The sequence below is a fragment of the Streptomyces sp. ISL-87 genome (assembly GCF_018614095.1).
GTDB lineage: Bacteria > Actinomycetota > Actinomycetes > Streptomycetales > Streptomycetaceae > Streptomyces.
Genome location: NZ_JAGGOY010000043.1, coordinates 1 through 57,671, shown reverse-complemented (window position 1 = coordinate 57,671; position 57,671 = coordinate 1). Strand labels below are relative to the sequence as shown.

The 57,671-nt window shown below is 70.9% G+C and carries 41 protein-coding genes; 23 read left to right on the top strand and 18 right to left on the bottom strand.

What is annotated here, in order from left to right; translation table 11 throughout:
• Nucleotides 1–59: 59 nt before the first annotated feature.
• On the bottom strand, nucleotides 60–614 hold the full coding sequence (locus J7I97_RS16565) for a hypothetical protein (RefSeq protein ID WP_214935572.1): 555 nt from the start codon (nucleotides 612–614) through the stop codon (nucleotides 60–62).
• A gap of 361 nt (nucleotides 615–975) precedes the next feature.
• Between J7I97_RS16565 and J7I97_RS40315 the strand changes: the two genes are divergently transcribed.
• Nucleotides 976–1,257, top strand: a complete 282-nt coding sequence (locus tag J7I97_RS40315; RefSeq protein WP_214935570.1) for a hypothetical protein — start codon at nucleotides 976–978, stop codon at nucleotides 1,255–1,257.
• Here the strand turns inward: J7I97_RS40315 and J7I97_RS16555 are convergent.
• The 3 genes from J7I97_RS16555 to J7I97_RS16545 all read right to left on the bottom strand — a co-directional run bounded on the left by J7I97_RS16555 (nucleotide 1,242) and on the right by J7I97_RS16545 (nucleotide 3,155).
• A complete protein-coding gene (locus J7I97_RS16555) occupies nucleotides 1,242–1,661 on the bottom strand; it encodes a CBS domain-containing protein (protein WP_214935568.1) in 420 nt (139 codons plus the stop codon). The genes J7I97_RS40315 and J7I97_RS16555 overlap by 16 nt on opposite strands.
• Nucleotides 1,662–1,818: 157 nt before the next feature.
• The gene (locus tag J7I97_RS16550; protein ID WP_308369200.1) at nucleotides 1,819–2,508 is read right to left on the bottom strand and encodes a DUF305 domain-containing protein; all 690 of its coding nucleotides are present in this window, start codon (nucleotides 2,506–2,508) and stop codon (nucleotides 1,819–1,821) included.
• Nucleotides 2,505–3,155 carry a DUF3105 domain-containing protein gene (locus tag J7I97_RS16545; RefSeq protein WP_214935566.1) on the bottom strand — a complete coding sequence of 217 codons (651 nt, stop codon included), beginning with the start codon at nucleotides 3,153–3,155 and terminating at the stop codon, nucleotides 2,505–2,507. The genes J7I97_RS16550 and J7I97_RS16545 overlap by 4 nt, the downstream gene beginning before the upstream one ends.
• 304 nt (nucleotides 3,156–3,459) lie before the next feature.
• Between J7I97_RS16545 and J7I97_RS16540 the strand changes: the two genes are divergently transcribed.
• A complete protein-coding gene (locus tag J7I97_RS16540; RefSeq protein WP_030291594.1) occupies nucleotides 3,460–4,821 on the top strand; it encodes a glutamine synthetase family protein in 1,362 nt (453 codons plus the stop codon).
• A 49-nt stretch (nucleotides 4,822–4,870) separates the two neighbouring features.
• Here the strand turns inward: J7I97_RS16540 and J7I97_RS16535 are convergent, their stop codons facing one another.
• Complete coding sequence (locus tag J7I97_RS16535) at nucleotides 4,871–5,032, bottom strand: hypothetical protein (RefSeq protein WP_214935564.1); 162 nt, start codon at nucleotides 5,030–5,032, stop codon at nucleotides 4,871–4,873.
• A gap of 125 nt (nucleotides 5,033–5,157) precedes the next feature.
• Here J7I97_RS16535 and J7I97_RS16530 point away from each other — a divergent pair, with 125 nt between their 5' ends.
• The 5 genes from J7I97_RS16530 to J7I97_RS16510 all read left to right on the top strand — a co-directional run bounded on the left by J7I97_RS16530 (nucleotide 5,158) and on the right by J7I97_RS16510 (nucleotide 10,014).
• Nucleotides 5,158–5,577, top strand: a complete 420-nt coding sequence (locus tag J7I97_RS16530) for a hypothetical protein (RefSeq protein WP_308365978.1) — start codon at nucleotides 5,158–5,160, stop codon at nucleotides 5,575–5,577.
• Nucleotides 5,578–5,584: 7 nt separating this feature from the next.
• Nucleotides 5,585–7,414 (top strand): alpha/beta hydrolase, encoded by a 1,830-nt coding sequence (locus J7I97_RS16525; protein WP_214935560.1) that lies wholly within the window; start codon nucleotides 5,585–5,587, stop codon nucleotides 7,412–7,414.
• Nucleotides 7,411–8,367, top strand: coding sequence for a hypothetical protein (locus J7I97_RS16520; protein ID WP_308365975.1), 957 nt, complete (start codon nucleotides 7,411–7,413; stop codon nucleotides 8,365–8,367). The genes J7I97_RS16525 and J7I97_RS16520 overlap by 4 nt, the downstream gene beginning before the upstream one ends.
• 406 nt (nucleotides 8,368–8,773) lie before the next feature.
• The gene (locus tag J7I97_RS16515) at nucleotides 8,774–9,151 is read left to right on the top strand and encodes a hypothetical protein (protein ID WP_214935558.1); all 378 of its coding nucleotides are present in this window, start codon (nucleotides 8,774–8,776) and stop codon (nucleotides 9,149–9,151) included.
• Nucleotides 9,148–10,014 (top strand): hypothetical protein, encoded by an 867-nt coding sequence (locus J7I97_RS16510; protein WP_214935556.1) that lies wholly within the window; start codon nucleotides 9,148–9,150, stop codon nucleotides 10,012–10,014. The genes J7I97_RS16515 and J7I97_RS16510 overlap by 4 nt, the downstream gene beginning before the upstream one ends.
• A 75-nt stretch (nucleotides 10,015–10,089) precedes the next feature.
• Here the strand turns inward: J7I97_RS16510 and J7I97_RS16505 are convergent, their stop codons facing one another.
• Together J7I97_RS16505 and J7I97_RS16500 are read right to left on the bottom strand one after the other, a co-directional pair.
• On the bottom strand, nucleotides 10,090–12,168 hold the full coding sequence (locus J7I97_RS16505) for a PIG-L family deacetylase (protein ID WP_251058860.1): 2,079 nt from the start codon (nucleotides 12,166–12,168) through the stop codon (nucleotides 10,090–10,092).
• 249 nt (nucleotides 12,169–12,417) lie between these two features.
• Entirely contained in the window at nucleotides 12,418–14,745 is a 2,328-nt protein-coding gene (locus J7I97_RS16500; RefSeq protein ID WP_251058859.1) for a PIG-L family deacetylase, read from the bottom strand.
• A gap of 259 nt (nucleotides 14,746–15,004) precedes the next feature.
• On the opposite strand from J7I97_RS16500, the gene J7I97_RS16495 reads away from it, so the two are divergent.
• Entirely contained in the window at nucleotides 15,005–17,992 is a 2,988-nt protein-coding gene (locus J7I97_RS16495) for a bifunctional [glutamine synthetase] adenylyltransferase/[glutamine synthetase]-adenylyl-L-tyrosine phosphorylase (RefSeq protein ID WP_214935554.1), read from the top strand.
• A gap of 359 nt (nucleotides 17,993–18,351) precedes the next feature.
• Here J7I97_RS16495 and J7I97_RS16490 read toward each other — a convergent pair whose 3' ends face one another.
• The 3 genes from J7I97_RS16490 to J7I97_RS16480 all read right to left on the bottom strand — a co-directional run bounded on the left by J7I97_RS16490 (nucleotide 18,352) and on the right by J7I97_RS16480 (nucleotide 21,257).
• Nucleotides 18,352–19,110, bottom strand: a complete 759-nt coding sequence (locus J7I97_RS16490) for a CAP domain-containing protein (protein WP_214935552.1) — start codon at nucleotides 19,108–19,110, stop codon at nucleotides 18,352–18,354.
• A gap of 677 nt (nucleotides 19,111–19,787) precedes the next feature.
• The gene (locus J7I97_RS16485; RefSeq protein WP_214935550.1) at nucleotides 19,788–20,570 is read right to left on the bottom strand and encodes a helix-turn-helix domain-containing protein; all 783 of its coding nucleotides are present in this window, start codon (nucleotides 20,568–20,570) and stop codon (nucleotides 19,788–19,790) included.
• Between the two features lie 225 nt (nucleotides 20,571–20,795).
• Nucleotides 20,796–21,257 (bottom strand): ATP-binding protein, encoded by a 462-nt coding sequence (locus J7I97_RS16480; RefSeq protein ID WP_214935548.1) that lies wholly within the window; start codon nucleotides 21,255–21,257, stop codon nucleotides 20,796–20,798.
• A gap of 90 nt (nucleotides 21,258–21,347) precedes the next feature.
• Here J7I97_RS16480 and J7I97_RS16475 point away from each other — a divergent pair, with 90 nt between their 5' ends.
• Genes J7I97_RS16475 through J7I97_RS16465 form a run of 3 tightly spaced genes read left to right on the top strand, consistent with a single transcriptional unit; the run spans nucleotide 21,348 to nucleotide 23,695 of the window.
• Nucleotides 21,348–22,196, top strand: a complete 849-nt coding sequence (locus tag J7I97_RS16475; protein ID WP_214935546.1) for a helix-turn-helix transcriptional regulator — start codon at nucleotides 21,348–21,350, stop codon at nucleotides 22,194–22,196.
• The gene (locus J7I97_RS16470; protein ID WP_214935544.1) at nucleotides 22,193–22,450 is read left to right on the top strand and encodes a DUF397 domain-containing protein; all 258 of its coding nucleotides are present in this window, start codon (nucleotides 22,193–22,195) and stop codon (nucleotides 22,448–22,450) included. The genes J7I97_RS16475 and J7I97_RS16470 overlap by 4 nt, the downstream gene beginning before the upstream one ends.
• Nucleotides 22,451–22,462: 12 nt before the next feature.
• Nucleotides 22,463–23,695 (top strand): hypothetical protein, encoded by a 1,233-nt coding sequence (locus J7I97_RS16465; protein WP_214935543.1) that lies wholly within the window; start codon nucleotides 22,463–22,465, stop codon nucleotides 23,693–23,695.
• A gap of 74 nt (nucleotides 23,696–23,769) precedes the next feature.
• On the opposite strand, the gene J7I97_RS16460 is transcribed toward J7I97_RS16465, so the two are convergent.
• The 3 genes from J7I97_RS16460 to J7I97_RS16450 all read right to left on the bottom strand — a co-directional run bounded on the left by J7I97_RS16460 (nucleotide 23,770) and on the right by J7I97_RS16450 (nucleotide 27,427).
• Nucleotides 23,770–24,663 (bottom strand): phosphatase PAP2 family protein, encoded by an 894-nt coding sequence (locus J7I97_RS16460; RefSeq protein WP_214935542.1) that lies wholly within the window; start codon nucleotides 24,661–24,663, stop codon nucleotides 23,770–23,772.
• A gap of 74 nt (nucleotides 24,664–24,737) precedes the next feature.
• Nucleotides 24,738–25,778 (bottom strand): LacI family DNA-binding transcriptional regulator, encoded by a 1,041-nt coding sequence (locus J7I97_RS16455; protein WP_214935541.1) that lies wholly within the window; start codon nucleotides 25,776–25,778, stop codon nucleotides 24,738–24,740.
• A 26-nt stretch (nucleotides 25,779–25,804) separates the two neighbouring features.
• Nucleotides 25,805–27,427: a glycoside hydrolase family 13 protein gene (locus J7I97_RS16450; protein WP_214935539.1), complete on the bottom strand. Its 1,623-nt coding sequence runs from the start codon at nucleotides 27,425–27,427 to the stop codon at nucleotides 25,805–25,807.
• Between the two features lie 222 nt (nucleotides 27,428–27,649).
• On the opposite strand from J7I97_RS16450, the gene J7I97_RS16445 reads away from it, so the two are divergent.
• The 7 genes from J7I97_RS16445 (at nucleotide 27,650) to pulA (ending at nucleotide 41,040) form a co-directional block, all read left to right on the top strand.
• Nucleotides 27,650–28,921: an extracellular solute-binding protein gene (locus J7I97_RS16445; protein ID WP_214935537.1), complete on the top strand. Its 1,272-nt coding sequence runs from the start codon at nucleotides 27,650–27,652 to the stop codon at nucleotides 28,919–28,921.
• 7 nt (nucleotides 28,922–28,928) lie between these two features.
• Nucleotides 28,929–29,993 carry a carbohydrate ABC transporter permease gene (locus tag J7I97_RS16440; protein WP_214935535.1) on the top strand — a complete coding sequence of 355 codons (1,065 nt, stop codon included), beginning with the start codon at nucleotides 28,929–28,931 and terminating at the stop codon, nucleotides 29,991–29,993.
• A 2-nt stretch (nucleotides 29,994–29,995) separates the two neighbouring features.
• Entirely contained in the window at nucleotides 29,996–30,916 is a 921-nt protein-coding gene (locus tag J7I97_RS16435; protein WP_374195479.1) for a sugar ABC transporter permease, read from the top strand.
• Between the two features lie 62 nt (nucleotides 30,917–30,978).
• Nucleotides 30,979–32,595 (top strand): alpha-amylase family glycosyl hydrolase, encoded by a 1,617-nt coding sequence (locus J7I97_RS16430; protein ID WP_214935533.1) that lies wholly within the window; start codon nucleotides 30,979–30,981, stop codon nucleotides 32,593–32,595.
• On the top strand, nucleotides 32,583–33,596 hold the full coding sequence (locus J7I97_RS16425) for a LacI family DNA-binding transcriptional regulator (RefSeq protein WP_374103609.1): 1,014 nt from the start codon (nucleotides 32,583–32,585) through the stop codon (nucleotides 33,594–33,596). Before J7I97_RS16430 ends, J7I97_RS16425 begins: the two co-directional genes overlap by 13 nt.
• A 238-nt stretch (nucleotides 33,597–33,834) precedes the next feature.
• Nucleotides 33,835–35,550, top strand: coding sequence for a carbohydrate-binding module family 20 domain-containing protein (locus tag J7I97_RS16420; RefSeq protein ID WP_214935529.1), 1,716 nt, complete (start codon nucleotides 33,835–33,837; stop codon nucleotides 35,548–35,550).
• Between the two features lie 96 nt (nucleotides 35,551–35,646).
• A complete protein-coding gene (gene pulA / locus J7I97_RS16415; RefSeq protein WP_251058858.1) occupies nucleotides 35,647–41,040 on the top strand; it encodes a pullulanase-type alpha-1,6-glucosidase in 5,394 nt (1,797 codons plus the stop codon).
• A gap of 119 nt (nucleotides 41,041–41,159) precedes the next feature.
• On the opposite strand, the gene J7I97_RS16410 is transcribed toward pulA, so the two are convergent.
• The 3 genes from J7I97_RS16410 to J7I97_RS16400 form a co-directional block, all read right to left on the bottom strand.
• Nucleotides 41,160–41,774 (bottom strand): hypothetical protein, encoded by a 615-nt coding sequence (locus J7I97_RS16410; RefSeq protein WP_214935527.1) that lies wholly within the window; start codon nucleotides 41,772–41,774, stop codon nucleotides 41,160–41,162.
• 144 nt (nucleotides 41,775–41,918) lie between these two features.
• The gene (locus J7I97_RS16405; RefSeq protein WP_214935525.1) at nucleotides 41,919–42,443 is read right to left on the bottom strand and encodes a GNAT family N-acetyltransferase; all 525 of its coding nucleotides are present in this window, start codon (nucleotides 42,441–42,443) and stop codon (nucleotides 41,919–41,921) included.
• A 38-nt stretch (nucleotides 42,444–42,481) separates the two neighbouring features.
• The gene (locus J7I97_RS16400) at nucleotides 42,482–43,225 is read right to left on the bottom strand and encodes a TetR/AcrR family transcriptional regulator (protein WP_214935523.1); all 744 of its coding nucleotides are present in this window, start codon (nucleotides 43,223–43,225) and stop codon (nucleotides 42,482–42,484) included.
• Between the two features lie 262 nt (nucleotides 43,226–43,487).
• On the opposite strand from J7I97_RS16400, the gene J7I97_RS16395 reads away from it, so the two are divergent.
• Together J7I97_RS16395 and J7I97_RS39600 are read left to right on the top strand one after the other, a co-directional pair.
• Nucleotides 43,488–47,180: a LamG domain-containing protein gene (locus tag J7I97_RS16395; RefSeq protein WP_251058857.1), complete on the top strand. Its 3,693-nt coding sequence runs from the start codon at nucleotides 43,488–43,490 to the stop codon at nucleotides 47,178–47,180.
• Nucleotides 47,181–47,188: 8 nt separating this feature from the next.
• Nucleotides 47,189–53,668, top strand: coding sequence for an RHS repeat-associated core domain-containing protein (locus J7I97_RS39600; protein ID WP_308369201.1), 6,480 nt, complete (start codon nucleotides 47,189–47,191; stop codon nucleotides 53,666–53,668).
• Nucleotides 53,669–53,754: 86 nt separating this feature from the next.
• Here the strand turns inward: J7I97_RS39600 and J7I97_RS16385 are convergent, their stop codons facing one another.
• Together J7I97_RS16385 and J7I97_RS16380 are read right to left on the bottom strand one after the other, a co-directional pair.
• The gene (locus J7I97_RS16385) at nucleotides 53,755–54,804 is read right to left on the bottom strand and encodes a PDR/VanB family oxidoreductase (RefSeq protein WP_214935521.1); all 1,050 of its coding nucleotides are present in this window, start codon (nucleotides 54,802–54,804) and stop codon (nucleotides 53,755–53,757) included.
• On the bottom strand, nucleotides 54,801–55,745 hold the full coding sequence (locus J7I97_RS16380) for a metal-dependent hydrolase (RefSeq protein WP_214935519.1): 945 nt from the start codon (nucleotides 55,743–55,745) through the stop codon (nucleotides 54,801–54,803). The genes J7I97_RS16385 and J7I97_RS16380 overlap by 4 nt, the downstream gene beginning before the upstream one ends.
• A 143-nt stretch (nucleotides 55,746–55,888) precedes the next feature.
• Here J7I97_RS16380 and J7I97_RS16375 point away from each other — a divergent pair, with 143 nt between their 5' ends.
• From J7I97_RS16375 to J7I97_RS16365, 3 genes are read left to right on the top strand one after another with little or no spacing between them, the layout of a single operon-like run.
• Nucleotides 55,889–56,356, top strand: a complete 468-nt coding sequence (locus J7I97_RS16375) for a hypothetical protein (protein WP_308364196.1) — start codon at nucleotides 55,889–55,891, stop codon at nucleotides 56,354–56,356.
• Nucleotides 56,350–56,583 (top strand): helix-turn-helix transcriptional regulator, encoded by a 234-nt coding sequence (locus J7I97_RS39595; RefSeq protein WP_374103610.1) that lies wholly within the window; start codon nucleotides 56,350–56,352, stop codon nucleotides 56,581–56,583. The genes J7I97_RS16375 and J7I97_RS39595 overlap by 7 nt, the downstream gene beginning before the upstream one ends.
• Nucleotides 56,580–57,551 carry an NAD(P)-dependent alcohol dehydrogenase gene (locus J7I97_RS16365; RefSeq protein WP_214935517.1) on the top strand — a complete coding sequence of 324 codons (972 nt, stop codon included), beginning with the start codon at nucleotides 56,580–56,582 and terminating at the stop codon, nucleotides 57,549–57,551. The genes J7I97_RS39595 and J7I97_RS16365 overlap by 4 nt, the downstream gene beginning before the upstream one ends.
• The last annotated feature ends 120 nt before the right edge of the window (nucleotides 57,552–57,671 follow it).

The following is a 57,671-nucleotide window of genomic DNA, read 5'->3' as shown; positions in this document are numbered from 1 at the left end:
CCGTCTGCCGCCGCCCCGCCGCTGCCTGTAGGCATGCGGGGGCGACAGCGGAGCCCGTCCTATACGCGCAGCACCGCCAGCCGGGTGAGGAGTTCCCGGGGCCCGGGCGGGTCGGGCCCGCCGGGGGCACGGCCCGGGCTGCGGCCGCCCGTCGCCCGTTCGCCGTCGTACTGGAGGAGTGCCCGGCCGAGCGCCAGTAGCACCAGCCCGGCCAGGACGGCCACGCATACGGACATCGGGTCCATGAAGGGGCCGGACGGTTCACCGACGGCGGCCGGCGTGGCCGCTCCATCGTCCGCGGCGGCCTGTGCGGCGGCCTTCGTGGGGGCCTGTGCGGCCCCCGCCGCGTCCGCCGGGTGCCCCCCGCGTACCCCGTGCACCCCGTGCGCGCCTTGCGTCGAAAGCGCCTGATGGGCAGAAAACGACTGATGGGCGGATGCCGGCTGATCCGCCGGATTCGCGTGCTCGCGGGCAACGGAGTGGGCCCGGGGAGCGTCTTCCACGGCATGGGACTCGGACGGATGTCCCAGCGTGTGCATCGTGACGATCCCCAGCAGCAGCGCGGCGAGCAGCAGCCGGGGCCACCGGGCGGCTCGCTGGGCGCTGTACGTCATGGTCGGCACCCTACCCGGGGTGGGTATCCGATCGAAGGACCGACCCCGGATTTGCTTAGGATTAGTCGCACTATGCCCACGAAAGGCTTATCCGCGCGGATTCCCAGGAGGGCTCGGCACGTCGCCGTCCTCGTCGGCCTCGGCGCCGCGGCCTACACCGCGTGGGTGCTCGAAGTCGTCCTCTCCACCGGCCTCAACCCCATCGAGACCTACGTCAGCGAGCTCGCCGCCCAGGACCAGCCGCTCGGCGGCTTCCCGTGTCGGCGGGGAGGACCCGGCCGCGCGGGACCTCGTACGCCGCTGCTACCGCACCGGACGCGTCTGGCGGGGCGCCCTGCTGGAGAACTCCCGCTACCCGGACGTGGCCGCCGAGGTCCTCGCCCTGCGGGCCCGGCACCCGCTGGCCGCGCCCGCCACCGTGCTGGCCGGCCACGACGGGTCGGCGGGCCGCGGGGCCCTGCGCTGGCTGGGCCGCCAGGCGGAGCTGGCCGGCCGGCTCGGGGCCCGCTTCGAGGTGGTTGAACCGGCCGGGCACCTGGTCATGCTGGACCGCCCGCGCCAGGTGGCACGGGCGGTCCTCGATGCCTCAGCGCGGGGGCAGGGGCGGGAGCAGGGGCAGGGGCAGGATCAGCGCTTCGCGTAGACCTTCTCGACGAAGCCGGCTATCTGGTCCTCGGAGAGGTGCTGGGCCACGTCGGACTCGCTGATCATGCCGACCAGCTTCTTGTTCTTGATCACCGGGAGCCGCTTGATCTGGTGACTGCCCATCTCGTCCAGCACGGCGGAGATGTCGGCGTCCGCGTCGATCCAGCGCGGGGTGCCCTGGCACAGGTCCTGGCACGTGACCTGGGACGGGTCCTGGCCCTTGGCCACACAGCCCACCACGATGTCGCGGTCGGTGATGATGCCGCAGAGCCGTTCGTCCGCGTCGCTGACGGGCAGTGCGCCCACATTGAGCCTGGCCATCAGCTCGGCGGCCCGGTCCAGGGTCTCGGTGGCGGGGATCCACTGGGCCCCGGGGTGCATGATGTCTCCGGCGGTGGTCATCGCGTAAACCTCCTGAGCGCCGTTGCGGCGGGGCGAGGATGCACCCGCCTCGGCGCCCCCATCGTCATTCAGCCGTTCGGACCACGCGACTCCACAGGGGGAGTACACGCCCGTACGGGTGAGAGGGCGCCTCTCACCACGGTACGAGCGTGCCCCGTCACCCGCGCGGCGCGGCTCCGCGCCGCTTCAGCATGTCGGCCATCAGGGTGAGCTCCGACTGCTGCGCCTCGACCATGCCCTGGGCCAGTGCCCGCTCGGCCGGGGTCCCGCACTGCTTCGCACAGCCCTGGGCCATCGCGACGCCGCCCTTGTGGTGGTCGGTCATCAGCTGGAGGTAGAGCACCTCCGCGTCCCGGCCCCCGGCGGAGCCGAGCTGCGCGATCTCCTCCTTGGTGGCCATGCCGGGCATCAGCGCGCCCGGCTTCGGCGCGGCCATGCCGTGATCGCCGTGGCCCCCGTGCTCCCCGTGTCCGGTGGTCCCCATCCAGGACATCGGCGGCTCGTCGGCCACCACCTTCGGCAGCCCCCACAGGTCCAGCCAGCCCATCAGCATGCCCCGCTGGTTGGCCTGGGTGTTGGCGATGTCGTACGCGAGGGTGCGTACCGCCTCGTCCTGGGTGCGGTCGCGCACGATGAAGGACATCTCCACCGCCTGCTGGTGGTGGACGGCCATGTCCCGGGCGAAGCCCGCGTCCGCCGAGTAGAGCCCGGGCGCGCGGGACGACGTACCGGAACCGCCGTCGTCGCCGCTGCCGCTCGTGGCGGCGACCGTCGCCCCGACCGCGAACAGCAGCGCGAGCAGGACGGCCGTGCCCGCCGCCCAGTAGGTCCGGTTCGGGCTCGTCACTTGCCGGCCAGGCCGTTGGTGCAGGGCGCGGCCGGCTCGGGGGTCTGCGGGCCCTGCACGTACTTGGTGAAGAACTGCGCCACCCGGGGGTCGGACGCCTTGTCCACCGTCAGCTGCTTGCCCCACGCGCTGAGCATGATCGCGCCGGCCTGCTCCTTGACCGGGCTCATCAGCGTGTACGGGGTCTTGCCCACCGTCGCGGCGAGCTTGTCGAGGTCGGCCTTGGCGGCCTTGTCGTTGTACGTCACCCAGACCGCGCCGTGCTCCAGCGAGTGCACGGCGTTCACCTCGGGGACCGGGTTCTGGTAGACGTCGCCGTTGCAGTTCATCCAGCGGGGGCTGTGGTCCCCGCCGACCGGCGGGTTCATCTCGTACTTCACCGGGGTGTCGACGTGGTTGCGGCCGAGGGTCTTGGCGTCCCAGGTCTGCTCGCCGTTGACCGGGGCCTTGCGGGCGGCCTCCTTGGCGTCCTTGTCGTGCCTCTGGTCGATCAGCACCCAGGCGCCGAAGCCGATCAGCGCGGCGACGACGGCGGTCGAGGCCGTGATCGCGATGATCTTGTTGCGCCGGTCGTGTGCCCTGTCGGCGCGGCGCATCTCGGCTATGCGCGTCTGGCGGGAGCTGTCCTGCGGGGTCCTGCTGGCCATGTGCCGTGGTTCCTTCTGCTGAGGGGGGTGGAAGGGTGGATCCGGTGGACCGAGAGGGCCATCAGGAGAACGGCAGCACGAGGGACGGGACGCCCATGGCACCCGCTCCGCGCACGCTCCCAGCCCCCCATGGGCGCAGATGGTAATGCTCATGACGGGGCCGAGGTCAGTGCGGGGGTGCCACGACCTTTCAGGGGTGCGTAATCTGGCGGAAACCACGGCTGGGGATACTGAGCCGGCCCGACTGTGCTCCCACCCCTGGTGGCGGTGGTGCACAGGCCGTCTGAACTGCGAGGATGAAGGCATGGACAAGCAGCAGGAATTCGTCCTCCGGACGCTCGAGGAGCGCGACATCCGCTTCGTGCGCCTGTGGTTCACCGACGTACTGGGCTTCCTCAAGTCCGTCGCGGTCGCCCCCGCGGAGCTGGAGCAGGCCTTCGACGAGGGGATCGGCTTCGACGGCTCCGCGATCGAGGGCTTCGCGCGGGTCTACGAATCCGACATGATCGCCAAGCCGGACCCGAGCACCTTCCAGATACTGCCGTGGCGCGCCGAGGCCCCCGGAACCGCCCGGATGTTCTGCGACATCCTGATGCCGGACGGCTCCCCGTCCTTCGCGGACCCCCGCTACGTCCTCAAGCGCATCCTGAACAAGACCTCCGACCTGGGCTTCACCTTCTACACCCACCCGGAGATCGAGTTCTTCTTGCTGAAGGACAAGCCGCTGGACGGCACCCGCCCGGTCCCGGCGGACAACTCCGGCTACTTCGACCACACCCCGCAGAACGTCGGCATGGACTTCCGCCGCCAGGCGATCACCATGCTCGAATCCATGGGCATCTCGGTCGAGTTCAGCCACCACGAGGGCGCCCCGGGCCAGCAGGAGATCGACCTCCGCTACGCCGACGCGCTCTCCACGGCCGACAACATCATGACCTTCCGCCTGGTCATGAAGCAGGTCGCGCTGGAGCAGGGCGTCCAGGCCACCTTCATGCCGAAGCCGTTCTCCGAGTACCCCGGCTCGGGCATGCACACGCACCTCTCCCTCTTCGAGGGCGACCGCAACGCCTTCTACGAGTCGGGCGCCGAGTACCAGCTGTCCAAGGTCGGCCGCTCCTTCATCGCGGGCCTGCTCAAGCACGCGGCCGAGACCGCCGCGGTCACCAACCAGTGGGTCAACTCCTACAAGCGCATCTGGGGCGGCTCCTCCCGCACCGCCGGCTCCGGCGGCGAGGCCCCCTCGTACATCTGCTGGGGCCACAACAACCGCTCGGCGCTGATCCGCGTCCCGATGTACAAGCCGGGCAAGACCGGCTCCTCGCGCGTCGAGGTCCGCTCGATCGACTCGGGCGCCAACCCGTACCTCACCTACGCCGTCCTCCTGGCCGCCGGCCTGAAGGGCATCGAGGAGGGCTACGAACTCCCGGCGGGCGCCGACGACGACGTCTGGGCCCTCTCCGACGCCGAACGCCGCGCGATGGGCATCGAGCCCCTCCCGCAGAACCTCGGCGAAGCCATCTCCCTGATGGAACGCAGCGAACTGGTCGCCGAAACCCTCGGTGAGCATGTCTTCGACTTCTTCCTCCGCAACAAGAAGCAGGAGTGGGAGGAATACCGCTCGGAGGTAACGGCCTTCGAACTCCGCAAGAACCTCCCCGTGCTGTAATCCCAGTTCGCGACCCCTGCGGGCCGTGCACGACACTCCGGGCCGGTGGTCATCGACCACCGGCCCGGAGCCGTCTCGTCGCCCCTGGGCCGTCCGGCGGCCGTCCCGAGCAGAGCCAGACCTCGTACATCCCGTCCACGGTCTTGCGGGCCCGCACCCCCACCACCGACCAGCGGGGCAGGTACTCATTCGCATAGGTACAGGTACTCATGAGGCCTCTGTACGGCGCGGGTTGTGTGTTGTTGGTGCGATGTAGTGTTCTTGGCCGGAGTGACCGGCAGGGGTAAACGGGGGCTACGCATGGCGTGGGACGAGTGGGAAAAGATCAAAGCGGATGTGACTGATCAGCAGTCCGTGGCGATGCGGCTCAACCACGTTCCGGTTGAGCCCAGCACCGGGCCGAGCGCCGTAACGGGCGGCTTGAAGTCCAGCCAGAAGGCGTGGGCCACGGCCGGCCAGGGGGTGGGCTCCCTTCGCCAGAACATCGGCACCGCGCTGACCAAACTGGAGGACGGCCAGGCGGGGCTCGGAGCAACCACGGGTTGTCTGAGCGCGGCCGCGCAGAAGGAGGTGTACGACTCCTGGAAGAAGTACGCCGAGAGCGTCAGCGAGCGCTGCGGCTCGCTCCAGAGCATCCTGGAGCAGGTGGGCCGCGACGTGTTGACGACCGATGAGGCGGTCAAAGCCGAGATGCACAAGCTGAACGTCAAGTACGCGGACACGGACGCCGTCGGCGGCCAGGCGAAGGGCCGGTGACGGCGGGATGGACTACGCGACCCTCAAGGCCTTCAAGCCCTCCGAGTTCGAGGACGCAGCCGACGGGTACAGCTCCATAGGCCACGCGGCTCAGGCGGCCAAGGAGCACGTCGAGAACACCGTCGCCGCAGGCATGCGCAAGTCGTTGCAGGGTGAGGCCGCGGAGGCGTCACAGACGCAGCTTCAAGCCCTGGCGAAGAACTTCCACTACACCCTGACCGAGTGCGGCGTGATCAGCACGGCCCTCAACGGGTTTGCCTACGACATGGCGGCCGCCAAGCGGAAGCTGAGCGCTGCTATCGAGGACGCCCAGGCGGACGGCTGCAGGGTGAACGACGACGGCTCGGTCGCGTATCCGGCAGGTCAGAAGCCGGGCGACGAGAAGGTCGCCGACGGCGGCACGGTGACGGGGAGTGCCGGAGGCAGCCCGACCTCCGATGCAGTGGAGCGCCAGGCGGCGAACATCCACCCGAACCCGAACTACGGCAAAGCGATGGGGTACGCGAACCGGATCGCCGACGCGCTCAAGGAGGCCACGGACGCCGATACGAAGTGGGCGCCGAAGATACGGGCCCTCAAGGCCGACGACGACCTGACCGTGTCCGCCCGGGACTGGACGGACGTCAGGTCGGACACCGACGGCGTCCGTGACGCGGCCGATGCCTACCTCGACACGATCAAGCCGCCGCCCAAGAACGACTGGCCCCAGGACAACGCCAACTGGTGGAACGGCCTCTCCCAGGAGCAGCGCGACGCCTACGTCTCCATGCACCCCGCGAGTATCGGAGCGCTCGACGGCCTCCCCTCCGACATACGCGACGACGCGAACCGCACCGTGCTCGCGGAACAACGCGGCGCCAAGCAGGTGGAGTACGACGCCTGGCTCAAGAAGGAACCGGAGCACTACAAGCCGTATATCAGCCCCATCACGGGTCGCGAGGTGAAGGGCGCGATGGTCCCTACCGAGGAGTGGAAGGAGTGGGACGAGAAGAAGAAGCAGCTCGAGAACGGCTACAAGGGCATGGACGCCATACAGAAACGTTTCGACAGCTACACGAGCGAGAGCAATCGCCCCTATCTGCTCGGATTCGACGGCAAGGACATGGGGCGCGCCATCGTCTCCATCGGAAATCCGGACACTGCCGACAACGTGGTGACGTACGTGCCCGGGACGTTCGCGAAGCTGGAGTCCATAGATGGGGACATCGGCAGGGCCGAGGCACTCCAGTGGAAGGCGGAGCGCGAGGATCCCAGCCACTCGACGGCATCGATCGTGTGGCTCGGTTACGACGCCCCCCAGGGCATCGCGACCGATGCGACGGAGACCAAGTGGGCCGACCAGGCGAAGGAGCCGCTCGGCAACTTCATCCAGGGCATCGAGGAAGCCAACCATCGAGACAGCGGGGTGAACCAGACGCTCCTGGGCCACAGCTACGGATCCTTGGTCGTCGGCGAGACGATGAGCATGCACATAGACCTGCCGGTCGACAACGCGATCATGGTGGGCAGTCCGGGCGTGGGCGTGGATCACGCGAAGGACCTGAACATCCCCGCAGACCGTGTCTTCGCGGCCACGGCCCAGAATGACCTCATCAACGCCGCCCCGCCCCCGGCCCGCGATCCGCTCAGTCCGAAGGCGTACTGGGAACTCTTCGACGACCACTCGATCGTGCACGGCACCGACCCGACTTCCGACGACTTCGGCGGCGTGGTATTCGACGTCCCCGACGGGAAGCTTCCGGGCGCGGGTTGGGAAATGATGCCCGCGCACTCCCAATACTGGGACGAAAAGCCCCTCGGCAGCCTGGCGAAGATTATTACCGGAGGACAACCGTGAACCTGCGCAGAATAATCGCGACTGCCGCACTGCTGGTCATGACGGCCATGATGACCGCGTGCGGCGCGCAGGAGGGCGGACAGAAGAGCGGCGGAAATGCATCGAAGAAGGTCACGATGAATGAGCAGCAGGCGATCGACCGGGCAGAGGAAATCATCCAGCAGGCCGTGGAGGGTATGTCGCCCAAGCCGACACTGGAGCGCATGGGCCCCTTGCCCGTCGGCCCCTGCATCGCCAGGGACGACCACGGCCCTGACGACCGCGTGCAGGTCACTGTCGCCTACAAACTGACCGGTGTTCCGGGGCCTGAGGCTCAGAACCTCGTGCGGCAGGCAAGGGACGCCTGGCTGAAGCAGGGATACAAGCACAACACGTCGGGCGAGGTCGACTGGTCCGGCCCGTTTCCGGCGGTCTACATGCGTACGGAGCCCGACGACTTCTGGATGGACGCCATGACCGGCGTCGTGGATCGGGCCAAAGGAGAGGGCCTCGCCTCTATCGGCGTGAAATCGCCCTGCTTCCTCCCGCCGGGCAAGGCGACTGCGGCCGACCCCGCCGTGCTGGAGGCCCCGCAGGCAGACGATCCCGCCACGCTCCGTGCCCTCGGCCACTCCAGCCGGATCTACGACGCCCTGCGGGTCGCGTCGGCGCCCACACAGCCCGGGGAAGGCCTCAGCACGGTCCGGGACGAGTCCGGGACATCGGTCCACCACACCTGGTCGACCGAGCCGCTGTCGGAGGACGAAAGGGTACGGGCCCTGGTACGCGTGCAGGCGTACTTCCAGAGCGAGGGATGGAGCGTGCGCCACATGCCGACGCCTGAGGGCACTCCGGCCGTCATCGCCGGCCACCCCGATGAGCGCACGGTCGCACAGGTCGCGGCCTCGACCACCGGAGCGGTGCGCGTCGCGGTTACGACGCCCGTCAACGGTCCGTCGTCGGCAGAGGTGTGAGCGGATCCGCCGGCTCGGTTCTGGAGCGCAGCCGAGAGCGCTCACGCACGCCGTTGGCGCACGCACCGAGGGAGTTTCTAGGGCCAAACGGCGGTGACATCCGCATCCCGTACTTCACTGCTCGCGGCAGGAGCCGGAAACCGGCACGAGGGACGCACCCGTCTGCCTGTCGCCGGCCCTGACGACGACACGGCTGCCGGAAGCCGTGGTCGGGACAAGCCTGGGCCTTCTCTGGGCAGTCGGAGGGTGGCCGGTGGTCACTGGCAACGACCAATGACGGCCTCTCGGAGGCTGATCCTCGGAGCGCGCTTCCGGGCCGACGGTCACCGACCGTCGGCCCGCTGTCGTTCCCCCGCTTGGCAGCGGTGCGCTTGCGGGTTCCGGGCCCGGCCCGGAAGCTCGCCGTATGAAATGGTGCGCCTTCGAGCCGGGCGACTTTCCGGACAGTGAATTCGTCCAGCTCCTCATCGAGGGCAAGCGGGTGTGGATTCACAACAAGGGCGACGCACACACCTCGGGCGGCGCACCCATCGTCGTCGAAGAGGAAATCATCGTCACGCCGGCCGCTCTCCGCCTGGCCTCCGAATTGCTGGCGGAGAAAGCCGCGGTCAAGAGGACGGCTGGGGAGAAGACGGCTGGGGAGAAGACGGCTGGGGAGAGGACGGCTGGGGAGAGGACGGCGGTCAAGAAGACGGCCAAGGCGGCCAAGAAGGCGGTCAAGAAGTCGGCCGAGGCGGGCAAGAAGGCGGCCGTGAAGAAGGCGGCGGTCAAGGAGAAGCCATGACGTCAGCAGCGCCGGAGCCGGAGCCGGATCCCGACGGGTGGCCGCCGCTCCCCCGGGCGATGGACGAGGGGGAGGCGACCAAGGCGCTCTTCGAAGCCCGCATCGCCTACCACCAGGCCCGGCTGCACCACGGCATGACCAAGGTCGAGGCCGCCTACGCGGCAGACCTCGCCAACGCCCAGACGTTCTACTCGTCGCTGCTGAAGCTCTCGGACGGATCCCTGGAGCGGGCCCAGGCCGGGGCGGACGCGGTGCAGAAGGCCGCTGCGGCGGTGGCCACGATCTACGCCGGAGTGCTGAGCATCTCCTTCAGCGTGTCGTCGCGCGCGCTGCCCTGGCGTGGGGTGCTCGCCCCCATCTTCCTCTGCCTCGCCATCGCGCTCTCGACGGCCTACCGGGCCCACATCACCCGGCAGTCCCGCGAATCCCCGGCGCCCGAGTACAGCGAACAGTTCGCGACGGCGGCGCTGCGGCGCGCCAATACGTTCAGCACGATCGTGCGCGGGCTGGTCGTGGGAAAGGCCTCGCTCCTGCGGGCCGGCGTTGCCGCGCTGAGCGTGGGAATCCTGTATCTGCCGGTGGCGTTCGTGTCGTTCCCCGGATCCGAATCGCCTGCCGTCGCGGCGGATTCACCGCGCTGGCCGGTGCCGCCGGACAGCGCGATGAGCAAGGAGTACGGCGCCATCCTCTACAAGGCCCAGGTGGACGAAGCGGCGAACCTGCACTCGCCCACGGAAGGCGACGAGAACGTCTGGTGGCCGGTCGGCCTGCTGCTCGGTGGTCTCCTCGTCGTGTACGCGGGAGGGCGCCCGTGGCGGGCGAAGGCGGGTAAGGGCCAGGGCAGGGGTCAGGGCCAGGGCTAGGGCTAGGGCCAGGGCTAGGGCTAGGGCGCCGGCCAGGGTCAGGGCGCCGGCCAGGGCCAGGGCCAGGGCCAGGGGCTAGGGCCGCCGGGGCACCGCGCGGTGCCAGGTGGCGTGGGCGGTGCTGGCGGGCGGGGTGGTGCTGACGTGGAGTTCGGCGTCCAGGCCGAGCACCGCGGTCGTGGTGACGCCCGCCGGGTCGAGGACGGCGGAGGGGGCACCCGCGTAGAGCATCTGGGACTGTGTCCACGCGGGCGGCCCGCCCAGGGTCGTCGTGCCCACCGTGCCGGTGTCCGCGCGGCCCGTGAGCAGCCGCCCGGCGACGCTGACCGCGCCGTAGCCGGCCCGGCCGCCCGACTCGTTGATCCGGGAGACCGACGGCTTGCCGGAACCCGCCGTGACCAGGGCGCTGCGCACCACCCCCGAGTCGGGGCGCCGGAAGTAGAGCCGGATCCCCTCGCCGTCGCGGGCGGCCGTGAGGGGGACCGTGGTCGCCGGGAGGTGCGTCGGGAAGGGGCCCTGCACCGGCGCGCCCGGGGTGGCCTGGATCCACGCCAGGACCGACCTGGTGTTGCTGACGTACACGTGGCGCCGCCCGGCGGAGTCGACCACCGTCGCCGGGTCGCTCTGCAGCTCCCAGCCCCCGAGCCGCTGCCAGTCGGTGAACGTGCCGTCCGGCTGCTGGACGCGGGCGCGCAGGGTGCGGCGGGCGTCGCGGACGTAGACGGTCATCCGGCCGTCCGCGTCCACCGCCGCCGAGGGCCCGCTGATCGCGGAGGTGCTGTGCTCGTCCTCCCGCTCGGGGGTGCCGAGCGACCGCCACTCCCCGAAGGGCCCGCCGGGCGCGGACTGGACGGCGTACACGACCTCGCGCCGGTAGTCCTGCCCCCGGTTGCCGAAGACGGTACGGGTGGCCAGCACCGCGAGGCGGCCGTCGGGGAAGCGGGCGGTGGTCGCGCCCGGGTCGATGCCCGTGCCGGGCAGCAGGGCCGGGCCGGTCCACCGGTCCCGCTCGCGCTCCCAGACGCCCATCTGCCCGTCCACGGCGGCGAACGCCCAAAGCCGCCCGGCCGCGCCCTCCGCCAGCCAGGAGGTGCTGTCGGCGCGGGCGTAGCGCAGGGACTGGGCCCAGTTGCGCCCGGTGGGGCTGCCCGCCACCTTGCGGTCGCCGCAGCCCGAGGGGCTGCCGCAGTAGTTCTCGTGGTCCAGCCAGGCGTACGTCTTCAGGAAGCCGACCTTCGCCTCGACCGACTCCGGGTCCAGGGCGTGGGGGAGGGTGCCGTTGTGGTAGCCGAGGTAGCTCTGCGCCGAGAACCGCGGGCGGTCCTTGACCAGGGCGTAGCGCGCGGTGGCGGCCTGTACGAAGCGGGCGCCGTACATGTGGTCCTGGTGGTCGGTGTACTTGCCGGTGTCCTCGTACCGGCCCGGCGTCGGGTCCTGCATCCGTATCGTCGTCGGCTTGTACCGCTCCAGGATCCCGGCTATCGCCTCTGTCAGCTGGTCCTTGGTGTACGTGTACTCCTGCTTGACCGGGGTTCCGGCGGTCAGCAGCGCGCCCAGCGCGGGGATCCTGCCGTTCCACAGGCCGTGCAGGCTCTCGGGGTTGTCCCCGGACGGGCTGCGGGCCTCGCGCAGCTGGAGGAAGACCAGGTTGATCTCGGGCTTGGCGACGAGGACGTCGAGCTCGGCGTGAGCGCCGCCGACGGCGGGTATGACCGTGCGCTTCCACACGCTGGTGCGGTCGCCGGTGGCCATCTGGGCGTAGGCGGCGCGTATGCCGTTCTGCCGGGCCTCCGCGTAGTGGGTGCGGTCGGCGGGCTGGACCGGGTCCTTGGCGGTGGCGCCGCGGGCCTCGTTGCGGCCGTCGGACTCGCCGGAGGTGAGGTAGGTGGTGGTGAGCCGGGTGCCGGCCGCGAGGGACCGGCTGAGGTCCGGGTTCATGAAGAACAGGTCGTCGTCCGGGTGGGCGACGATCTGCACGATCGATCCGGCCGTCGTGCTGGCGGGGCCGGCGGCGACCGGGTCCTTCCCCCCGGAGGCCTCGGCGGCGGTCTGCTGTCCGGAGGCGACGGCGACCACACCGGTGGTGCCGGCGGTGAGCACGGTCATCAGGGCCGCGAGGACATGGCGACGGGCGACGGGCATCAGGTCACGCATCCGGGTTCGTTCCGGGCGGGGGAAACCGCTGGGCAGTCAGAGAGAGGCCAATACGGGGAACTTGGTTTCACCGGTTCCCCGATGACTCCGCTGCTTCCGGAAACGACCGGATGTGATGATCTCGTGTGGAGTTTTGATTCAGGTGTACGCATGGGAAACAGCCGGAGATCCTGGTCTGTTTCGGCCAAACGACGCCCGGGTGTGGGGTGTTGGCTGACTTATACCCAATTGCCGTATTGGGCAGGATTTCTACGGCGCCCCGTTGCGCGGGCCCACCGGCTGCCACGGCGCCAGGTGCGCCTCCGGTTCGTCCGCGCAGGAGGTCACGTACAGCCGTGCGTCGAGGCCCACGACCGCCAGGCTGACCATGTTCGCGCCGGTCATCGTGCTGGAGGGGGAGTCGACGAACATCAGCGGCGAGCGCTCCCACGGCCGGCCCCAGCCGAGGTCGGACCCCAGCTGCCCGCCCGCCGAACGCCCCGCGAGCACATGCCCGCTCGCCGTCACCGAGCCGAATCCCCGGAGCCCGCCGAGGTCTGTGAGGTCGCTCACCCTCAGCCCGTCGTCATCCGTCACCAGGGCAGTACGGACGTCGCCCGAGCCCGGCTTGCGGTACCACAGCCGCACGCCGCCGTCACGGCCCTGCGCGGTGAGCGGGATCGTGGTGTCGGACAGCCCGGTGTCGGTGGCCGGGCCCAGCGGGGCGCCCGGCTCCGGCTGCACCCAGCCCAGCACCGTCGTGGTGGTGCTCGCGAACACCATGCGCCGCCCGGCGCCGTCGGTGGCCGTGGCCGGGGTGCCGTGCAGATCGGCGCCGCCGTACCGCTCCCAGGGGCCCCAGCTGCCGTCCGCGAGCTGCACGCGGCCGCGCAGGGTGTACGCGCCGTCGCGGACGTATGCCGCCAGGCGGCCGGCACCGTCGACGGACACGGCGGGGGCGCTGATGTCGGAGGTCCAGTTCTCGTCGGCGGTCTCCGGCGTGCCCAGCGACTGCCAGTCCCCGAACTCCTCGGAGCCGGGGGCCTGCTGGACGGCGTAGACGACCTCGCGCCGGTAGTCCGCGGGCGCGGCGCCGATGGAGGTACGGGTACCGAAGGCGGCGATCCGGCCGCCGGGCAGGGTGACGGTGGAGATGCCCGGGTCCATGCCGGTGCCCGGGAGGAGGCGCGGCCCGCTCCAGCGGCCGATCAGACCGGCCCGGTGCCAGACGGCGACCTGGCCGTCGAGCACCTTGAAGGCCCACAGCCCGTGCTCGTTGTCGGAGGTCAGCCAGGAGGTGCTGGCGCCGCGGGCGTAATTGATGGACTGGGTCCACTTGTTGCCCGAAGGGTGGTCGGCCACCTTGAGGTCGCCGCAGCCGGCTTCGCTGCCGCAGTGGTTCTGCCGGTCGAGCCAGGCGTACGTGTTCAGGATGTCCAGCTTCGCCTGGGCCTCGTCCGGGTCGAGGGCGCTGGGGAGCAGGCCGTTGAAGTAGCCGAGGTAGTTCTGCACCGAGAAGTGCGGGCGGTCCTTGACGTCGCTCGCGTACGCGGCGAGGGCGACCTGCACGAAGCGGGCGCCGTAGAGGTGGTCCTGGTGGTCGGTGTACCGCTTGGTCCCGGGGTTCCGGCCGGGGGTCGGGTCCTGGGCGCGGACGGTGGTGGGCCTGTACCGCTCCAGGACACCGATGAGGGTCTGGACGACCTCGTCCTTGGTGTACGCGTACTGCTGCCTGACCGGGGTGCCGGAGGAGAGCGCCGACTCCAGGCGGGCCACCTTGCCGTCCCACAGGCCGTGCAGGCTGTCGGGGCGTTCGGCGGAGACGCTGCCCGCCTCGCGCATCTGGAGCCAGACGAGGTTGACCGCGGGCCTGGCGACGAGGACGTCGAGCTCGGCCTGGCCGCCGCCCTCGGTCGGGATGACGGTGCGCTTCCAGGCGCTGCTGCGGTTGCCGGTGGCCATCTGGGCGTAGGCGGCCCGGATGCCGTTCTGGCGGGCCTCGGCGTACGCGGGCTTGTCCGGCCGCGTGGAGGCCTTCCTGGCTGCGCCGGCGTTGACGCCGTCCGCTTCGCCGGAGGTGAGGTAGACCGAGGTCACCGGGTGGCCGGCGGATATGGAGTACCGCAGGTCCGGGTTCATGAAATAGAGGTCGTCATCGGGGTGCGCGACGATCTGGAGCACGCGGCCGGGGTCCGGGGCGTCGGCGGTCGCCGCGGCGACGGCTCTGCCGTCGGGGGCGTCGGGGGAAGCGAGGGCGGCGAGGGCCTCGTTCCCCCGGAGTATGAGCATGCTCCCGGCGGCGGTGGCCGCGCAGAACGCGACGACCTTGACAACCCTGTTCCAGCGGGGGTGGGCGTGGCGGAAGGACGCCCTGTACTCCGCCGGGGTCCCGGATGCGGCGTGGGGCTCGTGCTCCGCCGGGGTCCCGGGCGCGGCGTGGGGCTCGGGCTCCGCCGGGGTCCCGGGCGCGGCGTGGGGCTCGGGCTCCGCCGGGCGGCGAGGTGCGGCCGGGCGCGGGGACTGGATCCCCGTGGGGGAGGAGTGGCCCGTGGTGCCGATGAGGTCCGTGGGGTGCGCGTGGGGGCGTGCGGGCGGCATGGGGCTCCTCCGGGCCGGTCAGGCGGGGAGATGCCCCACAAGATCGAAAGGCCCCCAACTCTTCCGATAGTCCAATAAGTCGCCCCATGGTACGTGGGGGTTCGGTCGAAAACCCCCTCCCTCAGGTGAGGCGTGCGCCACCCCGGCCACACCCCGGATCCGAGTGCCCGACACGATCCGAAAAGGATGGCCTAGGCTCGCCCCAGGCATGTCAGGGCAGGCCACGCCTCTGGCAGCGACGGACGCGGGAGGCGGCGGGATGACAGTCCCGGGACGCAGGAACAGCACCTTCATCCGGCTGCTCCGCAGCGGCTTCACCGACCCCTCGGCCGCCGCCCGGCTGCTCGACGCCGAGGTGCTGGCCGCCGTACGCACCGATTCGGTGCTGCTCGACGCGCTCGGGGCGACCGCCGACCCCGACCTGGCCCTGCTCGGGCTCGTACGCCTCGCCGAGGCGCAGACCCCCGAGGACCTCCCGCCGCTCCTCGACACCCTCGTCAGCGCCAAGCCGCTGCGCGACCGGCTGCTCGGCGTACTCGGCGCTTCCGAGGCCCTCGGCGACCACCTCGCCCGCCACCCGCACGACTGGCAGACCCTCGTCACCTACGAGGCCGCCGACCTGCACCCCGGACTCGCCGAGTTCGAGCAGGGGCTGGCCGACGCCCACGACCCCGTCTCGCTGCGCGTCTCCTACCGCCGCTGCCTGCTCTCCATCGCGGCCCGCGACGTCTGCGGCACCATCGACGTCGCCGAGACCGCCGCCGAGCTCGCCGACCTCGCCACCGCCACCCTGCGCGCGGCCCTGCGCATCGCCTCCGCCGCCGCCCCCGGCGACGCGGCCGCCTGCCGGCTCGCCGTCATCGCCATGGGCAAGTGCGGCGGCAACGAGCTGAACTACGTCTCCGACGTCGACGTGATCTTCGTAGGGGACGCCCCCAACGGCACCGACGAGGGCAAGGCGCTCCAGGCCGCCACCCGGCTCGCCTCCCACCTCATGCGGATCTGCTCCGAGACCACCGTCGAGGGCACCATCTGGCCCGTCGACGCGAACCTCCGGCCCGAGGGCCGCAACGGCCCGCTCGTGCGGACCCTCGCCTCCCACCTCGCCTACTACCAGCGCTGGGCCAAGACCTGGGAGTTCCAGGCCCTGCTCAAGGCCCGCGCCGTCGCCGGCGACGGGGCACTCGGCGCCGAGTACATCGAGGCCATAACTCCCCTCGTCTGGCACGCCGCCGAGCGCGAGAACTTCGTCGCCGACGTCCAGAAGATGCGCCGCCGCGTCGTCGACAACATCCCCGCGGCCCAGGTCGACCGCGAGCTCAAACTCGGCCCCGGCGGCCTGCGCGACGTCGAGTTCGCCGTCCAGCTGCTCCAGCTCGTGCACGGCCGAAGCGACGCCACCCTGCACTCGAGGACCACCCTCGACGCCCTGCAGGCGCTCGCCGCCGGCGGCTACGTCGGCCGCGCCGACGCCGCCCAGCTGCACGACGCGTACCGCTTCCTGCGCGCCATGGAACACCGCATCCAGCTCTACCGGCTGCGCCGCACCCATCTCGTCCCGGAGGACGAGACCGACCTGCGCCGCCTGGGCCGCTCCCTGGGCCTGCGCACCGAACCCGTCACCGAACTCAACAAGGCCTGGCGCCGCCACGCCTCCGTGGTCCGCCGCCTCCACGAGAAGCTCTTCTACCGGCCGCTCCTGGACGCCGTCGCCCAGCTCACCCCCGGCGAGACCCGGCTGTCCCCGCGCGCCGCCGGCCAGCGCCTCGAAGCCCTCGGATACGCCGACCCGGCCGCGGCCCTGCGCCACCTGGAGGCCCTCGCCTCCGGCGTCACCCGCAAGGCCGCCATCCAGCGCACCCTGCTGCCGGTCCTCCTCGGCTGGTTCGCCGACTCCGCCGACCCGGACGCCGGCCTGCTGAACTTCCGCAAGGTCTCCGACGCCCTCGGCAAGACACCCTGGTACCTGCGCCTGCTCCGCGACGAGGGCGCCGCCGCCGAGAACCTGGCCCGTGTGCTGTCCGCCGGGCGCCTCGCCCCCGACCTGCTGATGCGCGCCCCCGAGGCCGTGGCCCTGCTCGGCGACCCCGAAGGCCTGCAGCCCCGTACGCACGAGGCCCTGGAGCAGGAGGTGCTCGCCGCCGTGGGCCGCGCCGAGAGCGCCGAGGCCGGAGTGGCCGCCGCCCGCGGAGTCCGCCGCCGCGAGCTGTTCCGTACCGCCGCGGCCGACATCATCGGCTCCTACGGCACGGAGGACAACCCCGCCGAGGAGGACCCCGGAGCCCTCGTCGACCGGGTCGGCAACGCCGTCTCCGACCTCACCGCCGCCACCATCGCCGGGGCCCTGCGCGCCGCCGTCCAGGGCCACTGGGGCGACGTCCTGCCCACCCGCTTCGCGGTCATCGGCGTCGGCCGCTTCGGCGGGCACGAGCTCGGCTACGGCTCCGACGCCGACGTCCTCTTCGTCCACGAACCCCGCGAGGGCGTCGACGAACAGGAGGCCGCGAAGGCCGCCCAGACCGTCATCGCCGATATGCGCAGACTGCTCCAACTGCCCACCACCGACCCGCCGCTGCTCATCGACGCCGACCTGCGGCCCGAAGGCCGCTCGGGCCCCCTCGCCCGTACGCTCGCCTCCTACGCCGCCTACTACCGGCGCTGGGCGCTGACCTGGGAGAGCCAGGCCCTGCTGCGAGCCGAGCCGGTCGCCGGCGACATCGACCTCGGCCGCCGCTTCATCGACCTCATCGACCCGCTGCGCTACCCCATGGAGGGCCTCGGTGAGGACGCCGTAAGGGAGATCCGCCGGCTCAAGGCCCGTATGGAGTCGGAGCGGCTGCCGCGCGGCGCCGACCCGACCCTGCACACGAAACTCGGCCGGGGCGGGCTCAGCGACGTCGAGTGGACCGTCCAGCTGATGCAGATGCGGCACGCCTGGGCGGAGCCGGGCCTGCGCACCACCCGGACCCGCGAGGCCCTGGCCGCCGCCCACGCGGCCGGGCTGATCCCGGCCGAGGAGGCGCAGATCCTGGACGAGGCCTGGGTGCTCGCCACGCGGGTCCGCAACGCCGTCATGCTGGTGCGCGGCCGCGCCGGGGACACCTTCCCGTCCGAGGCACGCGAACTGGCCGCGGTGGGCCGCTACCTGGGCTACGCGGAGGGCACGGTCGGCGAGATGCTGGACGACTACCGGCGCATCACCCGCCGGGCCCGGGCGGTCGTGGACGAGCTGTTCTACGGGGCGTAGCCACGGGCGGCACCGGCACCATCGGGTGGTAGACGGCTGTGCCTTCGCGCAGCTGCTGCTCTCGCTCGTGGGCTACGGGCTCACCGCACAGTCCCAAGCCCTGGACCCGCTGAGGTGACCGTCGTCGTCAGCGCGACTCCTGCCGGACGCGGCGACGAATTCCGCGACGCCCGCAGCGACGCCGACGCCGCATGCCGTCTTCCAGGGTGCGGGCGTATTAGAGGCGTCCGCGGATCTGGGCCTTCGCGCTGGACCCGATCACGGCCGGAGTGGATGAACTGGCCGAGGCTTCGGCCGCTCACGATGTCGGGCGGGCGGATCACCCACCGTTGAGCGTCCCGGGCCCCGGGGGTGGTGTGTCAGCGCGCCGTGCCGAAGTCCTGCGTCCAGTAGGAGTTCGGCTGCGCCAGGCCGATGCCGATCTCCTTGAAGGAGCAGTTCAGGATGTTCTGCCGGTGGCCGGGGCTGTTCATCCAGCCCTCCATGACCTTCTCCGCAGTGCTGTAGCCGTAGGCGACGTTCTCGCCGTAGGAGCTCCACGTGTATCCGGCTCGGGTGATGCGCTGGCCCGCGTCGGAGCCGTCGGAGCCGGTGTGGGACATGGTGCCGTGGGCGGCCATGTCCGCGCTGTGGTCCTGCGCGGCCTTCGTGAGCTTCGCGTTGAGGGTGAGAGCCGGGCACCCGGCCGCGGCGCGCTCCTGGTTGACGAGCGAGAGGACCGCGGCGGCGGCGCCGGAAGCGGGCGGGGCCGAGGTCTTCGGTGGCTGGGGCGCCGGCTGCTTGGTCACGACCGGCGGCTTCGTCGGCTGTGGCTGCGGGGGCGGCTGCGTCGGCGGGGAGGTCCGTACGACCGGCTGCGCGGGCGTCGCTGCCGGGCTGCTCGGGGAAGCGGCCGGCGGGCTGCTCGGGGGCGCGACGTCCACGGGTGCCTGGAAGGTCGGGGCGGCCGTGGGCGCGCTCTGCCACGGGCGCCTCTCCTGCTGGCTCGTGGCCCGTGTGCGACCGGTGTCCTGCGCGTCCCAGCAGGCCACGGCGACAGTGGGAACAGCCACGATGCCGAGAGCGCCGAGGGCGACGGCTATTTTTTTGACCGGCTTCTTCTTCCGATGCTTCTGCATGCGTGACCTCATTCGGTGATCGCGAAGCTTCCGGTGCCCGGAACTGGCAGGGCGCCGAAGTGGCCGCCATTCTTAAAAGCCCTCGAACAGCCTGGCAAGTTTCCGTTTTCGACTCGCCCGGGGCATTTGAATCCCGGCTTGAAACGGGCCGGTGATCGTGCATGGTCACGATCGGGTCACTGCCGCAATCGTCTGATGGGCGTTCAGCAAGGGGTGTGACCTGGCCGGTCGGGGGCGAGCCCGCCGGTGCCGCGTATTCCGTTCCTGACGGAGAGGGGAATGTCGATTCCAAAAGGGACAAATATCGAAATGTCGGCGGGTTAATGCTCCGTCAAAAAGCCCCTGGCTGCATTGCGTGCCGTGACGCATGTCACTGTTTCCCGGTCCGGCCGGTCGCGTCCGGTCCGGTCCGGACCGGCGCGCAGGGCCGCCACCGGGTTCCGGGCCGTGCCTTCGTAGGGTGGGCGGCTCGGAGCGAGCGCGCGGCCTACCGGGGGACGCGGAGCGTCAGGAGTGGCCAGTGGACGGAATCGAGTGGGCAGCCATGCTTGAGCGGCTCGTGCCGACGGCGCGTGGCAGGGACGAGCGGATCGACTGGAGCGGGATCGAGGCAGCCTGGGGCACCCGGTTCCCCTCGGACTACGTCCGCTTCATGCAGAGGTACGGGGCGGGAACGTTCAGCGACTCGATCGTCGTCCTGTTGCCGACACCGCACGTCGATGGGTACCGGGGCGGGCCGGACCTGGAGGACGAGACGGAGAACCCGCCGGGGAGTGGATCGGCACCACTGGCAGCAGACGCGTCAGGGCGGCGGTGACGGCGCTCGGGGGCAGCCCGCGCTCCAGCCAGACGGCCGCGGCGGGCGCCAGCCTCACCGTGTCGCGCTCGGACAGCACCAGCCGGGGATCGTGCAGCCGCAGCCGGGCCAGCAACTCCCGTGCCTGGAGCTCGACTTCCGGGACGACGGCCGGGGCGGGCGCCGGTTCAGGCTCAGGCTCCGCTTCCGGCTCAGGATCCGGGTCGTGGCCCGGCTGGGGGCCCGGCTCGGGGGCCGATCCCGGCCCCGAGCCGGATCCCGTGGGCGGGACGCGCCGCTCGCGGGCCGCCTCCGCCGACATCGCGGGCGGGTTGTTGTACGAGACCGTGGAGGTGACGACGCGCCCGGTCGGGAGCCGTTCCTGCGTGCGGGCCAGGTACCGGTGCTTCTCCAGCTCGCGCAGGGCGGCGGCAATGCGGACCTCGCCCTCCGGGAAGCGTTCGGCGAGGGCCTTGATGGTCACCTTGGCGCCCGTCGGGAGCGACTGGATGTGCGTGGCCAGGCCGATCGCCGTCATGCTCAGCTCTCGGTGCTGGGCGAGGTGGTTGCCGATCTCGACGTAGCCGCGGCGGTGGTGATCGTGGTTGATGTGCCGGATGCCCGACGAGGCGCGCGAGGGCGCGCTAAGCTGCTGGTCAGCCATGGGGAAGGGTGTTGCCTTCTCTGTGGTGAGGCCCTCGTGTCGGGATGTCCGTCCCGTACGAGGGCCGAATGCGTTTATGGGGTTGTCCGGAGTCAGAGTGCCCGGTGAATTGTCATATGCGCCAGCCAGGTTGGGGTGATTCACCCGACCGGGTGAGAGGGGAGGGGGAGGTATGGAAAGGTCATTTCCCCCGGTTGTTTACCTTTAGGCGTCGTGCGGAACCGGTCATCGCCCCACCGGGTCGTGGAAACCTCGATCCGGTGAAATGGGACTCCCCAAATCCATTTCCGCCCATACGGTTTTCAGCGGTGCGGGCCCGGGATCGGTTCCCCAGCGCGTGGCGAGCGCGGACACCAGGACGAGCCCCCGCCCCGACTCGGCCCCGGAATCCGGTGCGTCGGCGACTGCGGGCGGCCCGAACTCCCGCCGTGTGTCGGACACCTCGATACGGAGCGTAGGCCCGGGCGTGATGCGCAACGCGAGCCGGAAGTCCCGCCCCCGTACCCTCCCGTGCGTCACGGCGTTCGCGGCGAGCTCGGCGACGACCTGCGCCGCGTCTTCGAACGGAAGCCGCTGTTCCGCGAGTTGAGACACCGTGAGCGTGCGGGCGGCGCGTGCTCCGCGCGGGGTGGAAGGGAGTGTGGCGACGAGGCAGATTTCCTGATTCACGTGACTCAGCGTGGCCATCCGTGCGTAACCTGAACAGAGTTGAGGGCACTGTGTACGACGGCTGTCCAAAGTGGTCCCGCGGTGTCCTCCCGGTCCAACGGAGGTGGCATGAACACAGACGGCGCCGACGAGTCGAGCTGGGAACTCGACCCGGAGGACGAATCCGGGGCGGTCATCGCCACGGTGGGACGCCAGTTGAAAATGTGGCGGGAGGCGAGTGGGCTCGACCGTTCCAAGTTCGGCGAACGGATGGGGTACGGGCCGAACCTGATCTACAAGATCGAGCGTGGTGCCCGCATTCCGCGTCCGGAGTTCCTGGACAAGGCGGACGAGGTTCTCGGGGCGGGTGGGAAAATCGCCGTGATGAAGACGGACATCGACAGGGCGCGGTATCCGAAGAAGGTTCGCGATCTGGCCAAGTTGGAATCCGAGGCGGTGGAGCTGGGCGCCTATGGGAACCACAACCTCCACGGGCTGCTCCAGACTGAGGAGTACACGCGGGCGCTGTACGAGATGCGGAGGCCCGCCTACTCGCCGGACGAGGTGGAGCGTTACGTCGCAGCCCGTATGGCGCGACAGGAGATCTTCCACCGACAACCGTCACCAGCGCTGACTTTCGTGCTGGAGCAGGTCACGCTGGAGCGAACGATCGGGGGGCGGGACATACTCCGCAGGCAGCTGGAGCGCCTGCTCGACCTCAGTCAACTGCGCAACGTCGAGATCCAGGTGATGCCGACCGATTCTGAAGACCATGCGGGCATGGGAGGCCACCTCCAGGTGGTGAAGCTGAGGGACGGTTCGGCGGTCGGATACGTCGAGGCGCAGCTGCCCAGCCGCCTGATCACCAGCGCCAACGACATCCAGCTCCTCGAACTCCGGTATGGGATCATCCGATCACAGGCTCTCAGCCCACGGCAGTCGAGAGCCTTCATCGAGAAAGTGCTGGGAGAGACATGAGCATCAAGCCCTCGGTCGACGACCTTTCCGCACTGGAGTGGGTGAAGAGCAGCTACAGCGCCAGTGACAGCAATGAGTGTGTCGAGGTCGCCTGGACCAAGAGCAGCTACAGCACCAACGACGGGCCCGACTGCGTCGAGGTCGCCCAGACCCCCGGCACCGTCCTCGTCCGCGACTCCAAGCGCCCCGGGGACGCCCGCCTGACGCTCACCCCGGCCGCCTGGACCGGCTTCGTCGCCCACGCGGCAGCCTAGGAGCCACCGGGCGTGAGAAGACTGGGATCCGCCGTCGAGGCCGTGTTGCGCTACCGGCGGCCGGATCCGTGGTGCTGGGAGGTCGTCGTCGCAGCCGTCTGCGGCAGGGAGACGCACTGGGACGCCGATGACGCGATGGTCCAGGCCGGCCGGGCCGTCTCCGTGCATGCCGATCGGATCGCCGAGTCCCTCGGCAAGGAGCTCAACGGCTTCGTCCGCAGCGGTCACACCATCAAGGTCCACGCCCTTGCCCTGGCCGGGATGGGCGACCTCCGGGCGCTGCCCGCCCTGCGGCGCCTCGCGAAGGACGACCAGCTTCCCTCCGAGCGCCCCCTGGCTCACCTCCTGGCCCCGCTGCCCGCCGCAGACCTGCTCCCCGCGGTGCTGCCTGCCCTGCGGCGCGAGCCGGCGCCGTACCAAGCCAGTACCTTCACCCTCGAACTCCTCGCCGCCTGGGGTCCGGCTGCCGCGCCCGCCGTGCCCGAGGTGGTCCGGCACCTGGACACGCCGTACGCCTACGACGCCCTGCGCGTCCTCGGCCGGATCGGCCCCCCGGCCGCCGCCGTCGCGGACCAGCTGGCCGCCTTCGCCACAGGTCGCGCCCCGCAAACGGGCCGCCACCACCCGAGGCGGGCCGCCTGGGCGCACTGGAGGGTCACGGGGGACCCCACCCTCGCCCTCGACGTGTGCGGCAAGGCCGTGGGGTCCGGGACCGCCGGCCACGGCCTGCCCTTCCTCGCCGATCTCGGCCCGCTGGCCGCAGCGCACGCGGACACCGTGCGCGGCCTGATGGAATCGCCCGGCGCGTGGACCAGGGTCGCCGCAGCGCACGCGTACTGGCGGATCACCGGAGACCCGGAGCCCGCCGTACCGGTGCTGCTGGCGGCCGTGGACCCGGCCTGGACGGGCCTGGCGGCCCTGCCGGTCCGCGAAGCAGTCCGCCACCTCGGGGAGATCGGCGCCCCGGCCGCCGCCGCGGCGCCCCTGCTGCCCCGGATCCTGGCGGCGGAGGAACGCCTCAGCTACCCCTTCGCGGGCGTGCGGATCCTGGCCGACGAGGCCTACACCCGCACCCTCACCGAGGCCCTGGAGCGGATCGGACCGAGCGCGGACGACCCCGTACGGGCGCTCGTACCGCGCTCGGGGATCTCGACGTGGGCAGTGCGCTCGGTCAGCTCGGTCATGGCGAACCTCCTTGAGAAAGTACCGCTGGTCGGTTCCGACGGCCTCTGGAAGCGAACCTAAGAGCTCAAGTTTGGTTCAGGTCAAGTGTCGATGTGCGACGTCGATGTGCGTGGTGCCCGGAGCCCCGCGGCAGGTCAGCGGGGGGTACGGAACCGGTTCACCACGGCCGCCGTCACCGGGTGCGGGGAGGTCTCCACCGGGCGGCGCGGCAGGTGGTGGGGGAGCGAGCCGTACCAGCTGCGCGACGCGGTGTAGCCGAAGGCGAGGCAGAGGAGGCCGCCCACCGCGTCGAGCCAGAAGTGGTTGGCGGTGGCCACGATGACGACGAGGGTCGCCGTCGGGTAGAGCAGGCCCAGGATCCGGGCCCAGGGGGCGGAGGCGACGGCGAAGATCGTCAGCCCGCACCAGAGCGACCACCCTATGTGCATGGACGGCATCGCGGCGTACTGGTTCGACATGTGCTTGAGGTCCCCGGAGGCCATGGAGCCCCAGGTGTGGTGGACGAGCACGGTGTCGACGAAGTTCTGGCCGTTCATCAGCCGGGGCGGCGCGAGCGGATAGAAGTAGTAGCCGACGAGCGCGACGCCCGTGGTGGCGAAGAGGACCAGGCGCGTGGCGGCGTAACGGCCGGGATGGAAGCGGTAGATCCACACCAGCACGCCGATGGTCACGACGAAGTGGAGCGTGGCGTAGTAGTAGTTCATCCCCACGATCAGCCACGTCACGGAGTTGACCGTGTGGTTGACCGACTCCTCGACGGCGATGCCGAGGCTCCGCTCGGCGCGCCAGATCCAGTCGGCGTTCGCGAGGGCGGCGGTCTTCTGCTCGGGCACCGCATTGCGGATCAGCGAGTACGTCCAGTAGCTGACCGCGATGAGGAGGACCTCGAACCAGATCCTCGGCCGGCGAGGGGCCCGCAGCCGGGAGAGGAGCGCGCGGTCCGCCCCCGGGCGGGTCTGCGTCCCGGTCACGGTGGGCGACGAGACATCCGTCCGGGTTTCCAGTGTCTTCACGCTCGATTCACCCATGGGGAGAGAGTCTGCCAGATGCGTTCCCGCCTCCGATCATCCCTCGGGACGGTCTTCGGCGCAGCCGCTCCGCCTCAGGGACGAGTCCGGCCCCGGCCCTGTCCGGGGCCCGAGGCCGTGGAACCGCGCACCACCAGCTCGGGCAGGAAGACGAACTCGCTGTGCGGAGCCGGAGTCCCGCCGATCTCCTCCAGCAGGGTCCGCACGGCCGCCTGCCCCATGGCCAGCACAGGCTGCCGGATGGTGGTCAGCGGCGGATCGGTGAAAGCTATCAGTGGGGAGTCGTCGAAGCCGACGACCGAGACATCCTGCGGCACCCGCAGCCCCTGCTGCCGGGCTGCCCGGATCGCGCCGAGCGCCATCATGTCGCTCGCGCACACCACCGCCGTGCAGCCGCGGGCGATGAGGGCGGTCGCCGCGGCCTGCCCGCCCTCCAGGCTGTACAGGGAATGCTGGATCAGTTCCCCGATCTCGGCGTCGCCGAGCCCGAGCCGCTCCCGCATCCCGAGCCGGAAGCCCTCGATCTTGCGGACGACCGGCACGAACCGGATGGGCCCGACCGCGAGGCCGATCCGGGTGTGCCCGAGCGCGGTCAGGTGGGTCACCGCGAGCTGCATCGCGGCCCGGTCGTCGGGGGAGACGAAGGGAGCCCGCACCTTGTCCGAGAAGCCGTTGATCAGGACGTACGGGACGCCCTGCCCGCGGAGTTGGTCGTAGCGGCCCATGTCGGCCGTTGTATCGGCATGCAGCCCGGACACGAAGATGATCCCGGAGACCCCGCGGTCGACCAGCATCTCCGTCAGCTCGTCCTCGGTGGACCCGCCGGGCGTCTGCGTGGCCAGCACGGGGGTGTACCCCTGCCGGGTCAGCGCCTGGCCGATGACCTGGGCGAGCGCCGGGAAGATGGGGTTGTCCAGCTCGGGGGTTATCAGGCCGACGAGCCCCGCGCTGCGCTGGCGCAGCCGTACGGGCCGCTCGTAGCCGAGCACGTCGAGCGCGGCCAGCACGGACTCACGGGTGCCCGCGGCCACACCGGGCTTGCCGTTGAGCACGCGGCTGACTGTGGCTTCGCTGACCCCCGCCTGGGCTGCGATGTCGGCAAGCCGTGCGGTCACGGGATTGGACTGTACCGGTAGCCGGCTCACAACGCCCACCACGTGCACGAATCAGCGGGAAGACGGACCGTGCGGCCGTCCGTCTCGACCGGGGCGCTGGAGAGTACGGGGCGGCCGGGGGAGGGGAGTTCGAGCGCCGTCGGCCGGGTGTTGAGGGTGCAGGCGAAGCCGGGGCGGGAGAAGAGGAGTACGCCCTCGGGCGCGGGCAGCCAGGTCAGCGGGCCTGCCTCCGGGGCGCCGAGGCCGGGCAGCGCGCGGCGCAGCTCCAGGGCGGCGCGGTACAGCTCCAGCGTGGAGTGCGGATCGCCGGTCTGGGCGGCGACGCTGAGGCCCGCCCACTCGGCCGGCTGCGGCAGCCAGCTGCCGCCGTCGCCGAAGCCGTACGGGGCCTCCGTACCGGACCAGGGCAGGGGGATCCGGCAGCCGTCGCGCAGCCCGTCCTGCCCGGCGGTGCGGTGGAAGGCCGGGTCCTGGCGGACGGCGTCCGGCAGGTCGACGACCTCGGGCAGGCCGAGCTCCTCGCCCTGGTAGACGTACGCGGAACCCGGCAGCGCCAGCATCAGCAGCGCGGCCGCCCGCGCCCGGGCCAGACCCTGCGCGCCGCCCCCGTACCGCGTGACGTGGCGTACGACGTCGTGGTTGGACAGCACCCACGTGGTCGGGGCGTCGACCGAGGCGGTCGCGGCCAGGGACTCGTCGATGACGGTCCGCATCGCGGCCGGGTCCCACGGGCAGTTCAGGAAGCGGAAGTTGAAGGCCTGGTGCATCTCGTCGGGGCGCAGGTACAGGGCGAGCCGGTCCGAGGTCGGCGCCCAGGCCTCGGCGACCCCGATGCGCGGGCCCTCGTAGGAGTCGAGGAGCCGCCGCCAGGAGCGGTGGATCTCGTGGACCCCGTCCTGGTCGAAGAAGGGGAGCGGCTCGGTGCCGATCAGGGTGGCCTGCGCGCCGCGGCCGATGTCGGGCAGGCCGGGGGCCTTGACCATGCCGTGGGCGACGTCCACGCGGAACCCGTCCACGCCGAGGTCCAGCCAGAAGCGCAGGACGGAGGCGAATTCGGCGGCGACCTCGGGGTGGTCCCAGTTCAGGTCGGGCTGCGCGGGGGCGAAGAGGTGCAGGTACCAGGCGCCGTCGGGGACCCGGGTCCAGGCGGGGCCGCCGAAGACGGACTCCCAGTCGTTGGGCGGCTCCGAACCGTCCGCGCCCCGCCCCGGGCGGAAGAGGTACCGCTCCCGGGCCCCGGGGGCGTCGGCCAGGGCGGCGCGGAACCAGGCGTGCTGCTCGGAGGTGTGGTTCGGCACCACGTCGACGATGACCCGCAGCCCCAGCGCGTGCGCGGCCCGGACGAGGTCGTCGGCGTCGGCGAGGTCCCCGAAGAGCGGGTCGACGGCCCGGTAGTCGGCGACGTCGTAGCCGCCGTCCGCCTGCGGGGAGACGTAGAAGGGAGTCAGCCACACGGCGTCGACCCCGAGCCGGGCCAGGTGCGGGAGGCGGCTCCGGACCCCGCGCAGGTCCCCGACGCCGTCGCCGTCGCTGTCGGCGAAGGAGCGTACATACACCTGATAGATGACGGCATCGCGCCACCAGCCCCCGTTCGCGGTGGCGTTGCTGGAAGCGCTTGCAAGCCGGGGTGTGATCAGCTCATGGGTCATATCGGGGTCAACGCGAGCACACACGCCCTGGTTGCGGGCCTGGGCAGTCGAAGCTGTCTCGAACTAACAGCAAGCTGCGGCAACCGTCCGGACACGTGGATGTAACGATCAGCAGCTCTTGCAGAAAAATCTCGCAAGCTCTTTCGGACGGCTTTCAGGCTTGTTACGTTCCTGGCAACTCAGGACCGCGAGGGCGCGGCCGGGATCATCGAAGGAGTTCATATGCGGCGTGGCATAGCGGCCACCGCGCTGGTCGCGACCCTGGCACTCGCGGCGACGGCTTGCGGCGGTGACACCAAGGACGGCGGCGAGACCAAGGCCGGCGGGGAGCTCTCCGGCACCGTTACGTGGTGGGACACCTCGAACGATGCCGAGAAGGCCAGCTTCCAGAAGATCGCCGAGGCGTTCACCGCGAAGCACCCGAAGGTGACCGTCAAGTACGTCAACGTCCCGTACGGCGACGCCCAGAACAAGGTCAAGAACGCCTTCAGCAGCGGCGCCGAAGCGCCCGACGTGATCCGCGCCGACGTCGGCTGGGTCGCCGACTTCGCCTCGCTCGGCTACCTCGACGAGGTCCCGGCTGACGAAGCCAAGAAGGTCGACGCCGAATTCCTCCCGCAGGCCGCGGCCAGCGGCAAGTACGAGGGCAAGACCTACGCGGTCCCGCAGGTCATCGACACCCTGGGCCTCTTCTACAACAAGAAGATGCTCGCGGACGCCGGCGTCAAGCCCCCCACCACGCTGGAGGAGCTCAAGACCGCCTCGGCGACCATCAAGGAGAAGACCGGCAAGCCCGGCATGTACCTCCGGGGCGACGACTCCTACTGGTTCCTGCCGTTCATCTACGGCGAGGGCGGCGACCTGGTCGACGCCAAGACCAAGACGGTCACCGTCGACAACGCGGCGGGCGTCAAGGCCTTCAAGGCCGCCCGTGACCTGGTCACCTCCGGCGCGGCGATCACCAACGCCACCGACGGCTGGAACAACATGCAGACCGCCTTCAAGTCCGGGCAGGTCGCGATGATGATCAACGGCCCGTGGGCGGTCGCCGACTCCTACGCCGGCGATCAGTTCAAGGACAAGGCCAACCTCGGCGTCGCCCCCGTCCCGGCCGGCTCGGTCAAGGCCGGTGCCCCGCAGGGCGGCCACGACCTCGCCGTGTACGCCGGCTCGAAGAACCGCGCCGCCGCGCACGCCTTCGTGGAGTACATGACCTCCCAGGACGTACAGGTGCAGTCCGCCAAGGAGCTGAGCCTGCTCCCCACCCGGACCGCCGCCTACGAGCAGCCCGACGTCAAGTCCGGCGAGATGGTCCAGTTCTTCAAGCCGGCCGTGGACAAGGCCGTCGAGCGCGCCTGGATCCCGGAGAACGGCTCCCTCTTCGAGCCGCTGAAGGTCGAATACACCAAGGCGGTCACCGGGGCGTCGAGCCCCGAGGACGCGGCCAAGGCGGCCGGGGCCGAGTTCCGCAAGATCCTCAAGGGCTGGAATTAACAAGAAGATGGCTGCTCACACCAGCCAGTCGGTGGCGAAGGCCGCGGGCGACGACGTGGATAACTCCCACGTCGCCCGCGGCCGGAGCCGCTGGACTGACAGCGGGAACCGGGGCGGGAACGGTGGCCGGAACGGCCGCGGGAACGGCGGCGGGCTCAGGCGCGCCCTCGCCACCCACTGGTACGCCTGGGCCATGGTCGCCCCGGTGGTGCTCGTCCTCGGCGTGATCATCGGCTGGCCGCTCGTCCGCGGCGTCTACCTGTCGCTGACCGACGCCAATGAGCGCAATGTCGCCCGTACGATCGGCGCCAACCACATCGAGGCGACGTACGAGTTCGTCGGGCTCGACAACTACACCGACGTCCTCGCCGACCCGGTGTTCCTGCAACGGCTGGTGTGGACGGTCACCTGGACCGTCCTGTGCGTGTCGATCACCTTCACGCTCGGCCTGGTCCTGGCCAACATGCTCAACCGGGAGTTCCGCGGCCGCGCCGCCTACCGGATGGCGCTCATCCTGCCCTGGGCCGTCCCCGGTTTCGTTTCCGTCTTCGCCTGGCGGTTCCTCTTCAACCGCGACAACGGCATCCTCAACAAACTCCTCGACGGCGGCGGCATCTCCGCCATCCCGTGGCTTGACGACCCGACCTGGGCCAAGGTCGCCGTCATCAGCGTCAACGTCTGGCTCGGCGTCCCCTTCATGATGGTCGCCCTGCTCGGCGGACTGCAGTCGATCCCCGGCGAGCTGTACGAGGCCGCCGAGATGGACGGCGCCAGCGCCTGGCAGCGGTTCCGGCACATCACCCTGCCGGGGCTCCGCTCGGTGAGCATGACGGTGATCCTGCTCTCCACCATCTGGACCTTCAACATGTTCCCGGTGATCTTCCTGCTCACCCGGGGCGGACCCGGTGACGCCACCGAGATCCTGGTGACCCAGGCCTTCAAGGAGGCCTTCGTGTCGAGCCCGCGCGACTTCGCCGGCTCCGCCACCTGGGGCGTGCTGATCCTCCTGCTGCTCATGATCTTCGCGCTGGTCTACCGGCGCTCGCCGCGCAAGCAGGGAGAGGTGTGGTGACCGTGACCACTGCTACGTCGACCCCCGCGGCCCGGGGCAAGGGCACCGGCACCGGCACCGGCACTGCCAACGGCACCGCCGACGCCGCTGTGTCCGTGCGCGGCAAGCGCTCCAGGCCGGCCTCCGTCGGCCTGCACGCCACCCTGATCGTGGCGTCCGTGATCGCCGTCTTCCCGGTGCTGTGGGTCGTGCTCACCTCGCTCAAGCCCGCGAAGCACGCCATCACCACGGACTTCGTGAAGGAACCCACCCTCGACAACTACCGCTACCTGGTGGAGTCGACCTCCTTCTTCACCTGGTTCGGCAACTCCGTGCTGGTCGCCGGCATCACCACCGTCCTCGGTGTGTTCATCGCCGCCACCACCGGATACGCCGTCAGCCGGTTCAAGTTCCCCGGCATGAAGCCGCTCATGTGGACCCTGCTCATCACGCAGATGTTCCCGATGGCCATCCTCATCGTCCCGCTCTACAACCTCATGGGACAGATGGGGCTGCTCAACCAGCCGCTCGGCCTGATCATCACGTACCTCACCATCGCCGTGCCGTTCTGCGCCTGGATGATGAAGGGCTTCTTCGACACCATCCCGGTGGAGATCGACGAATCCGGCCGGGTGGACGGGCTCAACCCCTTCGGCACGTTCTGGCGGCTGATCCTGCCGCTGGCCAAGCCCGGCCTCGCCGTCACCGGCTTCTACTCCTTCATCACCGCGTGGGGTGAAGTCGCGTACGCCTCCGCGTTCATGGTCGGCGACGAGAACCTGACCCTGGCCGGCGGCCTGCAGACCTTCGTCACCCAGTACACCGCCAACTGGGGACCGATGACGGCCGCCTCGGTCCTCATCGCCGTCCCCGCGGCGATCTTCTTCCTCTTCGCCCAGCGTCACCTCGTCGCCGGGATGACGGCAGGCGCGACCAAGGGCTGACCACCCTGACCAACCGGCGCCCTGCCCCCTCTCACCCCCGGCCCGATCTCTCCAAGGACGACATGACCCAGCACCTCGCCACACTGACCTCGGACAGTGGCCTCCCCACCCCCACCGGCACCCAGCCCGGTTGGTGGAGAGAAGCGGTGATCTACCAGGTCTATCCGCGCAGTTTCGCCGACTCCAACGGAGACGGCATGGGGGACCTCGAAGGCATCCGCAGCCGACTGCCCTACCTCAAGGAACTGGGCGTCGACGCCGTCTGGCTCAGCCCCTTCTACGCCTCTCCGCAGGCCGACGCGGGCTACGACGTCGCCGACTACCGGGCCATCGACCCCATGTTCGGAACCCTGCACGACGCCGACGCCGTGATCCGGGAAGCCCACGCGCTGGGCCTGCGGATCATCGTCGACCTCGTCCCCAACCACTGCTCCGACCAGCACGAATGGTTCAAGCAGGCGCTGCGGGAAGGCCCCGGCACCCCGCTGCGCGAGCGCTTCCACTTCCGCCCCGGGCGCGGCGCGGACGGCTCCGAGCCGCCGAACGACTGGGAGTCCATCTTCGGCGGGCCCGCTTGGACCCGCGTCGAGGACGGCGAGTGGTACCTGCACCTCTTCGCCCCCGAGCAGCCCGACTTCAATTGGGAACACCCCGCCGTCCAGGACGAGTTCCGCTCCATCCTGCGCTTCTGGCTCGACCTCGGCACCGACGGCTTCCGCATCGACGTCGCCCACGGACTGGTCAAGGCCCCCGGCCTGCCCGACCTCGGCCGCGGCGAGCAGCTCAAGCTCCTCGGCAACCAGGTGCTGCCCTTCTTCGACCAGGACGGCGTCCACGAGATCTACCGCTCCTGGCGCAAGGTCCTCGACGAGTACGCCGGGGACCGCATCGGCGTCGCCGAGGCGTGGACGCCCAGCGCCGAGCGCACCGCGCTCTACCTGCGCCCCGACGAACTGCACCAGGCCTTCAACTTCCACTACCTGAACACCGGCTGGGATGCGCAGGCGCTGCGCGCCGCCATCGACGACTCGCTCGACGCGATGCGGCCGGTGGGCGCCCCGACCACGTGGGTGCTGTCCAACCACGACGTCGTACGCCACGTCACGCGGTACGGGGGCGGCGCGCAGGGTCTGGCCCGGGCGCGGGCGGCCGCGCTGCTGATGCTGGCGCTGCCGGGTTCCGCGTACGTCTACCAGGGCGAGGAGCTCGGCCTGCCCGAGGTCGTCGACCTGCCGGACGCCGTCCGCCAGGACCCGTCCTTCTTCAAGGAGAACGGCCAGGACGGGCTGCGCGACGGCTGCCGGGTGCCGCTGCCCTGGTCCGGTACGGAGGCCCCGTACGGCTTCGGCGACGGCGGCAGCTGGCTGCCGCAGCCGGCCGAGTGGGCGGGCCTGAGCGTGGCCGCCCAGACCGGCGACCCCGGCTCCACCCTGGAGCTGTACCGGGCGGCGCTGCGGATCCGCCGGGAGCGGGCGGAGCTCGGCGCGGGCGACGCGGTGGAGTGGCTGGAGGCCCCGGCCGGCGTGCTGGCCTTCCGCAGGGGCGACTTCGTCTGCACGGTCAACACGACGGCGGACGCGGTACGCCTCCCCGCGCCGGGCACCGTACTCCTGGCCAGCGCGCAGCTTGCGGAACAGGACGTCATTCCGGGCGACACGGCGGTGTGGTGGCAGGGGTGACTTCCCCGCTGCGGCTGACGGACATCGCCGCGCAGGCCCAGGTCAGCGAGGCGACCGTCAGCCGGGTGCTCAACGGCAAGTCGGGCGTGGCGGCCGGCACCCGGCACAAGGTGCTGGCCGCCCTCGACCTGCTGGGCTACGAGCGCCCGGTGCGCCTGCGCCGCCGCAGCAACGGCCTCGTCGGCCTGCTCATTCCGGAGCTCACCAACCCCATCTTCCCGGCGTTCGCACAGGTCATAGAGCAGGCCCTGGCCGGACACGGGTACACGCCGGTGCTGTGCACGCAGACGCCGGGCGGCGCCACCGAGGACGAGCTGGTGGAGCAGCTGGTGGAACGTGGTGTCACCGGGATCATGTTCCTGTCCGGCCTGCACGCGGACTCGGCGGCGGACCCCTCCCGTTACCAGCGGCTGGCCGGGCGGGGGATCCCGTTCGTGCTGATCAACGGCTTCAACGAGCGGGTGAACGCCCCCTTCATCTCCCCGGACGACCGGGCGGCGGCGGACATGGCCGTCCGCCACCTGGAGGACCTGGGCCACGAGCGGATCGGCCTGGCCATCGGCCCGACCCGGTACGTCCCCTCGGCCCGCAAGGAGGCCGGCTTCACGGCGGCCCTGCCCTCGGCGGCCGCGGAAGGCCTGATCCAGCGCACCCTGTTCACGGTGGAGGGCGGCCACGCGGCGGGCGGCGCCCTGCTGGACCGCGGCTGCACGGGCATCGTGTGCGGCAGCGACCCGATGGCCCTCGGCGTCATCCGCGCGGCGCGCGAACGGGGCCTGCGGGTCCCGGAGGACGTCTCGGTGGTCGGTTTCGACGACTCGCCGCTGATCGCCTTCACGGACCCGCCACTGACCACGGTCCGCCAGCCGGTCCGCGCCATGGCGACGGCAGCGGTGGGCGCCCTCCTGGAGGCGGTCGGCGGCACCCCGGTCCAGCGCACGGAGTACATCTTCCAGCCGGAACTGGTGGTACGGGGCTCGACGGGGCAGGCGCCGGCGTAGCGCTGCCCTCAGCGTGCCCCGGGCCCGGCACCCGGCCCCGGGGCCGGAGGGAGTGTGCGCGACGTGCCGGACGGCCGGGCGGGGCCCGTCCATGGCGGCGAGGGTGCCCGGCCCGCAGCACGCGGAGCGGCACGGCGGCGAAACAATTCTGCAATGTCTTGCGCAAACTCTTGCAGCCCTCCCACCTGGCACCTACCGTCGCTGCAATCCCCACCTCTCCCGCCAGGAGGCCCCCCACATGCCTGCCAATGCTGTCAGTGCTGCAAGAACCGCCGGAACGCTCCTCGCCGCCACCGCCCTGGTCGCCGGAGCGGTCGCCGCCCTCGCGCCGCAGGCGGCCGCCACGCCCCCCGGCGGCAAGGACGTCACCGCCGTTCTCTTCGAGTGGAAGTTCGACTCCGTCGCCCGGGCCTGCACCGATGCCCTCGGGCCCGCCGGTTACGGGTACGTCCAGGTCTCGCCGCCGCAGGAGCACATCCAGGGCTCCCAGTGGTGGACCTCGTACCAGCCCGTCAGTTACAAGATCGCCGGGCGGCTCGGTGACCGGGCCGCCTTCAAGGCCATGGTCGACACCTGCCACGCCGCCGGGGTGAAGGTGGTCGCCGACTCCGTCATCAACCACATGGCGGCGGCCGACGGCACCGGAACCGGGGGCTCTTCGTACACGAAGTACAACTACCCGGGCCTGTACTCCGGCTCCGACATGGACGACTGCCGATCGGCCATCTCGAATTACGGCGACCGCGCGAACGTACAGAACTGCGAGCTCGTCCAGCTCGCCGACCTCGACACCGGCGAGGACTACGTACGCGGCCGGATCGCCGGGTACCTCAACGACCTGCTCTCCCTCGGCGTCGACGGCTTCCGGATCGACGCCGCCAAGCACATGCCCGCCGCCGACCTCGCCAACATCAAGTCCCGGCTGACCAACCCCTCCGCCTACTGGAAGCAGGAGGCGATCTTCGGCGCCGGCGAGGCGGTCCAGCCCAGTGAGTACCTCGGCAACGGCGATGTGCAGGAGTTCCGGTACGCCCGCGACCTCAAGCGCGTCTTCCAGAACGAGAACCTCGCCTACCTGAAGAACTTCGGCGAGGCCTGGGGCTACATGCCCGCCTCGCAGTCCGCCGTGTTCGTCGACAACCACGACACCGAGCGCGGCGGCGACACCCTCAACTACAAGGACGGCTCCGCCTACACCCTGGCGAGCGTCTTCATGCTGGCCTGGCCGTACGGGTCCCCGGACGTGCACTCCGGGTACGAGTGGACCGACAAGGACGCCGGCCCGCCGAACGGCGGCTCGGTGAACGCCTGTTACACCGACGGCTGGAAGTGCCAGCACGCCTGGCGGGAGATCTCCTCCATGGTCGCCTTCCGCAACGCGGCGAGCGGACAGGCCGTGACCGACTGGTGGGACAACGGCGGCGACCAGATCGCCTTCGGGCGGGGCGCCAAGGCGTACGTCGCCATCAACCACGAGGACGCGGCCCTGACCCGTACCTTCCAGACCTCCCTCCCCGGCGGCGACTACTGCGACGTGCAGAGCGGCCGTACGGTCACCGTCAGCTCGTCGGGCCAGTTCACCGCCACCCTCGGCGCCGGTACCGCCGTCGCCCTGCACGTGAACGCCCGCACCTGCGGTGGCGGTACGGCCCCGGCCCCCTCGGCCGGCGCCTCGTTCGCCGTCAACGCCACCACCGCCCTCGGCCAGAACATCTACGTCACCGGCGACCAGCCCGCCCTCGGCAACTGGAACACCGGCAGCGCCCTCAAGCTCGACCCGGCGGCCTACCCCGTCTGGAAGCTCGACGTGACGCTGGCGCCCGGCACGGCCTTCTCGTACAAGTACCTCCGCAAGGACGCCGCCGGAAACGTCACCTGGGAGAGCGGTGCCAACCGGACCGCCACCGTCCCCGCGAGCGGCACGGTCACGCTGAACGACACCTGGCGCAACTGACCCGCCCACAGACCAGGGCCGCCCGGCGCCGTAAGAACCCCGCCATCGCCGGGCGGCCCTCATCCTTGCCACGTCACGTAACCAAGGAGATCCGCCTTGATACGCCCTGCCGCAGGAGTCCTCGCCGCCACCCTGGCCGTGACCCTTCTGCCCGCCCTGCCCGCGGCGGCCTCCGCCGCCCGGCCGCCGGCCCCGCCCTCGGACGCGAAGCTGGCGGCCGAGCCCGCCCGGCACGACCTGACCCGGGAGCAGTTCTACTTCGTCCTCCCGGACCGGTTCGCCAACGGCGATCCGCGCAACGACCGGGGCGGCCTGACCGGCACCCGGCTGGAGACCGGCCTGGACCCGACGGACAAGGGCTTCTACCAGGGCGGCGACCTCAAGGGCCTGACCGACCGGCTCGACTACATCAAGGGGCTCGGCACCACGGCCATCTGGATGGCGCCGATCTTCAAGAACCAGCCGGTGCAGGGCAAGGGCGACGACGTCTCGGCCGGCTACCACGGCTACTGGATCACCGACTTCACCCAGGTCGACCCGCACTTCGGCACCAACGCCGACTTGGAGCGGCTGATCGACAAGGCGCACAAGAAGGGGATGAAGGTCTTCTTCGACGTCATCACCAACCACACGGCCGACGTCGTCGACTACAAGGAGAAGTCCTACGAGTACCTCTCCAAGGGCGCCTTCCCCTACCTGACAAAGGACGGCGTCCCCTTCGGCGACGCCGACTACGCCAACTCCGCCGACGGGAAGTGGAAGTTCCCGAAGACCGACGCCGAATCGTTCCCGCGCACGCCCTTCGTCCCCGACGCGAAGAAGAACCTCAAGGCCCCGGCCTGGCTCAACGACCCCGCGATGTACCACAACCGGGGCGACTCCACCTTCGCCGGGGAATCCTCCGGCCAGGGGGACTTCTTCGGCCTGGACGACCTGTGGACCGAACGTCCCGAGGTCGTCGGCGGGATGGAGAAGATCTACGAGAAGTGGGTCAGGGACTTCGACATCGACGGCTTCCGCATCGACACGGTCAAGCACGTCAACACCGAGTTCTGGACCCAGTGGGCCACCGCCCTCGACAGGTACGCGGCCCAGCGCGGCCGCAAGGACTTCTTCATGTTCGGCGAGGTCTACTCCGCCGACACCGCGGTCACCTCCCCGTACGTGACGCGGGGGCGCCTCGACGCCACCCTCGACTTCCCGTTCCAGGACGCGGTCCGCGCCTACGCCTCCCAAGGCGCGGCGGCCGGCCGGCTGGCCTCGGTCCTCGGTGACGACTACCGGTACACCACCGACAAGGCCAACGCCTACGAGCAGGTGACCTTCCTCGGCAACCACGACATGGGCCGTTTCGGGACCTTCCTGAAGCAGGACCGGCCGGGGGCGGGGGAGCAGGAGCTGCTCGACCGGTACCGGCTCGCGAACGAGCTGATGTTCTTCTCCCGTGGCAATCCGGTGATCTACTCCGGCGATGAGCAGGGCTTCACCGGCGCGGGCGGCGACAAGGACGCCCGTCAGCCGCTGTTCGCCTCGCAGGTCGCCGACTACCTGGACGACGACCAGCTCGGAACAGTGCGCACACACGCGAGCGACGCTTACGATCCGGGGCACCCGCTCTACAAGCAGATCAGTGCTCTCTCGAAGCTGACCAAGGACCACCCGGCCCTGCGCGACGGCATCCAGAGTGAACGTTTCTCCGACGGCTCGGTCTACGCCTTCGCCCGCACCGACTCCAAGACCCGCACCGAGTACCTGGTCGCCGCCAACAACGCCGCCGAATCCCGGACCGTGGAGATCGACGCCCCGGCCGGCGCCCAGTACCGCACCCTCTACGGCGGCACGGCCCTGATCCGGGCCTCCGCGGCCGGCAAGCTCACCGTCGTCGTCCCCGCCCTCGGCTCGGTGGTCCTCCAGGCCACCGCCCCGCTCGCCGCCCCCACCGCCAAGCCCGCCCTCACCCTGAAGGCCCCGGCCCCCGGCGCCACCGGCACCGTCGAGCTCTCCGCGGACGTCTCCGGCGGCGGCCCGGGTGCCCTGAACCGCGTGGTCTTCGCCGCCCAGGCGGGCACCGGCGCCTGGCAGGTCCTCGGCTCGGCCGACCACGCCCCGTACAAGGTCACCCAGCACATCACCGCCCCGGCCGGCACCCCCCTGCGCTACAAGGCCGTGGCCGTCGACTCTCCCCCAGCTACCGCTGGGGGTGCCCCCACCCGCCACACCGCGAGCGCCCTCGCCGAGTCCGTCTCCGGCCAGGCCCCGCCGACCGAGATCCCCACCGCCACCCAGCGCGACTACGCCGTCGTCCACTACAACCGTCCCGACGGCGACTACACCAACTGGCGGCTCTACGCCTGGGGCGACCTCGCCGACGGCGAAGCCACTCCCTGGCCGGCCGGCCACGACTTCACAGGCCGCGACGCGTACGGCGCCTTCGCCTACGTCAAGCTCAAGCCCGGCGCCTCCTCGGTCGGTTACCTCGTCATCGACAAGGACGGGAACAAGGACGTCGCCGCCGACCGCACCATCGACGTGACCAAGACCGGCGAGATCTGGCTGGAGCAGGGCAAGGAGCCCGCCCGCACCGACCGTCCCGCCTACCCGCCGCAGGACCAGACCAAGGCCGTCCTCCACTACAAGCGCGCCGACGGTGCCTACGACGGCTGGGGCCTGCACGTCTGGACCGGCGCCGCGACCCCGACCGACTGGTCCAAGCCGCTCCAGCCCACCCGCACCGACTCCTACGGCGCGGTGTACGAGGTCCCGCTCGCCGCCGGGGCGGCCGGCCTCAGCTACATCCTCCACAAGGGCGACGAGAAGGACCTCCCCTCCGACCAGTCCCTGGACCTGAAGGCCACCGGCCACGAGGTCTGGATGCTGGGCGGGCAGTCCGCGTACCTCCTCCCGCAGCCCGCCGGCTCGTCCGCCGCCCTGGACCTCACCAAGGCCCAGGCCGTCTGGATCGACCGCGACACCCTCGCCTGGAACGCACCCGCGGCCGCGGCGTCCGTCCAGCTCCTCGCCTCCCGCGAGGGCACGGTCAAGGCCGAGAACGGCGCCCTGACCGGCGCCGCCGGCGCCCAGTGGCTGCGGCTGGCCGCGTCCCGGCTCACCGACGCCCAGAAGCAGAAGTTCCCGCACCTGGCGACGTACACCGCCTACACCGTCGACCCGCGCGACCGCGACCGGGTCCGCGAGGCCCTGCGCGGTCAGCTCGTCGCGAGCGCCCGCGCCGCCAACGGCGCCGTCCTGGCCGCCACCGGCGTACAGCTGGCCGGCGTCCTGGACGACCTGTACGCGACGCAGGCCGCCCTCGGCCCCGTCTTCAAGGACGGCCGCCCCATCCTCTCCGTCTGGGCCCCCACGGCCCAGCAGGTCTCCCTCGAACTCGACGGCCGCACGGTCGCCATGCGCCGCGACGACACCACAGGCGTCTGGTCGGTGCGCGGCGAGCGCGGCTGGGCGGGCAAGCCCTACCGCTACGCCGTGACCGTCTGGGCCCCGAGCACCGGGCAGATCGTACGGAACCTGGTCACCGACCCGTACTCCACGGCCCTGACCACCGATTCCACGTACAGCCTGGCCGTCGACCTGGCCGACCCGAAGCTCGCCCCGCCCGGCTGGCGCGACCTGCGCAAGCCCGCGGCCGTCCCCTTCACCTCGGCGCAGATCCAGGAGCTGCACATCCGTGACTTCTCGGTCGCGGACCGCACCACCGCCCACCCCGGCCAGTACCTGGCCTTCACTGACTCGGACTCGGCGGGCATGCGCCACCTGCGCTCGCTGGCCGCCGCCGGTACCTCGTACGTCCACCTCCTCCCGGCCTTCGACATCGGCACCATCCCGGAGAACCCGGCGGACCGCACCGAACCCGCCTGCGACCTGAAGGCGTACGCCCCCGACTCGGAGGAACAGCAGGCCTGCGTGGCCGCCGCGGCCGCGAAGGACGCGTACAACTGGGGCTACGACCCGCTGCACTACACCGTGCCCGAGGGCTCGTACGCGAGCGATCCGAACGGCACCGCCCGTACGGTCGAGTTCCGCAAGATGGTCCAGTCGCTGAACGGCGCCGGGCTGCGCACCGTCATGGACGTGGTCTACAACCACACGGTGGCGTCCGGCCAGGCGGACAAGTCGGTCCTGGACCGCATCGTCCCGGGCTACTACCAGCGCCTGCTGGCCGACGGCAGCGTGGCCACCTCCAGCTGCTGCTCCAACACGGCGCCCGAGAACGCCATGATGGGCCGCCTCGTCGTGGACTCCGTCGTCACCTGGGCGAAGGAGTACAAGGTCGACGGCTTCCGCTTCGACCTGATGGGGCACCACCCGAAGGCGAACATCCTGGCCGTGCGCGCGGCCCTGGACGCCCTGACCGTCGCCAAGGACGGGGTGGACGGCAAGAAGATCGTCCTCTACGGGGAAGGCTGGAACTTCGGCGAGGTCGCGGACGACGCACGCTTCGTCCAGGCCACCCAGAAGAACATGGCAGGCACCGGCATCGCTACCTTCTCCGACCGGGCCCGCGACGCGGTCCGCGGCGGCGGCCCCTTCGACGAGGACCCGCGCGTGCAGGGCTTCGCGTCCGGCCTCTTCACGGCGCCGAACTCCTCGCCCGCGAACGGCACTCCGGAGCAGCAGCGCGCCCGTCTCCTGCACGCCCAGGACCTGATCAAGGTCGGCCTGTCCGGCAACCTCGCCTCGTACGTCTTCACGGACACCACCGGCCGCCGGATCAAGGGGTCCGAGCTGGACTACAACGGCGCCCCGGCCGGGTACGCGGCGGCTCCGGGCGACGCCCTGGCCTACGCGGACGCCCACGACAACGAGTCCCTCTACGACGCGCTGACGTACAAGCTCCCGCAGGGCACCTCGGAGGCCGACAAGGCCCGTATGCAGGTCCTGGCGATGGCCACGGCGGCTCTCTCGCAGGGCCCGGCCCTGTCCCAGGCGGGCACGGACCTGCTGCGTTCGAAGTCCCTGGACCGCAACTCGTTCGACAGCGGCGACTGGTTCAACGCCATCCAGTGGGACTGCGGCGACGGCAACGGCTTCGGCCGGGGTCTTCCTCCGGCCGCCGACAACCGTGCGAAGTGGCCGTACGCGAAGGCGCTTCTGACGAAGCCGTCCCCGACCTGTGCGCAGAGTGCCGCGACCTCGGCGTCCTACCGCGACCTGCTCAAGATCCGCACCACCGAGCCGGCGTTCGCCCTCACCACGGCGCAGGCGGTCCAGTCCGCCCTCGCCTTCCCCCTCTCGGGCAAGGAGGAGACCCCGGGCGTGATCACCATGACGCTCGGCGACCTGGTGGTGGTCTTCAACGCCACCCCTGCCGCCCAGGCCCAGCGCATCCCGGACCTCGCGGGCCGCGGCTACGCGCTGCACCGGGTGCAGGCCGCAGGCTCCGACCCCGCGGTGAAGGAGTCGGCGTACGACGCGAAGACGGGAGAGTTCACCGCGCCGGCCCGCACGGTAGCGGTCTTCAAGCGCTCCTGACCGACCGACCGACCGACCGACCGACCGACCGACTGATCGATCGACTGACTGACTGACTGACTGACGCGGCGGTGCCGGCCATGGTCCGGCACCGCCGCTTCATGCCGTCAGGACCGGCCTCACACCCAGATGCGGACGGCTTCCATCTGCCGGGACTGGCCCGTGGTCCCGACGTACACCGGGTTGCCGGCCAGCGAGTTCAGCCAGCCGTTGTCGGCGACATGCGCCTGCGCCCCCACGCTGCCCGACCCGACCTGGACGCCCAGTGCCTCCATCCGGCGGGACTGGCCGGTGGTGCCGACCGTCACGGCCGTGCCGTCCCCGGCACACGCCCAGCCCTGCCAGCCGATGTCGGCGAGGTGGGCGTTGGCGCAGACACCGCCGACGCCGCTCGTCGCGATCACCACGGCTTCCATCCGTCGGCTCTGCCCGGTCGTCCCGGCCACCTGGCCGTCGCACACCGCCGACTGCCAGCCGATGTCCTGGACATGGGCCGCGTAACAGACCCTCCGGGCGTTCGGGGCCAGCGCCCGCTGCCGGGCCGTCGCCGCCTCGACCTCCGCGATCACCGCGGCGGGCGCCTGTACGGCGGAACCTCCCGCGATCGCCTTGCTGCTCGCCGGGGCCGGCGCCGACGGCTGATCCTGCGCCTGAGCCGCCCCCGCGGCCCCCAGCACACTCGCCAGCGCCACACCTAAAACGGCGCCCGCGGCCCTGCTCATGGAATTCTTCAAGGCATTCCCCTCCTGGTACCGACTGGTCGCGCCCATCTGTACCGGCGCCTCGGAGAGAACGGCAACCGGTTGCGGGCGACGCGGCCGAGAGGGGACCCGACATGGCGCGTGCCGGATCCTTGCGCGCGCCCATTTCCCTGTGCGTCAGCAGTCGAGGAGCCGCTCCAGCAGGATCACTCCGTACACCCGCCCGTCCTTGGCCTGCTTGGACGGGAACTCGCCCACCACCCGGTAGCCCGCGCCCTGGTAGTACGCGAGCAGCCGCGGGTTGGTGGAGACGCAGTCCAGCCGCGCCCGCTCCCGCCCCGTCCGGGCGATCCGCCTCTCGGCGTGTTCGAGGATCCGCCGCCCGGCCCCGGCGGGCGCGGCCGAGCGCTCCACCATCAGCCGGTGCACATAGCCCGCGACGGGCGGCTGTATCCCCCAGGCCTCCTCGTCGGACCACCACAGCTCGTACCCGCCCACGACCCGCCCGTCGGCGTCCTCGGCGAGCCACACCTCACCGTCGCGCATCTTTTTGCGGAAGTGCGCGACGTCCTTCTCGCCCGGCTTCCACTGGTCGATGCCGTTCGCCCGCATCCACCGGGCAGCCTGGTCGTACAGCTTCACCAGCGTGCCGGCGTCCTTCTCCTCGGCCTGCCGGAACAACATCCCGTCGTCAATGATCACGCGGGCATTATCACGCGGCCCCCATCACCGCGTCATGATCATCGCGGCCCGGGCGCCGTCTCCGCCCCGCCGTCCCGCGCCGCCCCCGCGACACCCGGCACGAGCGCCGCCAGCCGCCCGACCAGCACACCGAACGGCCCGTCGGCCGGCTCGTGGGCCAGGATCCGTACCAGGATTGCGGCCATCTCCTCGTCGTACGCGGCACTTACGGCGGCCAGCGCGGCGAAGTCGTGCACGAGCTGGAGCTCCAGCTCGGCCCGGGGGATCTTCCGGCCGTCCAGCCAGATCAGCGCGGTGGACTCGGCGAGCGACACCCACGAGCGCACCACGAGCTCCAGCCGCGCGGGCGGCTTCTCGACTCCGAGGTGCTTGAGGATCTGCTCGTACGCGGCGTGCCGCACCTCGTCGATCATCGCGTTGGCCCGGCTGCTCCCGGCCGCCGGACCGCCCCGCATCAACGCCGAGAAACCGGGCCCGTGGTCGTCGACGAAGGCGAAGAACCGCCCCATCACCCGCAGCAGCCTCGACCCGAGCGGCCCCTCCTGCGGCTCCACGAACCGCAGCGCCAGCTCATCGGCCGCCCGCCGCAGCGCGGCCTCGTACAGGCTCAGCTTGCCCGGAAAGTAGTGGTAGACGAGCGGCCGCGATATCCCGGCCGCCGCCGCGATCTCGTCGATCGACACATCGTCGGGCGACCGGTGGCTGAACAGCTCCAGCGCCACCCCGATCAACTGCTGCCGCCGCTCCTCGACACCCATCCTGCGTCGCACCCCGGTTGTCATGCGGACACCCTACTTCGCCCCTCCCCATGCCTGACCAGGGCGCCGTCCGGCTGCCGGATGCCGATGGAACACCCCCGGCCGGTGACCGGATTCGGACAGTTGGGTGATTTGCGGGGGGAGCAGCTTCTTGCAAATCGAGAATCGGCCAACTGGCTCCATTGATGCGTCAGTTGGGCTGTGCCAGCATGCGCCGATGTGATCGGCTTCATGGCCGGATCACGCGGGTCTGGGGAGGACCCGGCATCAATGGGGGGATGGGGACATGTCTGCGATCAGAGGCAGAACGATCCGCCATGCCATGGCGACGGCGCTCGGCGCCGTACTCCTGGCGGGCGTCGTACCTGCGTACACGCCGAACGCGGCAGCGGCCGAAGCCGCAGCCGGCGTCGGAGCCGCGACCGCGGCACCCGCGCCTTCCGAGAGCCAGAAGGCCCTCGCGGAAGCCGCGAAATCCGGCCAGCCGGTCGAAGTGATCGGTGAACGGAGCGAATTCGCCACCACCTACGCCAATCCGGACGGCAAGTCCTTCCGCCTCGACCAGTCGGTCGTGCCCGTCCGGGTCAAGGCCGGGAGCGGCGACTGGGTCAAGCCCGACGCCACGCTGGAGGTCCGCCCTGACGGGACGGTGGGGCCGAAGGCCGCCGTCGCCGGGGTGAGCTTCTCGGGCGGCGGCGACAAGGCCGGCCTCGTCACGATCCGCCGCGGCGCGCACACCATGTCCCTCGGCTGGCCGGGCAAGCTGCCCAAGCCCGTCCTCGACGGGGACAGCGCCGTCTACCCGGAGGTGCTGCCCGGCGTCGACCTGCGGATGACCGCCACCGAGGTGGGCTTCCGCGAGGTCCTCGTCGTCAAGACCCCGCAAGCCGCGAAGAACCCGCGCCTCAAGCGCATCGAGTTCGCCCTCAAGGCCGACCGGCTGCGGGTCAACGCGAGCAAGGGCGGCGGCATGGTCGCCGCCGACGCCAACGGCAACCCGGTGTTCACCGCCCCGCCCGCCCGCATGTGGGACTCGAAGGGCGACCCCGCGGTCGCCACGCAGTCCCCGCGCACCAAGTCCCCGGCGCTCAAGGCGGAGGGCGGGGCCGCCCCGAAGAGCCGCGCCGCAGCCGCCCCGGAGGAGACGCCCGCCGACGGGCCGACGCCCGGGGACCAGGTCGCCGACATGCCCATCCAGGTCGGCGCCGAGTCGCTCGCCGTCGTCCCCGACGCCGGCCTGCTGGGCCAGACCGACCCCGCGGCGTTCCCGCTCTACATCGACCCGGACGTCTCCCTCGACGACGGCACCGAGCACACCGCGCTCCGCAACGACGGCGTCTCGTTCTGGAACTGGGACAACGGCTCCGACAACATGGGCAAGGGCATGGGCAAGTGCGGCTCCTGGAACGGCTACTACTGCGGACCGGGCTACGTACAGCGCCTCTACTTCGAGTTCTCGCCGAACAAGCTCGCCGGCAAGGAGGTCCTCTGGGCCCGCTTCCGGATCACCGAGCCGTGGGCCTTCCAGTGCAGCGTGCGCAATGTCTGGCTGGTCCGCATGGACGCGGAGATCAACCCGTCCACGACCTGGTCGAACAAGCCCAACTACGCCGACCTCATGGGCGACCGCTGGCTGTCCGCGGGCCGCGGATCGGCCTGTGACCCGGACTCGCCCGCCGCTCCCGTCGAGTTCTCCGACGCGGCGGACGAGCCGGACGAGAACCTGACCCCCACCGTCCGTGACTTCGCGAACGGCCGCTACAACCGCCTGGTGCTGGAGCTGCGCGCCGAGGACGAATCGGACACCGCCGCGTGGAAGCGCTTCCGCAACGACGCCGTCCTGTCCGTCGACTACATCAGCAAGCCCAACGTCCCCATCTACGTCGGCCTGGTCGCGGGCTCCGGCGAGGTCTGCACCGGCGACGCGTCCAAGCCGACGATCGTCTCGGACCCCACACCGGCCCTGACCGCGATCACGGAGACCGTGTGGGGCGGCGAACCGGGCGCCTCGCTGCGCATCGCGTTCCAGACGGAGAAGAAGGAGTCCGACGGCAGCTGGGGCCCGGTCCGGGCCAATCCGGAGGATCCCTGGGCCATCGAGCGGCCCAGCTCCGGCTACGTCGCCGACAACGTCAAGATCACCAGTGATCCGCCGGCCACCCTCCAGGAGGGCGCCCTGTACCGGTTCCGCGCCTGGACCAAATCCTTCGCGGGCTCGAACTGGCGGGACAGCGCCCCGAGCGGGGACTGCTACTTCAAGGTCGACCCGAGTGCCCCCAACGCCCCGGTGATCACCTTCGGCAGCCCGTACAGCGCCTGCACCAGCGTCAGCTGCACCGCCGCCGGCAAGCCGGGCACGCCCGGCCAGTTCACCTTCGGGCCGGGCAGTGGTGACACCAACACCGCCTACCAGTACAAGCTGGCCACCGCCTCCGCGTGGACGGAGGTCGCCGGGGCGCAGCCGACCGTCTCCATCACCCCGCCCCTCTCCGGGACCATGCGCCTGAGCGTGAAGGCCAAGGACTCCCTGGGCCGCTGGGGCGCCGAGAACATCGTCGACTTCGTGGTCAAGGAAGGGCCCGGTCCGGTCGCCCACTGGAACTTCGACGAGTTCGACGGCCAGGCCGTGGACGTGTCGACCACCGATCCGGCCCTGCGGGACAACGCCGATCTCGCCCCGGGCAGCCTGCGCACCGAGAGCGGCCGCCGCGGCTGGGTCGAGACCCCCACCCCGCACAACGACCGCACGCTCCAGCTGAGCGGCAGCGGCCAGTACGCCATCACCGCCAAGCCGGTGATCGACACCCGGGCCTCCTTCACGGTCGCCGGCTGGGTCCGGCTCGACCGCACGGACGGCAGCTTTTCGCTGGTGGGCCAGGCGGGCCAGAGCATGAGCGGTGTCGCCATCACGGCCTGGGCCGGCAAGCCGTGGATGATGCAGATGGCCACGGAGGACACCGTGGAGGGCTACAAGACCATGCGCCGGCTCACCGGGACGACTCCGGCTCAGGCCGGGGTGTGGACCCACGTGGCCGCGACGTACAACGACGTCACCGACATCGCGACGCTCTACGTCAACGGAGTCTCCCAGGGCTCGATGACCGTCAGCAACCCCATCGCCTCGCCCGGCGCGATGAGCATCGGCTTCATCAAGCACGCCGGAAACTGGGTGGACTACCTCCCCGGCCGGATCGACGAGCTCAAGGTCTGGCAGGAAGAGCTGACCGGCCCCGCCGTCAAGCAGGACGCCTCGCTCCTCGACCCGGCCACCGGCAAGGCGTACGTGGAACTGGCCGGGGCCTGGGACCTCTCCCAGCCCGGCACCCTCCCGGACACCTCCGGATACGGCCGCAACCTCACCACCACCGCGGGCACCTCGGTGACCGGCGGGGCCCTGGCGCTCAACGGCACCACCCAGGCGGCGACCGCCGCGGGCCCCCTGGTGGACGATTCGGGCTCGTTCTCGGTGACGGCCGAGGCCACGCTGGACAGGGCCGCTCTGCTGGCCCGTCCGAACGGCTCCAAGGCGCAGGTCCTGGGGCAGCGCACGACGTCCGGGTCCTCCTGGGGCCTGTGGTTCGAGAAGACCGCGAACGTCACCGTGCGCGACCCGGACGACCCCATGCAGACGCGCACCGAAGTGGAGGGCAAGTGGTACTTCGGCCGCCTGACCGCCGACGGCTCGGGTCCGTCGGTCGTCAGTGAGGCCGCCGTCCTGCCGGGCGCGCCCGTGCAGGTGACCGGGGTGCGCGACGCGCAGACGGGCACGGTCAGCCTGTACTTCGGCGCGACGCCGCAAGGGGCGCCGACCGCGTTCACCTCGGCCGTGGGAACCGCGGAGTTCGCCGTGGGCAAGGGCTTCACCGACGGCGCCTGGGGCCACTACCTCCCCGGGACGGTGAAGGGGATGCGGGTCTGGTCCGGTGCCTTCAGGAGCGCCGAGCAGGTCCACGACGTCGTACTCACTCCGAGCCTCTGAGGAAAACCGTGTCCACCGAAGAACTCGCAAGACGACTGCGCTACCGCGCTCCGCTGGTGGCGGCCCTGGCTCTCGCGCTCTCCGTGCCCGGGTACCTCGCCCCCCTCGCCGGCGCCGCCGAGCTCCCCGGCGCCCCCCGGCTCCCCAAGGCCCGTGACGCCAAGGTCCGGGCGGTGAACGCCGAGGGCGCCAAGGAGGCCCGCGAGCGGGTCGCCCGGGACAAGGCCGCCAACAAGGTCCAGGCCGACCGGGCCCGCGCCGAGGCCCGGGCCGCGTGGCCGAAGGCCGCGACCCTGGTCCAGGACGTGTCCGGCGCCCGGACGGCCACCCGGCCGCTGGTCGACGTACGCCCCTCCACGCGGGCCAGGAACCTGCCGCCCGCCGGCGCCGTCGGGGGCAAGGCCACCGTCAAGGTGCTCGACCAGCGGACGGCCGACCGCGCGGGCATCACGGGCGTGCTCTTCTCGGCCACGGCCGAACGGCCGGGGCCCGCCCAGATCACCGTCGACTACGCGCCCTTCGCCTCCGCCGTCGGCGGCGGCTGGTCCAACCGCCTGGGCCTGGTCACCCTGCCCGCCTGTGCGCTGACCACCCCCGAGAAGGAGGAATGCCGTAAGACGGCTCCGCTGCCCTCGGACAACAGCCTCAAGAACCGCTCCGTGACCGCGACCCTTGGGCGCGTTCCCGCCGGCACCGAGCAGCCGGCCGTCTTCGCCCTGATGGCGACCGACGCGGCCTCGCCGAAGGGCGGCGGCGACTTCAAGGCGACCCCGCTCTCGGCGTCCTCGACATGGGAGTCGGGTGCCTCGGCCGGCACGTTCAGCTGGTCGTACCCGCTCACCGTGCCGGCCGCCGTGGCCGGCCCCACCCCGTCGCTGGCGCTCTCGTACAACTCGGGCAGCATCGACGGCCGGACCGCCAACACGAACAACCAGGGCTCCCAGATCGGTGAGGGATTCGACCTGACCGCCTCGTACGTCGAGCGCAAGTACGGCTCCTGCGACGACGACGGGCAGGACGAGAAGTACGACCTCTGCTGGAAGTACGACAACGCCTCGCTGGTCCTGAACGGCAAGTCCACCGAACTCGTCAAGGACGCCACCACGGGCAAGTGGCGCCTGAAGGACGACGACGCCTCCCAGGTGACCCGCGAGAGCGGCGCCGACAACGGCGACGCCGACGGCGAGTACTGGAAGGTGGTCACCGGCGACGGCACGACCTACACCTTCGGCCTGAACAAGCTCCCCGGCGCCGGAGCCGACGGCACCAACTCCACCTGGACCGTCCCCGTGTTCGGCGACGACAAGGACGAGCCGGGCTACGCCAAGGGCTCCGCCTTCGCCGACCGCGCCGAGACCCAGGCCTGGCGCTGGAACCTCGACCTGGTCCAGGACGTCCACGGCAACGCGTCCAGCTACTGGTACGCCGCGGAGTCCAACCACTACGCGAAGAACGGCGACAAGACCAAGCTCGCCGGCTACGTCCGCGGCGGCTACCTGACGGAGATCCGCTACGGCCAGCGCGCCGACACGCTCTTCTCGGCCACCCCCTCCCACAAGGTGACCCTCGGCTACGCCGAGCGCTGCCTCGCCGCCACCTGCGACTCACTGACGAAGGAGACCTCGGACAACTGGCCCGACGTCCCCTTCGAGGCCCTCTGTGAGGCGTCCGAGACGGACTGCCGCCCCGTGGCACCCTCCTTCTTCACCCGCAAGCGCATGACGGGCGCCACCACCTACGCCTGGTCCACGGCCGCGGAGCCCGACGCCTTCACCCCCATCGACTCCTACGCCCTCACCCAGGAGTACCTGGACGCGGGCGACCTCGGGGACACCAGCGACCAGAGCCTGGTCCTGAAGTCCCTCAAGCGCACGGGCAGCACGGGTACCGCCGTGCCCCTGCCGCCCGTGGAATTCACCTACCACATGCGCCCGAACAGGGTGGACGCCGACGGCGACGACATCGTCCCGCTGAACCGCCCGCGCATCAACACGATCACCTCCGAGGCGGGATCGATCACCACCGTCACGCTCTCCGACCCGCAGTGCGTGCGCGGCAGCCGGATGCCCGCGGCCGAGGACGACAACAGCCTGTCCTGCTACCCGGTCTACTGGCCGGTCAACGGCGGCGAGATGGCGCTCGACTGGTTCCACAAGTACAACGTCACCGCCGTGACCGTCGCCGACCCGGCCGGTCAGAACGACCTGCTCGAATACTCCTACGAGTACGAGAACCCGGGCTGGCACTACAACGACGACCCGCTCACCCCCGAGGACCAGCGCACCTGGTCCGTCTGGCGCGGCTACGGCAAGGTCACCTCGTACACGGGCGCCAGCGGGAAGACCCGCGGCAAGGGCGTCAAGGTCTTCATGCGGGGCCTGAACGGGGACAAGCGCAAGGACACGACCGCGACCCGCACCGCCGTGGTCGCCGCCGTCCCGGTCTCCGGCCTGACCGTCCCCGACGTCAGCGACGACGACCAGTACGCCGGATCGATCCGCCAGGAGATCACCTACAACGGATCCACCCCGGTCTCCGTGACCGTCAACGGCTTCTGGAGCAAGCAGACCGCCGCCCAGCAGCAGTCCTACGGCAACACCAAGGCGTACTACGTCCGCACGGCGAGCACCCAGGCCCACACCTACCTGACGGCCGCCCACACCTGGCGCACCACGCAGAGCGACTTCACCTACGACGACACCTACGGAATGAAGACCCACGCGTCCTCGTCCGGAGACACCGCCAAGACCGGGGACGAGACCTGTACCCGCACCTGGTACGCCCGCAATGACGCCAAGGGCCTGACGGGCCTGACCTCCCGTGTCCGCACGGTCGGCGCCCTCTGCTCCGTCACCGACGACCAGCTGGTCCTGCCCGCCTCGGCGGCGACCCGCGGCGACGTCCTCGCCGACACGGCCACCGTCTACGACAACCCCGCCGCCACCGGCTGGGCGGCAGACCAGAGCCCCAGCCTGGGCCTGCCGACGTGGACCGGCCGCGCCCAGGCCTATCCGGCGGCCATCGGCACCGCCGACCGCCATCCGGCGGTCTCCGGCGGCTGGCAGACCGTCTCGAAGACGACGTACGACACGGCCGCCGCCAAGCTCGGCCGCCCGCTGTCGGTCTCGGACGCGGCAGGGAACACGACGACCACCAGCTACACGCCGGCCGGGTCCGGACCGCTGACGGCCACCCTGGTCACCGCGCCGAAACTGACGTCCAACGGCCAGCAGCACAAGGCCTACAGCGAGTTCGACCTCCGCGGTTCGCCACTGCTGTCCGTCGACGCCAACGGCAAGGAGACCCACCACAGCTACGACGGCCTCGGCCGCATCACCAGCACCTGGCTGCCCAACCGGAGCGTGAACAGCGAGAGTCCGAACGTCAAGTACGGGTACTCGCTGGTCCGCGGCTCGCAGCCGTGGACCTCGATCTCGACGCTCCAGGCGAACGGCACCTCGTACCGGACGGCCTACTCGATCGCCGACTCCCTGCTGCGCCCGCTCCAGACGCAGACCCCGTCGTCGAACGGCGGCCGGATCCTGACCGACACCCGCTACGACTCGCGCGGCCTGGCCTACGAGACGTACGCCGACATCTGGGACAAGGACAAGGCGGCCGAGGGCGTCTACGCCCGCGCCGAGTACGGCAGCACACCGTCCCAGACGCAGACCGTGTTCGACGGCGCCGGCCGGGCCACCACCACCGCCCTGCTGGTCTACGGCGTGCAGAAGTGGTCCACCACCACCAGCTACACCGGTGACTCGGTGGCCACGACCGCCGTCCAGGGCGGCACCGCGAGCCGTACCGTCACCGACGCCCTGGGCCGCACCACCGAGACCCGCACCTACGCGGGCGCCACCCCCGACGACCCCGCCTTCGGCGGCACGACCCCCGGCACGGCCTACACGAGCGTGTCCCACACCTACACCCGTGACGGGAAGCAGGCCTCGCTCACCGGCGCGGACAACACGAAGTGGACGTACACCTACGACCTCTTCGGCCGTGAGGCCACCAACACCGACCCGGACAAGGGGAAGTCCACCACCACCTACACGGCCCTGGACCAGATCGCGACGTTCAAGGACGCCCGCAACACGGTCCTGGAGTACGGGTACGACGAGCTGGGCCGCCGGACCGGTCTGTGGAAGTCGCCCAAGTCCGACGCGACCAAGCTCGCGGCGTGGACGTACGACACGGTCCTGCGCGGCCTGCCGACCGCGGCCATCCGCTACGAGGGCGGCCTGACGGGCAAGGCCTACACGAAGGCCGTCGCGGCGTACGACACGCTCGGGCGGCCCGCGAAGAACCAGCTGATCCTCCCCGCCGACGACCCGCTGGTCACCTCCGGAGCCATCGCGGCCACCACCGAGTACGGGGTCGGCCACCGGCTCGACGGCACGGTCAACACCACCTCGGTGCCGGCCGCCGGCGGACTGCCCGCGGAGATCCTCCAGATCGACTACAACGCCTTCGGCCTTCCCCAGCGACTCACCGGCACCAGCGACTACGTCCAGGACGTGGCCTACTCCCCGCTGGGAGACGTCCAGCAGCTCACCCTGGCCCGGTCCGGGGCGGCGGGAGTGAAGAAGACCTTCATCGGCAACACCTACGAGGAGGGCACGCGCCGCCTGCTGAAGTCCACGGTCAACGACCAGACCCACGCGGGCATGCTGCAAGAGCTGACCTACAACTACGACCAGGCGGGCAACGTCCTGTCCGTCTTCGACCCGGCCCCGCTGAGCGGCTTCACCAAGGCCGACAACCAGTGCTTCGCGTACGACGGCCAGCGCCGCCTGACCGAGGCCTGGACCCCGAAGACGGCCGACTGCTCCCCGGCCGGCCGCACCGTGGCCAACCTGGACGGCGCGGCCCCGTACTGGAGCAGCTACACCTACACGGCGTCGGGCCAGCGGGCGGCCGAGAAGACCAACGCGGCCACCCCGTCCACCCGCACCTACTGCTACGACCCGGTCCGGCCCCACGCCCTGGCGGCCACCACCACCGGCGGCACCTGCGCGGGAGTCTCCGCCCAGTACATCTACGACACGACGGGCAACACGACCCGGCGCGCCGAAACGCCGGGCAGCGGCACCTCACAGACGCTGACGTGGTCGGCGGAGGGCAAGCTCGGCAAGCTGGCCGAGGGCACGGGCTCGACGGACTACCTCTACGACGCCGAGGGAGACCTGCTGATCCGCCGTGCCGCCGGCGGGGAGACGGTCCTGTACACCGGCGCCACCGAGGTCCACGTCAAGGGCACCCAGAAGTGGGCCGTCCGCTCCTACACCCTGGGCAGCAGCAAGGTGGCGGTCCGGACCAACCAGTCCGGCACACCGCAGCTGTCCTTCACCGCGGGCGACAGCCACGGCACCTCCAGCCTGACGGTCTCCGGTGACGACAGCCAGACGGTGGCCAAGCGGTACACCACCGCCTTCGGGGCCGCCCGCGGCACCGGCCCGGCCACCTGGCCGGACGACCGGCGCTTCCTCGACAAGCCGGAGGACACCAACACGGGCCTCACCCACATCGGGGTCCGCGAGTACGACCCGGGGCTCGGCCAGTTCCTGAGCGCCGACCCGGTTCTCGTGAAGACCTCCGCGCAGTCGCTCAACGGCTACAGCTACGCCGGCAACAACCCGGTCACCACCTCCGACCCCAGTGGGGCCTGCGCCGAAGTCGACTGCCCGACCCGCCCCTGCCCCACCTGCCGCAACTCGACGCCGGGCCACGAACCCCGCGACGGTGACGATGTGCCCGGCAGCGGTGGTGGCGGCGGCGGTGGTGGCGGCGGCGGTGGCGGCAGTTCCTCGTCGCAGAAGGACCGAAACCGGTACGGGGACGCGATTCCGGGGCTGGACGACTCGCGCTCCTCGTGCGCGATGTATCCGGCGGTCCACGGATACTGCTCCGCGCTCCCCGTCTACCTCGGCCAGATCAAATACCCCGCCGGGTACCAGACGGACCCGGCGTTCCTCGACATGGTGAAGGAACTCGAACCGTATGACATAGCCCGGATGTGGCTGGACGGCAGCGGCGAGGACTATCCCCACCTCATCTTCGGACCCGATTCGAAAATGACGCGCGCCATCGCGGCGACGGACCACAACAAGGCCGTCGAAAAGGAAGTCATCGAGACGGCGAACGCCCTCAAGTCCGGGAAGGTCGGACTGGACTCCGACTGGCACGAAGCGAATCGGCACGGAGAGGCGATGGACGCCGTCGGCCTCTTCTCCCGGTTCGGCAACGGGGACTTCGAAACCGTGGTCGGCTCCTGGAGCGAGTCCTACCAGGTGGCGAAGATAAACAAGAAGGACCGTACGGTCACGGTCAACTTCCAGGCCTCGAACACCACCGGCTGGGTGTCGTTCTGTCACGACGGAGCCTGCTCCCGCCCCGATACGTCCAAGGGCAGGGGTGCCAGCGTCCGGCAGGACTACTACTGGACGAAGGTCCTGAGCCTGGACCAGTGGAGTGACAGGCGCTGAAAACCGGACGGCCCGGTGCGCACGTTCGGGAAACGTGCGCACCGGGCCGTCGTGCGTGTGAAGGGGGGTGACGCGCCGGACGCCCGTCAGAGGTCCAGGACCAGCCGGTCCTCCTTCTTGGCGCGGGAGACGCACAGCAGCATGGAGTCCTCGCGTTCCGCGTCGGTGAGGAGCTCGTCGCGGTGGTCCACCTCGCCCGCCAGGACCCGGTGCCGGCAGGTGCCGCAGAAGCCCTGCTCGCAGGAGTACGGGGTGTTGGGCAGCTCCCGGCGGACGGCCGCGAGGGTGCTTTCGTCCGCCGCGACCTCGACGGTGCGGCCCGAGCGGCGCAGTTCCGCCGTGAAGGGCCTGGCCTCGCCCGTGGGCGCGGCCGGGGTGAAGCGTTCCAGGTGGACGGGTGTGCCCGGCGGGGCGGCCTCGGTGACCGCCCGCATCAGCGGCTCCGGGCCGCAGCAGTACACCAGGGTGCCCGGCCGGATCCCGGCCAGGGGGGCCAGGCCGGGAAGGCCCGCCTCGTCCTGCGGGACGACCGTGACCCGGTCCCCGTACGCGGTGAGTTCCGACGCGAAGGGCATCGAGGCCCGGCTGCGGCCCCCGTACAGCAGGGTCCAGTCCGCGCCGGCCGCCGTAGCCGCCCGGAGCATCGGGAGGATCGGGGTGATGCCGATGCCGCCCGCGACGAAGGCGTACGAGGGGGCGGGGACCAGCTCGAAGCGGTTGCGGGGCGGCCGCAGTGCGAGCTCGGCGCCCTCGACCAGCTGGGCGTGGGCCTCGCGGGAGCCGCCTCGGCCGTCCTCGATCAGGCGGATCGCAAGGGTGTAGCGGCCCGCGTCGGCCGGGTCGCCGCACAGGGAGTACTGGCGGACCAGACCCGAGGGGAGCACCACGTCCACATGCGCGCCGGGGGTCCACGCCGGGAGGTCCGGTGATTCCAGGACCAGGTGCAGGATGCCCTCAGCCGGCTTCGTGCGCGAGACGATCAGGGCGTGCAGGAGCCGGCGCGGGGAGTAGCCGGAGACCGGGGTTTCCAGCGCCGGGAGGGGCCACAGCGGGGAACGGGTGATGCGGCGCCGCACGGCCCGCTTGGTCAGCCAGGCCGCACCGGCCACCGCCGTCACGGTCAGGGCGCGCCTCATGCCTTCACCCCGCCGGGTGCGCCGCCGGTCGCTGCGCCGTTCGCTCCGCTGTTGGCCCCGCCGTTCGCTCCGGGCGAGGAGGCCAGGTAGGCCACCGCCTGCGCCGTCGAGCCCTCCTGCGAGGGGTGGTAGGTGCGGGAGAGGTACGTCGGGATCGACCTCAGCATCGATCCCGCCGACGGGAGCACCCCCTGCTGCCCGGCCCGCAGGAACTGGCCCACCGAGGCCTTGGCGGCGGGCAGTTCCGGGTCGTTCTCCATGAAGAAGCGGGCGCCGCGCTGCCACAGGAAGACCAGCGCCGTGAAGGCGGTCGCCCATGTCCGGGCCCGGCGGCGGTAGTTGCCGTCCACGTGCATGAAGAGGTCGAAGGCCACCGAGCGGTGCTCCACCTCCTCCGCGCCGTGCCAGCGCAGCAGGTCCAGCATCATCGGGTCTGCGCCGCGCCGGTCCAGCTCCTCGGCGTTCAGCACCCAGTTGCCCAGGAACGCGGTGTAGTGCTCGATCGCCGCGATCATCGCGACCCGCTCCATGAGCCACCACTTGCGCGCCCTGCCCGGCGGCAGCGTCCGGTCGCCCAGCATCTTCTCGAAGAGCCAGTCCACCTGCGCCGTGTACGGCGTGGGGTCCAGGCCCAGCCGCTTCAGGTGGGGGAGTACGTCGTCGTGCGCGGCGGCGTGCATGGCCTCCTGGCCGATGAAGCCGATGACGTCCGCCCGCAGTCGCTCGTCCTTGATGTACGGGAGCACCTGCTTGTAGACGTGGACGAACCAGCGCTCACCCGCGGGGAGCAGCAGGTGCAGCACGTTGATGGTGTGCCCGGCGAACGGGTCGGAGGGCAGCCAGTGGAGCGGGGTGTCCTCCCAGCCGAAGGACACGTTCCGTGCCTTGAGCTCTATGTGTTCCGACGCCACGGGGGCGGGCGCGGGCGGCGTATTAGACATGGCGTCAATGTACTGATGGGTACTGGGAAGGAGAACCCCTCTGCAGCGACTTCCTGCCGCAGTCCGAGGCAGTGGCCGGCCCCTCTTCGACCCAGCCGTGTAAGAAATTATTGACATCATGTGCGATTGATTTTACATTCACCGTGTCAAAGTTGTTTTACACGGGAGTGGGTGCGGACGTGGCCTTCCAGGAGAAGCGCGCGTGGATCATGGGGGTGGTGGCCATCGCCGGCTACGCCGTGTACCTGGCCGTCGTACTGGGCCGGGCCCAGGACGGCGTGCCCCTCGCGGAGGTCTCGTACGTCGCGCCGCTGCTGTGGGCGGTCGGGGGCGCGATCGCGGCCTCGATCGCCCTGCACATCCTGGTCGCGATCGCCTCGCCCGGGGACGCCGACACCAAGGACCAGCGCGACAAGGAGATCGCCCGCCTCGGGGAGTACTCCGGGCAGTCCTTCCTCGTCATCGGCGCGGTGGCGGCGCTGGCCCTCTCGATGGCAGAGGCGGACCAGTTCTGGATCTCCAACGTGATCTACCTGGGCTTCGTGCTCTCCGCGGTGCTCGGCTCCGTCGTGAAGCTCGCCGCCTACCGGTGGGGGTTCCAGTCGTGGTGAAGCCGACCGGCATCACGAACCGGATCCGCACGCTGCGCTTCGAGCGCGCGGAGATGACCCAGGCAGAGCTGGCCGAGCGCATCGGTGTCACCCGCCAGACCGTCATCGCCATCGAGAAGGGCCGCTACTCGCCCTCCCTCGAAACGGCGTTCAGGATCGCCCGCGTCTTCGCGGTACCGCTTGAGCAGGTCTTCCAGTACACGGACGACGAAGGGACGGCGCCGTGAAGGCGATCGTGCAGGACGGATACGGCTCCAGCGATGTCCTCGGACTCCGGGACATCGAGACTCCGAAGCCCGGCCGCGGCGAGGTGCTCATAGCCGTCCGGGCGGCCGCCCTGGACGCCGGGGTCTGGCACCTCATGAGCGGGCGGCCCCGTCTGCTGCGCCTCATGGGATACGGGCTGCGCGCGCCCAAGGTCCGCGTGCGGGGCCGCGAGGTCGCCGGGCGGGTCGAGAGCGTCGGCGAGGGCGTGACCGGGCTGCGGCCGGGAGACGAGGTGTTCGGCATCTGCGAGGGGTCCTTCGCCGAGTACGCGACCGCCTCGCAGGACAAGCTCGCGCACAAGCCCGCCGGCCTCCCCCTGGAGCAGGCGGCCGCCCTGCCCATCTCCGGGCTCACGGCGCTCCAGGCCCTGCGCGACGCCGGCCGCGTCGAACCCGGGCAGCGGGTCCTGGTCATCGGCGCCGCGGGCGGGGTCGGCACCTTCGCGGTGCAGCTGGCCAAGGCCTACGGCGCTCACGTCACCGGCGTGTGCAGTACCGCGAAGACGGAGCTGGTGCGCTCCCTCGGCGCGGACGAGGCCATCGACTACACCCGCGAGGACTTCGCCGACGGCGACGTGCCCTACGACCTCATCCTCGACACCGCCGGCAACCGCCCCCTCTCGCACCTGCGGCGGGCCCTGACCCCGCGCGGCACCCTTGTCATCATCGGCGGCGAGGGCGGCGGTCAGTGGCTCGGCGGCATGGACCGGGTGCTGCGGGCGGCCCTGCTGAACCCGTTCGTGCGCCACAGCCTCAAGGGGTTCATGGCCTCGGAGCGGCGGGAGGACCTCGACGTGCTCAAGCGACACGTCGAGGACGGCACCCTGACCCCGGCGATCCAGCGCACCTGCCCCCTCGCAGGGGCGGCCGAGGCCATCGACCAGCTCCACCGGGGCGAGGCCCGCGGCAAGATCCTGATCGTGCCCTGAAGACCTGAGTCAGCGGGATCTTGCGAGGAACCCCGGGGCTTCAGCCCCGGGAGGAATCGCATCCTTGGCGCGGAGGCGCGGAGCGCCGGAGTTGCCTGTGCCTCCGTGGTGACGGTCAGT

Bases quoted from the DNA above. Each gene is read 5' to 3' on its own strand.
- J7I97_RS16420 (WP_214935529.1), top strand. From the start codon at position 33,835: ATGCCTGCCAATGCTGTCAGTGCTGCAAGAACCGCCGGAACGCTCCTC.
- J7I97_RS16395 (WP_251058857.1), top strand. From the start codon at position 43,488: ATGTCTGCGATCAGAGGCAGAACGATCCGCCATGCCATGGCGACGGCG.
- J7I97_RS16485 (WP_214935550.1), bottom strand. From the start codon at position 20,570: ATGGCTGACCAGCAGCTTAGCGCGCCCTCGCGCGCCTCGTCGGGCATC.
- J7I97_RS16490 (WP_214935552.1), bottom strand. From the start codon at position 19,110: ATGCAGAAGCATCGGAAGAAGAAGCCGGTCAAAAAAATAGCCGTCGCC.
- J7I97_RS16510 (WP_214935556.1), top strand. From the start codon at position 9,148: ATGACGTCAGCAGCGCCGGAGCCGGAGCCGGATCCCGACGGGTGGCCG.
- J7I97_RS16475 (WP_214935546.1), top strand. From the start codon at position 21,348: ATGAACACAGACGGCGCCGACGAGTCGAGCTGGGAACTCGACCCGGAG.
- J7I97_RS16450 (WP_214935539.1), bottom strand. From the start codon at position 27,427: ATGACCCATGAGCTGATCACACCCCGGCTTGCAAGCGCTTCCAGCAAC.
- J7I97_RS16495 (WP_214935554.1), top strand. From the start codon at position 15,005: ATGACAGTCCCGGGACGCAGGAACAGCACCTTCATCCGGCTGCTCCGC.
- J7I97_RS16540 (WP_030291594.1), top strand. From the start codon at position 3,460: ATGGACAAGCAGCAGGAATTCGTCCTCCGGACGCTCGAGGAGCGCGAC.
- J7I97_RS16515 (WP_214935558.1), top strand. From the start codon at position 8,774: ATGAAATGGTGCGCCTTCGAGCCGGGCGACTTTCCGGACAGTGAATTC.
- J7I97_RS16445 (WP_214935537.1), top strand. From the start codon at position 27,650: ATGCGGCGTGGCATAGCGGCCACCGCGCTGGTCGCGACCCTGGCACTC.
- J7I97_RS16430 (WP_214935533.1), top strand. From the start codon at position 30,979: ATGACCCAGCACCTCGCCACACTGACCTCGGACAGTGGCCTCCCCACC.
- J7I97_RS16480 (WP_214935548.1), bottom strand. From the start codon at position 21,257: ATGGCCACGCTGAGTCACGTGAATCAGGAAATCTGCCTCGTCGCCACA.
- J7I97_RS16380 (WP_214935519.1), bottom strand. From the start codon at position 55,745: ATGTCTAATACGCCGCCCGCGCCCGCCCCCGTGGCGTCGGAACACATA.
- J7I97_RS16535 (WP_214935564.1), bottom strand. From the start codon at position 5,032: ATGAGTACCTGTACCTATGCGAATGAGTACCTGCCCCGCTGGTCGGTG.
- J7I97_RS16470 (WP_214935544.1), top strand. From the start codon at position 22,193: ATGAGCATCAAGCCCTCGGTCGACGACCTTTCCGCACTGGAGTGGGTG.
- J7I97_RS16565 (WP_214935572.1), bottom strand. From the start codon at position 614: ATGACGTACAGCGCCCAGCGAGCCGCCCGGTGGCCCCGGCTGCTGCTC.
- J7I97_RS16440 (WP_214935535.1), top strand. From the start codon at position 28,929: ATGGCTGCTCACACCAGCCAGTCGGTGGCGAAGGCCGCGGGCGACGAC.
- J7I97_RS16525 (WP_214935560.1), top strand. From the start codon at position 5,585: ATGGACTACGCGACCCTCAAGGCCTTCAAGCCCTCCGAGTTCGAGGAC.
- J7I97_RS16505 (WP_251058860.1), bottom strand. From the start codon at position 12,168: ATGCGTGACCTGATGCCCGTCGCCCGTCGCCATGTCCTCGCGGCCCTG.
- J7I97_RS16545 (WP_214935566.1), bottom strand. From the start codon at position 3,155: ATGGCCAGCAGGACCCCGCAGGACAGCTCCCGCCAGACGCGCATAGCC.
- J7I97_RS16555 (WP_214935568.1), bottom strand. From the start codon at position 1,661: ATGACCACCGCCGGAGACATCATGCACCCCGGGGCCCAGTGGATCCCC.
- J7I97_RS16400 (WP_214935523.1), bottom strand. From the start codon at position 43,225: ATGACAACCGGGGTGCGACGCAGGATGGGTGTCGAGGAGCGGCGGCAG.
- J7I97_RS16460 (WP_214935542.1), bottom strand. From the start codon at position 24,663: ATGGGTGAATCGAGCGTGAAGACACTGGAAACCCGGACGGATGTCTCG.
- J7I97_RS16500 (WP_251058859.1), bottom strand. From the start codon at position 14,745: ATGCCGCCCGCACGCCCCCACGCGCACCCCACGGACCTCATCGGCACC.
- J7I97_RS16385 (WP_214935521.1), bottom strand. From the start codon at position 54,804: ATGAGGCGCGCCCTGACCGTGACGGCGGTGGCCGGTGCGGCCTGGCTG.